43 protein-coding genes and 1 pseudogene (2 of these 44 running past the window's edge) are annotated in these 57671 nt (G+C 52.0%); 23 read left to right on the forward strand and 21 right to left on the reverse strand.

From position 1 onward, the window contains the following. Both tssC and tssB read right to left on the reverse strand, forming a co-directional pair. Positions 1-404, reverse strand: partial view of a type VI secretion system contractile sheath large subunit gene (gene tssC / locus J1784_RS17780; RefSeq protein WP_217150308.1) — the 5' portion only. 1144 nt of this gene lie to the left of the window's left edge; 404 of the gene's 1548 nt are visible here — the first part of the coding sequence; it begins with the start codon at positions 402-404; its stop codon lies off the left edge, out of view. Positions 405-435: 31 nt separating this feature from the next. After that, the gene (gene tssB / locus J1784_RS17785; protein WP_119824279.1) at positions 436-930 is read right to left on the reverse strand and encodes a type VI secretion system contractile sheath small subunit; all 495 of its coding nucleotides are present in this window, start codon (positions 928-930) and stop codon (positions 436-438) included. An 874-nt stretch (positions 931-1804) separates the two neighbouring features. Between tssB and J1784_RS17790 the strand changes: the two genes are divergently transcribed. Next, the gene (locus tag J1784_RS17790; protein ID WP_217150309.1) at positions 1805-3352 is read left to right on the forward strand and encodes a methyl-accepting chemotaxis protein; all 1548 of its coding nucleotides are present in this window, start codon (positions 1805-1807) and stop codon (positions 3350-3352) included. A 206-nt stretch (positions 3353-3558) separates the two neighbouring features. Next, the gene (locus J1784_RS17795; protein WP_120509885.1) at positions 3559-4092 is read left to right on the forward strand and encodes a GNAT family N-acetyltransferase; all 534 of its coding nucleotides are present in this window, start codon (positions 3559-3561) and stop codon (positions 4090-4092) included. A 61-nt stretch (positions 4093-4153) separates the two neighbouring features. On the opposite strand, the gene J1784_RS17800 is transcribed toward J1784_RS17795, so the two are convergent. After that, positions 4154-5701 (reverse strand): methyl-accepting chemotaxis protein, encoded by a 1548-nt coding sequence (locus tag J1784_RS17800; protein ID WP_217150310.1) that lies wholly within the window; start codon positions 5699-5701, stop codon positions 4154-4156. A gap of 406 nt (positions 5702-6107) precedes the next feature. Here J1784_RS17800 and J1784_RS17805 point away from each other — a divergent pair, with 406 nt between their 5' ends. The 3 genes from J1784_RS17805 to J1784_RS17815 all read left to right on the forward strand — a co-directional run bounded on the left by J1784_RS17805 (position 6108) and on the right by J1784_RS17815 (position 16285). Further along, positions 6108-7232 carry a tyrosine-type recombinase/integrase gene (locus tag J1784_RS17805; protein WP_120509887.1) on the forward strand — a complete coding sequence of 375 codons (1125 nt, stop codon included), beginning with the start codon at positions 6108-6110 and terminating at the stop codon, positions 7230-7232. 146 nt (positions 7233-7378) lie between these two features. Further along, on the forward strand, positions 7379-9520 hold the full coding sequence (gene ovoA / locus J1784_RS17810; protein WP_217150311.1) for a 5-histidylcysteine sulfoxide synthase: 2142 nt from the start codon (positions 7379-7381) through the stop codon (positions 9518-9520). Between the two features lie 657 nt (positions 9521-10177). Next, positions 10178-16285, forward strand: a complete 6108-nt coding sequence (locus tag J1784_RS17815) for an autotransporter outer membrane beta-barrel domain-containing protein (RefSeq protein WP_338019919.1) — start codon at positions 10178-10180, stop codon at positions 16283-16285. A 77-nt stretch (positions 16286-16362) separates the two neighbouring features. Here J1784_RS17815 and J1784_RS17820 read toward each other — a convergent pair whose 3' ends face one another. After that, positions 16363-16530 (reverse strand): YhfL family protein, encoded by a 168-nt coding sequence (locus J1784_RS17820; protein WP_120509890.1) that lies wholly within the window; start codon positions 16528-16530, stop codon positions 16363-16365. A gap of 413 nt (positions 16531-16943) precedes the next feature. Between J1784_RS17820 and J1784_RS17825 the strand changes: the two genes are divergently transcribed. The 4 genes from J1784_RS17825 (at position 16944) to J1784_RS17840 (ending at position 20533) form a co-directional block, all read left to right on the forward strand. Continuing rightward, complete coding sequence (locus tag J1784_RS17825; protein WP_217150313.1) at positions 16944-18542, forward strand: tannase/feruloyl esterase family alpha/beta hydrolase; 1599 nt, start codon at positions 16944-16946, stop codon at positions 18540-18542. Positions 18543-18685: 143 nt separating this feature from the next. Further along, positions 18686-19303, forward strand: a complete 618-nt coding sequence (locus J1784_RS17830; RefSeq protein ID WP_120509891.1) for a TetR family transcriptional regulator — start codon at positions 18686-18688, stop codon at positions 19301-19303. Beyond that, positions 19296-19631 (forward strand): SMR family transporter, encoded by a 336-nt coding sequence (locus tag J1784_RS17835; RefSeq protein WP_120509892.1) that lies wholly within the window; start codon positions 19296-19298, stop codon positions 19629-19631. The genes J1784_RS17830 and J1784_RS17835 overlap by 8 nt, the downstream gene beginning before the upstream one ends. Positions 19632-19666: 35 nt before the next feature. Beyond that, positions 19667-20533 (forward strand): helix-turn-helix domain-containing protein, encoded by an 867-nt coding sequence (locus J1784_RS17840; protein ID WP_120509893.1) that lies wholly within the window; start codon positions 19667-19669, stop codon positions 20531-20533. Positions 20534-20636: 103 nt separating this feature from the next. Here J1784_RS17840 and tnpA read toward each other — a convergent pair whose 3' ends face one another. Next, positions 20637-21062, reverse strand: coding sequence for an IS200/IS605 family transposase (tnpA, locus tag J1784_RS17845; protein WP_217150414.1), 426 nt, complete (start codon positions 21060-21062; stop codon positions 20637-20639). Positions 21063-21119: 57 nt separating this feature from the next. Here tnpA and J1784_RS17850 point away from each other — a divergent pair, with 57 nt between their 5' ends. From J1784_RS17850 to J1784_RS17870, 5 genes are all read left to right on the forward strand, one after another. Further along, a complete protein-coding gene (locus tag J1784_RS17850; protein ID WP_217150314.1) occupies positions 21120-22280 on the forward strand; it encodes an RNA-guided endonuclease InsQ/TnpB family protein in 1161 nt (386 codons plus the stop codon). A gap of 269 nt (positions 22281-22549) precedes the next feature. After that, a complete protein-coding gene (locus J1784_RS17855; protein WP_217150315.1) occupies positions 22550-22963 on the forward strand; it encodes a hypothetical protein in 414 nt (137 codons plus the stop codon). Positions 22964-23122: 159 nt separating this feature from the next. After that, positions 23123-23311: a hypothetical protein gene (locus J1784_RS17860; RefSeq protein WP_120508862.1), complete on the forward strand. Its 189-nt coding sequence runs from the start codon at positions 23123-23125 to the stop codon at positions 23309-23311. A 607-nt stretch (positions 23312-23918) separates the two neighbouring features. Next, on the forward strand, positions 23919-25043 hold the full coding sequence (gene ompC, locus J1784_RS17865; protein WP_217150316.1) for a porin OmpC: 1125 nt from the start codon (positions 23919-23921) through the stop codon (positions 25041-25043). 515 nt (positions 25044-25558) lie between these two features. Next, positions 25559-26044 (forward strand): RrF2 family transcriptional regulator, encoded by a 486-nt coding sequence (locus tag J1784_RS17870; protein WP_120508860.1) that lies wholly within the window; start codon positions 25559-25561, stop codon positions 26042-26044. Positions 26045-26132: 88 nt separating this feature from the next. Here the strand turns inward: J1784_RS17870 and oqxB are convergent, their stop codons facing one another. Next, positions 26133-29285: a multidrug efflux RND transporter permease subunit OqxB gene (oqxB, locus tag J1784_RS17875; protein ID WP_217150317.1), complete on the reverse strand. Its 3153-nt coding sequence runs from the start codon at positions 29283-29285 to the stop codon at positions 26133-26135. A gap of 16 nt (positions 29286-29301) precedes the next feature. After that, positions 29302-30522: an efflux RND transporter periplasmic adaptor subunit gene (locus J1784_RS17880; protein WP_420803981.1), complete on the reverse strand. Its 1221-nt coding sequence runs from the start codon at positions 30520-30522 to the stop codon at positions 29302-29304. A 361-nt stretch (positions 30523-30883) separates the two neighbouring features. On the opposite strand from J1784_RS17880, the gene J1784_RS17885 reads away from it, so the two are divergent. The 3 genes from J1784_RS17885 to J1784_RS17895 all read left to right on the forward strand — a co-directional run bounded on the left by J1784_RS17885 (position 30884) and on the right by J1784_RS17895 (position 33081). Continuing rightward, entirely contained in the window at positions 30884-31240 is a 357-nt protein-coding gene (locus J1784_RS17885) for a helix-turn-helix domain-containing protein (protein ID WP_120508858.1), read from the forward strand. A gap of 372 nt (positions 31241-31612) precedes the next feature. Continuing rightward, entirely contained in the window at positions 31613-32374 is a 762-nt protein-coding gene (gene kduD, locus J1784_RS17890) for a 2-dehydro-3-deoxy-D-gluconate 5-dehydrogenase KduD (RefSeq protein ID WP_120508857.1), read from the forward strand. Between the two features lie 68 nt (positions 32375-32442). Continuing rightward, a complete protein-coding gene (locus J1784_RS17895; protein ID WP_120508856.1) occupies positions 32443-33081 on the forward strand; it encodes an RpiB/LacA/LacB family sugar-phosphate isomerase in 639 nt (212 codons plus the stop codon). Between the two features lie 59 nt (positions 33082-33140). Here the strand turns inward: J1784_RS17895 and J1784_RS17900 are convergent, their stop codons facing one another. Further along, a complete protein-coding gene (locus tag J1784_RS17900; protein WP_120508855.1) occupies positions 33141-33461 on the reverse strand; it encodes a cupin domain-containing protein in 321 nt (106 codons plus the stop codon). 3 nt (positions 33462-33464) lie between these two features. Continuing rightward, complete coding sequence (locus tag J1784_RS17905) at positions 33465-34646, reverse strand: oligogalacturonate lyase family protein (protein ID WP_217150318.1); 1182 nt, start codon at positions 34644-34646, stop codon at positions 33465-33467. Positions 34647-34929: 283 nt separating this feature from the next. On the opposite strand from J1784_RS17905, the gene proP reads away from it, so the two are divergent. The 3 genes from proP (at position 34930) to J1784_RS17920 (ending at position 38868) form a co-directional block, all read left to right on the forward strand. Then, positions 34930-36432, forward strand: coding sequence for a glycine betaine/L-proline transporter ProP (proP, locus tag J1784_RS17910; RefSeq protein ID WP_120508872.1), 1503 nt, complete (start codon positions 34930-34932; stop codon positions 36430-36432). Between the two features lie 132 nt (positions 36433-36564). Next, a complete protein-coding gene (gene amyA, locus J1784_RS17915; RefSeq protein WP_120132268.1) occupies positions 36565-38046 on the forward strand; it encodes an alpha-amylase in 1482 nt (493 codons plus the stop codon). Positions 38047-38262: 216 nt separating this feature from the next. Next, entirely contained in the window at positions 38263-38868 is a 606-nt protein-coding gene (locus J1784_RS17920; protein ID WP_217150319.1) for a helix-turn-helix domain-containing protein, read from the forward strand. A gap of 75 nt (positions 38869-38943) precedes the next feature. Here J1784_RS17920 and J1784_RS17925 read toward each other — a convergent pair. After that, a pseudogene (locus J1784_RS17925) lies at positions 38944-39102 on the reverse strand (class I fructose-bisphosphate aldolase); the annotation flags it as partial. A 228-nt stretch (positions 39103-39330) separates the two neighbouring features. On the opposite strand from J1784_RS17925, the gene J1784_RS17930 reads away from it, so the two are divergent. Continuing rightward, the gene (locus tag J1784_RS17930; RefSeq protein ID WP_120132266.1) at positions 39331-40194 is read left to right on the forward strand and encodes a MurR/RpiR family transcriptional regulator; all 864 of its coding nucleotides are present in this window, start codon (positions 39331-39333) and stop codon (positions 40192-40194) included. Positions 40195-40211: 17 nt separating this feature from the next. On the opposite strand, the gene J1784_RS17935 is transcribed toward J1784_RS17930, so the two are convergent. From J1784_RS17935 to J1784_RS17955, 5 genes are all read right to left on the reverse strand, one after another. After that, positions 40212-40814 carry a 2-dehydro-3-deoxy-6-phosphogalactonate aldolase gene (locus J1784_RS17935; RefSeq protein WP_217150320.1) on the reverse strand — a complete coding sequence of 201 codons (603 nt, stop codon included), beginning with the start codon at positions 40812-40814 and terminating at the stop codon, positions 40212-40214. After that, positions 40801-41658: a 2-dehydro-3-deoxygalactonokinase gene (locus J1784_RS17940; RefSeq protein WP_217150416.1), complete on the reverse strand. Its 858-nt coding sequence runs from the start codon at positions 41656-41658 to the stop codon at positions 40801-40803. The genes J1784_RS17935 and J1784_RS17940 overlap by 14 nt, the downstream gene beginning before the upstream one ends. After that, on the reverse strand, positions 41658-43142 hold the full coding sequence (locus J1784_RS17945; protein WP_120132263.1) for a sodium:solute symporter family protein: 1485 nt from the start codon (positions 43140-43142) through the stop codon (positions 41658-41660). Before J1784_RS17945 ends, J1784_RS17940 begins: the two co-directional genes overlap by 1 nt. Before the next feature lie 143 nt (positions 43143-43285). Further along, complete coding sequence (locus tag J1784_RS17950) at positions 43286-43681, reverse strand: RidA family protein (RefSeq protein WP_120132262.1); 396 nt, start codon at positions 43679-43681, stop codon at positions 43286-43288. 51 nt (positions 43682-43732) lie between these two features. Further along, positions 43733-45163 (reverse strand): N-acyl-D-amino-acid deacylase family protein, encoded by a 1431-nt coding sequence (locus tag J1784_RS17955; protein ID WP_217150417.1) that lies wholly within the window; start codon positions 45161-45163, stop codon positions 43733-43735. A 202-nt stretch (positions 45164-45365) separates the two neighbouring features. Between J1784_RS17955 and J1784_RS17960 the strand changes: the two genes are divergently transcribed. Beyond that, positions 45366-46586, forward strand: coding sequence for an amino acid deaminase (locus J1784_RS17960; protein ID WP_217150321.1), 1221 nt, complete (start codon positions 45366-45368; stop codon positions 46584-46586). 93 nt (positions 46587-46679) lie between these two features. Here the strand turns inward: J1784_RS17960 and J1784_RS17965 are convergent, their stop codons facing one another. The 6 genes from J1784_RS17965 to J1784_RS17990 form a co-directional block, all read right to left on the reverse strand. Next, positions 46680-49061: a virulence factor SrfC family protein gene (locus J1784_RS17965; protein WP_217150322.1), complete on the reverse strand. Its 2382-nt coding sequence runs from the start codon at positions 49059-49061 to the stop codon at positions 46680-46682. Beyond that, a complete protein-coding gene (locus tag J1784_RS17970) occupies positions 49058-52030 on the reverse strand; it encodes a virulence factor SrfB (protein ID WP_217150323.1) in 2973 nt (990 codons plus the stop codon). Before J1784_RS17970 ends, J1784_RS17965 begins: the two co-directional genes overlap by 4 nt. A 4-nt stretch (positions 52031-52034) precedes the next feature. After that, positions 52035-53387, reverse strand: a complete 1353-nt coding sequence (locus tag J1784_RS17975) for an SrfA family protein (RefSeq protein ID WP_217150324.1) — start codon at positions 53385-53387, stop codon at positions 52035-52037. A gap of 182 nt (positions 53388-53569) precedes the next feature. Beyond that, positions 53570-54463, reverse strand: coding sequence for a dihydrodipicolinate synthase family protein (locus tag J1784_RS17980; RefSeq protein ID WP_217150325.1), 894 nt, complete (start codon positions 54461-54463; stop codon positions 53570-53572). Positions 54464-54511: 48 nt separating this feature from the next. Then, a complete protein-coding gene (locus tag J1784_RS17985) occupies positions 54512-55957 on the reverse strand; it encodes a DHA2 family efflux MFS transporter permease subunit (protein WP_120508846.1) in 1446 nt (481 codons plus the stop codon). Between the two features lie 129 nt (positions 55958-56086). After that, entirely contained in the window at positions 56087-56809 is a 723-nt protein-coding gene (locus J1784_RS17990; RefSeq protein WP_120508845.1) for a 2-phosphosulfolactate phosphatase, read from the reverse strand. Between the two features lie 142 nt (positions 56810-56951). Here J1784_RS17990 and J1784_RS17995 point away from each other — a divergent pair, with 142 nt between their 5' ends. Beyond that, positions 56952-57671, forward strand: the 5' portion of a protein-coding gene (locus J1784_RS17995) for a DMT family transporter (protein WP_120508844.1). The gene runs 204 nt beyond the window's last position; 720 of the gene's 924 nt are visible here — the first part of the coding sequence; its start codon is at positions 56952-56954; the stop codon falls past the right edge of the window.

Consider the following 57671-nt stretch of genomic DNA (forward strand, 5'->3'; position numbering starts at 1 on the left):
TTCTGACGAAAATCGGTGCGATCAACCAGGAACTTCAGGCCACGCCAGCCGGATTCCACACGCTGGAATTCAGGGTGATGCATCACCGCGTCAAGCTGGCGGCTGATCTGATTGTCCAGTTCAGCGATGTGGTGATCGAGCAGGGTTTTATCCAGACGCTCAACGGTCTGGCCAGATTGTTTAAGACGCTCAAGAAACACCTGCACGGCAGCGGTCACACGCTGGTCGGCGGTCACGTCGGCCAGGGCCGCGGTGTCCTGGAAATCATTCAGGTCACCCAGTGAAGTCACCGGTGTCAGGTTAATTTTATCAAACAGGGAAGCGTACACGGTGCCCGATTCAGGGCGTTCAAGGACAGTGGTCTGGCTTGAAGAAGCGTTTTCAGTATTGACTGACATAAGCATTATCTCGCATTAATCCGTTAAGTGGAGGCCGTTATGCCTTGGGTGCCAGAGCGTTCAGTTCACTGCGAAGCTCATTGCTCAGGGACGGATCTTTAAGAATGGTTTCGAGTTCTTTGCGGAACGTTGCGTTGTCCAGCAGGTTCGATTTGAGATCACGCAGCAGATTGCGCATGGCCAGCATGGCGCGCAGTTGTGGGATCTGACGGGCAACCTGTTCTGGCTCGAAATCTTTCATTTCGTTGAAGTTCAGAGAAATGTTTTCTTCGCTTCGATCGCCTGCCAGCGTGTTTTCAACCGTCAGATTCAGGGAAGGGCTGAAGTCAGCCAGAACGCTGTTAAAGTTATTTTTATTGATGTTAACTTTTTCACGCTCTGAAAGCGGGCGCTCTTCTTTACCGTTGCTGTAGTCACCCATTACCATTAATTTTAAAGGTAACTCGACTTTCTTCTGGGCGCCGCCTGTGTGCAGATCCAATTTAATATTAACGCGGGCTTTGGGGATTTCTTCCTGAAAACTATTAGACATGCCTATCCCTTACTGTGGAGTGATAAACGCTGCCAATGAGTCTGAAAATAAATTGAGGCTGGCAACCCTGCCATAAAACTGCATCCATACCGCATCAAGTGTGCGAATAACTTCAGGGGTCACAAGCGAGCCAAAATATTTCATCGAAACATTTCGCAGTGTGTTTTGAATTATCTGGAAAAGAAAATTTCAGATAAGTACCTGTCGGATGCATTTTAGAAACATTACTGATCCTATTGAAAATCCTAATTTGTAACCAAGTGTTACTTGCTGGGAGGAAAAATCCTACAGATCATCATATTGATATATAGGAATTTTCTCTTGTTAACCTTGCAAGGCGCATGGGGTAAGGCATTCGGCCTCATCATTGGCGAGAAGCTAAATTAAAATTAGGACATCATTTAGGAATAATAGACTAAAAAATGCAGGAAATATCTGACATGATTTTTTCCTATGAAAGTTTTTGCATTTTATGGCGCGGTTTAATTCATAGGAATATTCGCGTTTATTTGTAGGAGTATTCATATCGGGAATGGGTGGTTGACAGGCGAAATGAAAGGGAGGTATGACTCTGGCTAGGCCTGCTCTGATATTTTCCTCGGATTTTTCCTACAAGAATAAATGCCTTCACCGTTTCAGTATAAGAGGTTTCGTTGCTGATTTTATTAACCTATAGATTAAAAAACAATTTTGGTTTTTCAAAAGTGTCCGTGGATGAGTCCAGTCCCTGAAGAGGAAAACGGATCCGATAAGACTGAAAATTTCACGTCGGGTCGATCTTTGTCTGCAAAATTTCCGATAGGGCACGAACAGATTAAACCTTTTAACTAAAATGCCGATAGATAGATCCTTGCTCCGTTTTGAGAATCTATCGATGTCGCTTAAAAAGTCCTCTTTACTTGTTCTTGTGATGCTTTTCGCTCTTTTTTTCACCAGCATGCTGTCAAACATCTGGTTGCTGACCCAGAGCAATCATTCCCTGGATGACGTCAACAAAGAAATCCGGGTGGTTCTGTCCGTGATTGATCCCATCAATCACAGCCGCACCTCGCGCGTTCGCGTCATGGAATATATGAAGGAAATCGAAAACAGCAATGGTCAACAAACCAGCACTGCGCTCGACGGCGTGAATGAGGTTATCGCGAAAGCCGATGCGGCATTCCAGGCTTATATGAATGCCCCGAAGTTGCCGGGTGAGGATGAGCTGGCGCAGGCGTATCGCACCACGTATCTGGAATATCGTCATAACGGAATACAGCCTCTGATCGATGCCGCTAAAGCGGGTGACCAGGCGCGGTTTAAAGCACAGATCCCGACCGTGATAAAGCTCGATCGCCAGTATGAAATCGTACTGGATAAAGTGCTGGCGCTGCACGAACAGTACGCCAGAAACCTCAACAATGATGCGCAGGACAATTTCAAATTCGGTATCGGGCTGACCATCGGTTTTGGTCTGCTGTTCCTGATCATCATTATTGGCGTGGTGATATTGCTCAAGCGTTTCGTTCTAACGCCGCTGCTGAATTCCCGTGATCATTGCCGCCAGATTGCCGAGGGTTATCTCGATACCCCTGTGCCGGTCAATGCCCGTTCACGCAGTGAAATTGAAGAACTGATGCAGTCCATCGAGCATATGCGACAGTCGCTGACCCGCATTATCGGTCAGGTGCGCGATACCAGTCATACCGTTGCCCATGCGTCGCAGGAAATTTCTGCCGGCAACATTGATCTGGCTTCCCGCACAGAACAGCAGGCAGCAGCACTGACACAAACCGCGGCCAGCATGGAAGAACTGGGCGCAACAGTGAAACAGAATACCGAGAACGTCACCCGGGCCAGTGGCCTGACACGTGAAGCGGTTAAGAATGCGCGTGCGGGTGAAAAGGTGGCGCAGGATGTGATCGGTACGATGGGGCGCATAAACAGCAGCTCGAAGAAAATTGAAGATATCACCGGCGTCATTAACAGCATTGCCTTCCAGACTAACATTCTGGCGCTCAATGCCGCCGTTGAAGCCGCACGTGCCGGCGAACAAGGGCGTGGATTTGCGGTGGTCGCCAGCGAAGTGCGCAGCCTTGCGCAGCGCAGTGCTGTCGCCGCGAAGGAAATTGAAAACCTGATTTCAGAATCTGTTGCCAATATAAAGGAAGGTTCGGAGCAGGTATCGCGCACCGGTGATTCTATCTCGGCCATCATTTCTTCCGTGACGCAGGTTGATGTCCTGATGGAACATATCTCTACCGCGTCCGACGAGCAGAGCCGCGGGATAAGCCAGATTGAGCAGGCCGTGACCGAAATCGACGGCGTCACTCAGCAGAATGCGGCGCTGGTGCAGGAGTCCGCAGCAGCAGCGGCCTCGCTTGAAGAGCAGGTTCTCTATCTGACGCAGTCTGTTTCGGCATTCAGGCTGGCGGGCGCGTAAGCGTATAACAGACATCATCAGTCGCTGAGCAGGCCGGATACTGTTAAACAGTAACCGGCCTTTTTATTTACCTTCGCCGGATAATTTTCACTTAATTAACTGAAAAGGCAAAAATTGTCAGGTAGTATCGGTTATTCACCTGTAAAGGCGTGGAGTCATTACTTCCCGCCAGCTGCTTATTAAGAGAACTTATCAAGAGCCCGGCCATGACATTAATTTCATCCTCAACAATAACCCTGCGTCACTTAAATATTGCTGACCTGCCGATATTAACCCGCTACCGGCAAAATCCCGACGTTGCCCGATATCAGAGCTGGGATGCCTTTACGCAAGATCAGGCGAAAGCAATGTTTGAGGAAATGCAGACTCTTACTTTTGGTACCCCGGATAACTGGTTTCAGGTCGCTATCGAACACTGTGAATTCGGTATGGTGGGTGACTTAGGGTTGCACTTTGTTGATGATTTTCAAGTAGAAATTGGCGTAACGATAGACCCGAATTGGCAGGGGAAAGGGATTGGGAAAATGGCCCTGAAGCTGCTGCTGGAATATTTATTTGATACCCTCGGAAAGCATCGGGTATATGCCATCGCTGATGTAAGAAATGAAGCCAGCAGTCATTTGTTCTTAGCGGCTAATTTCAGACGAGAAGGAAGTTTTATCGAAAACTGTTTTCTAAAAGGCGAATGGTGTAGTGAATATCTGTATGCCATGCTGAATAAAGAATGGAAGAGCCAGTGATTCTTTCATTCAGTCTGTGCCATAAATAAAGGCGGTAGATGTCCGCCTTTATTTTTCGATATTAGCGGAATACCCCAACAGCTTCGACCAGCCGGTCGGTTTGTCTTTTCAGCCCAGAAGAAGCACTGGCGCCTTCCTGAACCTGAACTGAATTTTGATGCGTGATACGATCCAGTTCTTCAATCGCTTTGGCGATATCGAGCAGTCCGAGATTTTGTTCGCTGGTGGCACTGCGGATCTGGCCAATCAGGGTAGAAACATTTCGTACCTGAGACACGATGTCAGCCATCGTTTTACCTGCCTGGTCAACCTGGCGGGATCCCGATACCACTGTTTCCACACTGGTGTCGATCAGCCGTTTTATTTCACTGGCCGCACTGGCACTCCGTTGTGCCAGACTGCGCACTTCACCGGCAACCACTGCAAATCCTTTGCCTTGTTCTCCGGCGCGGGCGGCTTCGACGGCGGCATTGAGCGCCAGAATATTGGTCTGAAAAGCAATGCCATCAATGACATTGGTGATGGTTGCGATCTTGCGAGAACTGTCGGTGATTTCCTGCATGGTACCGACCACACCCTGCATCGCATTACTGCCTTTTTCCGCTGCCTCACTGGCGGTCAGTGATAACTTGTCCGCTTCGGCGGCAGTTTGCGTATTGCTCTCAACGGTCGCACTCATCTCATTCATTGCCGCCGCCGTTTCACCGACGTTCGCCGCGGTCTGTTCGGTACGCTGACTCAATGCTTCATTGCCGTTTGCCAGTGACTCACTGGCGGTGCGAACTTTATGTGCCTGGTCATTAACATCATCCACCATCCACCGGCAGATCAGTCCGAGTTGTCCAACAGATCGCAGCGTCATTCCGATTTCATCAACGCGTTCCATCGGCGTGACCGTATGACTCGCTCCGCTGGCGACCCGCAAGGTCTGACGGCAAAGTTGTTCGACCGGGCGTGTGATCTGCCATTCCAGCCAGAAACCCAAAAGCAAAATGAAAAATGCATTGAGTGCAAACGCGATATTCATTTGCATGGCGGGTAACACAGTCAGAGCAGAAATGGCCAGTGAGTTGAGGATGAGTAACGCGATCAGTCCGCAGCGGATCCGCCAGCGAACTGAAAGTGTTTTCAAAACGGAAAGACCACTGGCAAGGCCGGTGCGGATCAGTAAACCGTGATGCAACCGGCGGTTGTTCAGTTCGCCGCGATTCATTTTGTCATACAGCGATTGTGCGTCGTTGATTTCGGTTGCTGTGGGTTTGGTACGGACCGAGAGATAACCTTTGGTTTTCCCTGCGCGGATAATAGGAACGACATTGGCGCGCACCCAGTAATGATCGCCGTTTCGGCGGCGGTTTTTCACCAGCGCAGTCCACGGAAAACCTTGCTGTAATGTCTCCCACATATCCTTAAAAGCGGAAGGAGGCATATCGGGATGGCGAACAATATTGTGCGGCTGTCCGATAATGTCGTCACGGTCAAAGCCGCTGACCTCAATAAAAGCATCGTTGGCGTAAGTGATATGACTTTCGGCATCCGTGGTCGACATTAACGTGGCGTCGTCAGGATACTGATATTCCCGTTGAGAAACTGGTTGATTATTGCGCATAGTGACATTTCCGTGGCCAGACTGCGATTTGAATGAGATAAAGGATCCTTAACAATTAACATGTCGGCACCTGCCAAATTTTCTTTAGGGAAACCTGACTTCTCCTTTCCGGTTGATTGCAGCCAGCAAGCGCAATTGGCCCACACGGGAGTGTGAAACGATTGATTTATCGACAATACATAACGTATGCCGATGCTACGGCCTGAAAATGGGCGCTGCAGCCTTCTAATTGTGGTTACTATGACCCGAAATCGACACCATAATCCTTCTGCTAAGTCCTTTATTTTTCTTTATAGATTGTCGTTCTGACTCCAGACTTAATAGGTCTGGAGTCACAAACCCTTTGCCTAAGATCCTCTGACTTGTTATAAAACCGGCCTGTGATTTTTCAGGTGAAATTGGGCTGATGAGCAACGCGGTATCCGGAACGACCAGTGAAACAAATTTTGCCGCCGAAAATGTTGGCCGGCATGTGCTCGCTTATCTTCAGAATGTTAAAGCGACGCCGCTGGCACAGCTGGATGATTTTGACGAAGAGGGCAATGCGACGGTCGGTCAGGTAATTAATGTCTGGATCCGGCTTTCGTTGATCCTGACCCGCCGCCGTCCGGAAATTGCCGTTTCGTCTTTGATGAAACATGTCCTTCCGGTAATTGGCGATGTGCCACTGAACAAAATCACCCGCCTGCGTCTGAACCGTTTATTTAACGTGCTGTTAGCGGACGGAAAAATTTCAGAAGCCAAACGGGTATTTGCCCTGTGTAAGCAGTTTTTCGGTTGGGCGGAAACTCAGGGATATCTCGCTCATTCGCCACTGAGTTCGATGAAACGCCGTGATGTCGGGGGAAGAAATTCGCCGCCGCGCGAGCGGGCGTTAACCGATGCTGAAATCTGGATCTTCTGGCATGGCCTTGATTTATGGGATATTTCAGAACAATGCCGCTGGGCATTACGCCTCTGCTTGCTGACGGCCAGGCGTCCTGATGAAATTGTACGCGCCAGAAAAGAGGAGTTTCATCTGCGGATTGGCGTCTGGAGGCAGGGCACGCGCAATAAATCAGCACGCGACCACAGTCTGCCTTTAACAAATTTAATGTTGATATGCGTAAATGCCCTGATTGCGGCCAGTCCGAAAAATAGTCCGTGGCTGGTTCCGTCTCCGCTGGATGCGCAAAAACCGTTATCGCGTGGCGCGATCACTCAGGTTATCCGGCGTATGCTGCGTGCTGAAAGAGGGCTGGGCATTGAGCCTTTTGCTACCCGCGATTTACGCCGGACGGCGAGATCCAAATTATCATCCCTGAATGTACCCAATGATGTTGCCCGTAAAATCATGAATCATTCTCTCGAAGGCATCGACCGTGTTTACGACACCCACGACTATCTGCCGCAGATGAAACAGGCGCTGGAAGCATTTTCTGACAATATTCAGGGCATCATCAGCGCGCCGGATTACTTCGATTTACGCCATAAATACGAAGGGGAATCGCTGCATGTTCCTGCGATATCGATGCTGTATATGGAAAGATAACGGGTTTTTGCGCTTTTTAAGTATCTTTTATCCCTAACAGTTCCACGACTAACAGACCGGCCAGCACGCGCCGGAAATAAGCCGCTGATGTCAGCTGCTACACTTGAGTATTGATTTGGCGTTGCCAGAAGACAGAGGAATTAATGATGCTTTCACAACCAGAGAACGCTAACGGCCTTCCGCAACCGACGAAAACAATCTTACTGAGCACCGGAACGGCGGAGCAAAAACGTCAGGAAATACGAGATTACTTTATTCAGACCTGGGAACTGTATGAGAGCCTGTTTGATTGTCTGGCGGACGAACGGGCTTATTTCAACAAAGCGATTTCCCTGCGCCACCCGCTGATTTTTTATTTCGGTCATACCGCCACTTTCTATATCAACAAACTGATGGCAGCCGGGTTAATTCCAAAGCGAATTGATTCCCACATCGAAGCGATGCTGGCGATTGGCGTGGATGAAATGAGCTGGGACGACCTCGACGATCAGAACTATAACTGGCCATCTGTCGCGAATTTACGGACATATCGAAGCAAAGTTCGCGAAGAAGTGCTGGGCATTATTGATACGATGCCACTGAGTTTGCCGGTTGACTGGAACAGTCCGGCCTGGGTTGTTCTGATGGGCATTGAACATGAGCGAATTCATCTGGAAACTTCCAGTGTGCTCATCCGCCAGTTGCCGGTGGAGTGGGTTAAACCTCAGGCGCACTGGCCAGCCTGTTCTCTGGCAAGACATGACCGGAATTCGGTGCCCCAAAACGAAACGCTGGCGGTTAAAGGTGACGTTGTCACGCTAGGCAAGCAGGATGATACCTACGGCTGGGACAATGAATACGGCACGTCAGAGCATAAAATTCAGGCATTTAGCGCCAGCAAAATGCTGGTGAGCAACGCCGAGTTCTTTACTTTCGTCGAGGACGGGGGCTATCAGGACGCGCAATGGTGGGATGAAGAAGGTGCCGGATGGCGTGATTTTGCGCAGGCAGAAATGCCGACATTCTGGGTAGGTTCGCCGCGTGAACCTGAACAGCTGAAATTACGTCTTATGACGGAAGAAGTGCAAATGCCGTGGGACTGGCCGGCGGAAGTCAATCAGCTGGAAGCCGCTGCTTTTTGTCGCTGGAAAGCTGCCCAAACCGGCGAGTCTGTGCAATTACCGACTGAAGCGGAGTGGATGATTTTACGTAATCAGGTACCGGGCGATCAGCCAGACTGGGAGAGCGCGCCGGGAAATATCAATCTGGCCTGGTGGGCATCTTCGTGTCCGGTTGATCATTTTCAGCAAGGCAACTTCTGCGATGTGGTTGGGAACGTCTGGCAATGGGCGTCTACCCCCATCAGCGGTTTTGATGGATTCCGCGTTCATCCGTTATATGACGATTTTTCGACGCCGACCTTTGATGGAAAACACTCCATGATCAAGGGAGGAAGCTGGATTTCGACCGGTAATGAAGCACTGAAATCTTCGCGTTATGCGTTCCGTCGCCACTTCTTCCAGCATGCAGGTTTCCGGTATGTGGTGTCCAGTCATCAGGAAGTCGTTACGGTAAACCCATACGAAACGGATGGGCTGGTGGCGCAGTATCTGGATTTCCAGTACGGTCCACGTCACTTTAATGTGCCTAACTATGCTGAACAACTGGTTGATATTGCAGTTAAAAATGTCAGTCAGAAAGGCAGGGCGCTGGATATTGGCTGTGCGACCGGACGCGCCAGTTTTGAGCTTGCCCGTCATTTTGATGTTGTCGTTGGCATGGATTATTCAGCCCGGTTTATTGATGTCGCTCTGGCACTTTCGCGCGGCGAAGCATGTCGTTATGTGATCCCGGAAGAGGGCGAACTGGTCGATTATTGTCAGGCGTCGCTGGCGGAATCTGGGATAGATACGCAGCAGACAGAGCGCGTCAGTTTTGTGCAGGGCGATGCCTGTAATCTGAAACCTCAGGCTGAACTGTACGATCTGGTTCTGGCTGCAAACCTGATCGACCGCCTGCGTGAACCGGCGAGATTTTTGAAAGATATCGCACCGATGATTCGTTCCGGCGGATTACTGATGCTTTCGTCACCTTATACCTGGCTTGAGGAATTCACGCCTAAAGAAAACTGGATAGGGGGATTCCGAGAGAACGGTGAGGCGGTGACCACGCATCAGGCCTTGCGCCGCCTGCTGGCGAATGAATTCGAAGAAGTTCAGCAACCGCACGATGTTCCTTTCGTTATCCGTGAAACAGCCAGAAAATTCCAGCATACAGTGGCACAGATGACGTTATGGCGTAAGCGCTAAATACTGTTGTAGTCCATCCAGACGGTCGCTATGCGGCCGCTTTTTTTAACGCCGGCAAAATACTCACTCAACTTCCTGCACATATTTTCTGATTAAACGATTTAATCATAGATGCTTAATTGTTCACTGTTGTTGATATTCAAAGCCAATAGAATGTTGTAACTAATTTATTTTGTTTTTCTGAATGTCAGCCGATAGTGGGGTGGTATGTATATCAATACGCATACTAATTACAGGGATAATATTGGCGTGTATTGTCGTGCTGAATAATCACCATTCACATTTCATGGAAATTATTCCTTATTTTTTTGCAAAATAGATTTACCTCATCTAACGTTAACTTAACGCAAACTGTACAAAGCCGGAACTTCGTATAAGTTTTCAACTGACAAGAAAATAATTTCTAATGCCTTGAAAATACGTAGTTTTGATAATCCGGAGGAGAGGGATTTTCCTTTTAGTGTCTGTCCCTTTTTGCTGGAGTATTCTATGGTCCGCCGACTGCTATTATCTAAAGTCTCCATTGCTGTTTACGTTGTTATTAGTACTCCTCCGGCTCTTTTATTTCCTGTCACAGCTCAGGCAGTTATATTGCAGGCATTCAACCCCGCTGATAATGACCAGCTTAATGGTGATCTGCTGGTATCAGGGGGCGCCGTGGTTGATCTCACAGGTAATCAGCAATTTCGTGCCGGCACTGACGGTTCCGTCAATACCACATTAGGCGCGCTACAGGGGTTGGGTCGCATAGTTAACGACCACGGCGTGATAGGCGCTTCCCGTCTGGACATCGGACCGGCAAATTTTGGTATCACCATTCCCGATCCGACCACCGGCGGCAACACAACCTTTCAGGTTTATAATCCTGCCACTCTGATCGCGCTGGCCCCCGTTGATGCCAGTACGCCAGTGGCGGATGTGGTAAACGTAGGGGACGATCAATACATCAACACCCGGATTGCGGATGTCAGTACCGGCGGAACATTGAATGTGAATATCGGCCAGGCGAATGCTGCGCCAAGTGGTGTAAACAACGCGTGGACGATGGCCGCCAAACAAAGCACGCTGTTCAACGTTGATGGTACAAATGGCGCAGACTCGACACTAAACTGGAATTCCAGTAACCGGATTACGTTCAGCGGCACAGCCGCCGACCCGACGATCCCCCGCCAGCTGACCGTTCAGAACCTCATTACCTTTAACGGCGCATTTACCGTTCAGACGCTTGATAACGCCGTGACCAGTTTCAACGTGACCAATGCTGCAGGTCTGAAAAGTTACAACGACTGGCTGGTTACCCAGTTAAAATCCGGCAACCTCGATAAAAGTACTTATCTCACCAACTTCAATAAAGCCTTCACGCGCAGCACCAACACCGTTGATTACCTGATTTCTGCTGACGACCCGAATGATGATGTCGCTCAGGCCATCGGCAACCGGATAGTCATCAACGCCAGCGGTGCCAATGCAAAAGTGAATATTGCAGCGGGAAAATCCCTGGAAGTTATCGGCGCCAATGGCGGAGCAATACGCGGTACCAATAATGCAGAAATCACGGTGAACGGTAAAGTCAGCAGCTCCGGCTCTCTGGGTTCAGAAGGTTCCGCGTTATATCTCGACGACAGTAGCGGCATTAATAACGGTGTGATCAACGGCGGATTTATCAACCGGATTGATGGCACCGGTGTCGGCTCTACCGGCTTTGGCTCCAACGGTGTGCAGGTACAAAACGGCAGCACTTTCGATAATAACGGCATCGTGAATTTCGCCACCACCGGCGGAACAACGTCAGCCATCAATCTGGGCATCAATTCCTCAGCCAACAACAGCGGAAATATCAACGTCGGGATCAATGGTTCCAGCGCAACCGGCAGTACCACCGGCGTGATGGTCGGAGATGCAACGGCGTCTTTTATCAACAACACCGGCGCGAATATTTATATCGGTCGCGGCCCGCAAAATAGCCTGAATGACAATACTGCGGACACCGCCGTTAACCAGAGCGGACTGACGGCCGGAGTGCAGGTCAGCGCAGGAGGAAGTGCCATCAACAATGGCAATATTGTTATCGGCAGCCGTGTGCAAAATGCTGCCGGAATGTACGCCGGTGGCGGCACGGGCACCACACTTCTCAATAACGGCACGATAGATATCAACGGCAAAGCAACAACGGTTCCGCGCGAAAACATCGGTATGTCGGTAATGAATACCACGGGCAATATCGATAATGCGGGCACTATTAACCTCAACGGCGTCAACGGAACCGGCGTGAAAGTGGTGGCAACCAGCGGAAATACTTCATCTGCCAGTTCCACCGGCACGATTAATGTCGCCGGTGGCGCAGACACTGCCAGCGGCACGCGCAATTTTGGTATCTGGGTCGAAGGTCAGGGAACGGGCGTTGCCACCGCTACCGTTGACGGCCCAATTAATCTTTCCGGCAATGGTGCAATCGGCGTACACTCCAGGGGAAACGCCACGGTGGATGTGTCACCCGACGCTATCCCGGCTTTCAGCCTGGGCAGCAATCAGATTGCATTTTTCGCGTTTGGCCCCAATGCCAAAATTAATACGGTCGGCAACAATTCATTCAATGTCACGACTACCGGTTCAACATTATTCCGGCTGGAACAGGGCGCTGACTTTGACGGCACGGATTTGTCACTGACCGCTTCAGGCATGAATTCGGTCGGCGTAATGGGCACCGGCACTGGCGGAACGACGGTAGTCACCAAAAATGCCACGCTGGAGGTTTCCGGGACCGGCGCTACCGGGCTGATTGTTGAAGGCGGGGCGACGGGATCAATCGACGCGGATACTACCATAAATCTTTCGGGCGTTAATGCCGTGGGGGCGATTGCCGACGGTCAGAAACATACGCTCGCTGGCACTAATTCGGGTTCACCGGTACAAAGCACGGCGCTGGTTTCTGCAGCTTCCCTGATGTCGGCACAAAACGGACTGACGGGTTTCATTGCTCGCAACCGTGCATCGCTGACTAACACCGGCGACATCAACTTTACCGGAGCAGGCGCAACCGGCATCCTGGTACAAAGCGGCGCGACCGGCTCCAACACCGGTAATATTGCTATTAATGATGGCGGCGCGGGGATGGTGGTCAACAGCGGCACCAGCGGACTCAACACCACGGCGAGCACAAGCGGCTCGATTAATGTCAACGGCGGCAGCATTGCCAGCCGTACCCGCGGTGTCAGTGCCAGCGGGGCGAAAGCGATTGCCACGCTCAGCAACGGTTCGCTGATCAATCTTAACGGCGTCGGAGCGATTGGCGCTGACGCCCAGAATGGCGGCACGGTCAATATTGCCAGTTCCGCCACCCCGACATTCAGTAACACCGATCAGATAGCCTATCGTGCCGTCGGTGCGGGCTCAGTCATCAACAGCGCGACGACGGTACTGGACGTTGATACCGATCGTTCAACCCTGTACCGCATTGCCGACGGCGCTTCGCTGACCCTCGGTAATGGTTCATCGCTGACAGCTTCCGGGGCAAACAGTATGGCGCTGGTCAGCGCCGGTACCAATGCGCAAATCAATACCGCCGGTTCAAAACTGTTTGCCAGCGGCGGCGGGGCAAAAGCCGTCACCGTCGAAGGCGGCGCGCTGGGTAATCTCGACAGCACCACTGCGATCACCCTCAGCGGTACAGGCAGCATCGGCGGCGTGGCCGACGGGCAAAAGCATGAGTCCGACGGTTCGATAGTGACAGCGCCTGATGCCAGCACCACGCTCACCAGCGCCGCATCGGTTATTGCCAGCGCATCCGGCGCAATAGGTTACATGGCCACGAATCTCGGGAACGTGATCAATAACGGCGTGATAACGATGAGTGGCGCAGGCAGCACGGGCATACTGGCACAACTCGGCAGCAAGGCCATCAACAATAATCAGATTACGCTGACCGGCGCGAACAGCACCGGTGCGCAGGTTATATCAGGCAGCACATTTACCAACAATGGCGCTCTCCAGATTGCACAGGGAACAGGGATTGATGCCAGTGGCAGCGGGACTTCCGTTGCACGCGCAGGCAATATTACGGTTAATGACGGCGTGGCCGGTATCCGCATTTCGGATGGCACCAGTCTTATCCTCAACGGCGACGACAATAATATTACCAGCGGCGGCACGGCGCACGGCGTGTTACTCGATACCGGTGCGGGCGGTCTCGCCATGAATAACACGACCCTAAATATCACGGGTTCCAGCAATGGTGTCGAAAACCGCGCGGAAACCGGCAATGTCACACTGCAAAACGCAACCATTAATGTCGGCAATGGCAGTGGTGTGCGTACTGCTACGGCATTTGATCCCGCATCAACGCTGCGGGTGAATGTCAGCGGTAACGGCACGGCTTTTAATTTCACGCAGACTAATCTCTCTGCCACTTCCGGGCTGCTGACACTGGGTGACGGATATGTGTTTAATGTCACCGGCGCGGGCGGAACGGGGATAAATGCCAACACCACAGGTGACGTTGTCACGTCTGCCACCGTTAATATTACCGATGCAGCAGGGGGATCAGCACTGGTGGCGGGCAATGCCGGTAACGTGCTCAACACCGGCGTCCTGACGTCTGCCAGTCTCACCGCGCCGGTGGTCGATCTCAGCAACGGAACAACAGCACGGTTTGAAAACCGGGGGACGATTACGCCATCTTCAGCCAGTGCAGTCGCCGTTTCCGGCACCGCGGGCAATGACGACGTTCTGCTGACTTCCGGCAATGTTTTCGGTGATATCAGTACCGGTTCGGGCGATGACACCATCACCTGGAATGGCGGCACGCTCGACGGCAGCCTGACTCTCGGTGCCGGGAATGCCAACCGCGCGTATATCAACAATGTGGATTTATCGACCACCCGGCATATCACCAGCGGCATCGGCTCCGATAACGAAGTGAGCTTTTCCAAAATTGTGGCACGGGGCGGTACGTTTGACACCGACGATCTCAGCCGTGGCGTCAATTTAGGCAATGGCTGGAACGTCATTAATTTCACCGATGACACGCAGTGGGAACTCACCGGCGACCTTCAGCTGGCGCACAGCAACGTGAATATCGACAGCACCTCCACACTGTTCGCCGGTAACGGCGTTAATCCGGTGATTTCCGGCGGCGAGCTGAATTCCGCAATTGTGACGAATGCCGGACTGATTGATCTGACCAACGGCAGCGGATCACCGGGAAATTCCCTGACCATCAACGGCGATCTGGTGTCGGATGGTGGTACTGTCAACATGATAACCCGTCTTAATGCAGGCGGTGTGCGCAGTAACCAGTTCACCGACACGTTGAAAATTACTGGCAATGCCAGCAGTGGCACGACTATTCTGGATATCACACCCGCAGCTGCCAGTACCGGCGCGCTGACCGACCTTAATCATTCATCTTCAATGCAAGCCTACGAGGGGATTTCGCTGGTACAGGTAGCCGGAAATTCCAGCGTCAGCAGTTTTGCGCTGAAGGGTGGCTATCTGGCGGCCGGACCGTGGCGTTATGATTTATACAGCTTTGCGCCGGGCAGCAGCGACGCCAATCAGCGCGCAGTGGCCGGGGGTATAACCAATACCTTCTGGGATTACCGCATTGGTAATGCCTATGTCTGTGAAGGCGATGCGTGTAATAAAGTGGTTGCGCCGGTCGCGGTTACGCCTGTCAATCCGGGCACGCCGGAAGCCCCGTCCACACCGGTTGATACCAGCAGCCAGCCGTTAACCAATCCACCTGACGACGGTTGTGTGGTGAATGGCGTGGACAACTGCGCGCCGGGTCGCCGGGCCGTTACTCCGCAGGTTCCTTCGTATATTTCCGCACCGGTGGCACTGGCCTATTACAACGCTTCCGTTGTTGACGATTTACACAAACGCTTGGGGGAATTGCGCCATGAACAGAGCCTGAACGACGGCGTTGGTGGTGAAATGTTCCTGCGCTATATCGGCTCAAACATGACCTATAAATCCAACGTCAGCTTTAAGCAGTTTGGTTATGATTTCGATATGGATTACAACGCCCTACAGATTGGCGGAAATGTTTTGCGTCTCGATGGTGACAAAGACAGTTTGCGCGGCGGGCTGGCCTATACGCGCGGCAACAGTCGTATGAAGCCTAAAGCAGCGGATGGATACAGCAGCACGACGTTTGACAGCAACAGCATTGCGCTTTACCTGACCTGGCAACGGCAGAACGGCTTTTATATGGACGGGGTTCTGTCATTCGATAATCACCACGGCGAAACGGATATTTCGCGCCAGAATAATGTGGGATCACCGAAAGCGAAAAGCTGGAGCGCGTCACTGGAATCCGGCTATCCGTACCGGTTTGATAACGGACTTAAACTGGAGCCACAGGCGCAACTGATGTACACCAGTATCAATATGGATAATTTCACCGATAAAGACAGTACCACGGTGGATTATCAGGATTACAGTCAGACAATCGGGCGCGTAGGTTTACGTGCAGAGCGGACCTGGCTTGATGACACGGGGCGCCAGTACACGCCTTACGTTCGTGCAAACTATTATCGGGGCTGGGGCGGCGAAGCCAAAACGACTATCGGCGCTGAGAATACGCAAATCAGCCAGAGTTTTACCAGCGGTAAATTCGGTCAGATGGGTGAGTTAGGTGGCGGCGGGACGGTGACTTTTAAAAATGATTTGTCACTGTATGCTGAAGTGGATTACCGCAAAGAAATTAACAGTAACGGCGCAAAAGGCTGGGGCTATACCGGCGGTGTACGATGGACGTTCTGAGGAAGATAAATAAACGAATCTGTTGACCAGAGAAGGCCGGACATAAATGCCCGGCTTTTATTTTGCTGAAGAGGAATTTATTTTTCAGCCGGACCACAACCACCAATCATTTTAGAAATAGAAATAGCAGGGTGCAGCAAATAGGTGTAATCACAATTTTTCTCTTTGTTATATACGCTGCCAGTACAACCGGAAAGAGTAGAAACCACCGCAGCCAGAACAAATAACTTGACTAAAGACTTCATATAAATTCCTTTTAAAATGAATAATTAAGATGAACTCACCCTGAACCGGGTAAGCGGCAGCAATATACCCCTAATGACCGGCCCGAGACAAATAAAAAGTTAAGTTTATAGTATTCACCATATCAATATTAAATTTCACAAAAACTCATTCATTCATTTCAGACATGATTCAATTTTGAATCATTATATAAATAAGGTTTTCAAAGGAACATATCCATTATTTCCGATCACACATGCGGTGATAATTCCGACCCGGTTAATTGTCTGCGTTAAATGATAAGGAGATCAGTCCGGTGACTGACGGCGATGACCGGTGACTGACGGCGATGACCGGTTCAGGTACACAGGGCTGTTTTCACCGATCATTTAATGACAAACTGACATTTTTACGCCAATGGGATGACAGCAGTCTGATGAAAGTGCGTTTTTATATTCTTTATTTTGCGTTGTGCCTGACAAACGTTGCCGTAGCATCCGCGGCGGGTTTCACCGAAGCGCAATGCGTAGCCCTGAAAAATACCCGCATCGGGGCCGCCAGAATTGGTTTGCCCACCCGCGGCGCAGTCGTCACCAATGTCGCGATGGCGGGGCATGCTGGTAATCCACACTGCAAGATCGAAGGGCAGATTAAGCCTGTAGATTTAAAAGCCCCCGACATTAATTTTCAGCTTTACCTGCCTGTTAACTGGAACGGTAAAGCGCTGCAACTGGGGGGAAGCGGATTTGACGGTGCAGTTAAAGACGCCGATACCGCCAGACTGGCGCCTGCGACAACTCCGGGGGCACTGAAACAAGGCTATGCGACATTTGGCAGCGATTCCGGCCATCAGGGCGGCGTATCCGATGCGTCTTTTACGCTCAATGAAGAGGCGTGGGAAAACTTTGCCGGTGCTCAGATAAAGAAAACTCACGATGTCGCCGTTGCACTTATTACGCAGGCTTACGGTAAAAAACCTTCACGCCTGTATTTTCAGGGGAATTCTCAGGGCGGACACGAAGCCCTTGCCGCAATCCAGCGCTTTCCGCTCGACTACGACGGCGCAATAGCTATTCATCCGGTGTACAACGTCGTGGAATTGCATCTGGCTGGGATCCGTATCGGGCAGGCCATATACAACACGCCGGGCGCGTGGATTTCACCGGCAAAAGCGGCGCTGATTGCCAATGCGGTCAACGGTGCCTGTGACAAACTCGACGGGCTGGCTGACGGCGTGGTTGCCAATCCTGATGCCTGCAGCGCGACATTTAACATAGCGCATCTGCGCTGTTCGCAGGGCAAAGATACCGGTGCAAACTGTCTTTCAGACACGCAAATCGCGCTGGTCGGGATGCTGGATAAGCCCGTGCCGCTTGGGATAACACTATCCACCGGTGATCACTTTGCACCCTGGCCCATATTACGCGGTGCAGATGCTTCCGCGCTGGTTAGCGTATTTGGATCCGGCGCAGACAAACCAAAACCTGAAGCCTCGAATATCATTATTTCCTTTCCTTATATGATGGGGGATCAGGCCGTCCGCTATGAAGTGATGCGTGACGCGGATTATGACTCGCTGGAATTCGATCCTGCCGCTCATCAGGCACGATTGAAAGAACTGGCCGCGCAAGTAGATAACGCTGATGCGAACATCCGCGCATTTGTGCAGCATGGTGGAAAATTACTGATGATGCACGGCACGGCCGACATGGCGGTTCCGCCGGGCAATACCGTGGCGTATTACGAAAAACTCAAAGCCGAGTTTGGCGAAAAAGAACTCCGCCAGTTTGCCCGGTTCTATCTGGCTCCGGGATTCACTCACAGCAGCGGGACTTTTCGCGCGAGCTGGGATTCACTCGGCACGCTGGATAAATGGGTTGATCATGGGATCCCTCCCGGACAGCAGGTCATGATTGATGTCAACAAAGCGACAGCAGGCCGTGAAATGCCCTTGTGCGATTACCCGTTGTATCCGAAATATAACGGGCAGGGTGACGTAAGGTCGGCCTCCAGTTTTATTTGTACTGATAAATAAATGACAGTTCATTCACCAGCCTTATAACCTATTTCTGTACACCTATATAAAACCACAGGTGAATGAACGTTCTCAAAAATTCTTGAACATCCGTCCAAGTCTTGGCATTATCCGTATCTGCCTACTCTGCTTCGGATTTTTCAGTGGTCTACCTGTGTAAAGAAGCCCGCCGCAATACCATTCTGGAAGCGGCTGCGCGCATTGCGCGCCGTGAAGGCCTGGCCGCGACCACCGTGCGCCGGGTCGCCCAAGAAGCCGGTGCGGCAACCGGTCAGGTTCATCATCATTTTTCCAGTGCCGCTCAGTTGCGGGCGCAGGCCTATACGCAGGTGATGAAAATTCTCAAAGCCCAGCTGGAAGAAAAGTCTCTGACTCTGACGGCTCGCCAACGGCTAAATCTGTTGCTGGTTGACCCGCAAGACGAAGAGTCCTTGATGGCCATCCCGCTATGGCATGAAGCCATGTTGCTGACTGAACAGGAGCCGCTGATGAAAGCTGCATTTGCGCATTCAGTGGCTGACTGGCACGAGCTGGTATCTGATGCTATCCGCTTCGGCAGACAAAAAGGAGAGTTTGTGCCGGGCGAATCGCCTGAACATATTTCCTGGCGACTGATTGGGCTGAGCAGCAGTATGGACGCAATGTCACGACTCGAAACCCTCGGACTCAGCGCAACCTGCGCGCAATACAACCTCGGCCGCGCCATTGAAAATGAGCTATATGCTCAGAATTCATGCAGCAAGGAAACATCAGATGTTTAAAACATATTTGCTTCTCGGGCTGGCTATCGTGGCCGAAGTTATTGCAACCAGCAGCCTGAAAAGTTCGGAAGGATTCACCCGTTTATGGCCAAGCGTTGTCACGTTGCTGGGCTACACGATCGCCATCTTCTTATTGTCTCTGACTTTGAAAACCCTGCCGACCGGTATTGCTTATGCCATCTGGTCTGGTGTCGGTATTGTTCTGGTCTCTGCTATTGGTTGGTATGGTTACGGACAAAAGCTGGATACTCCGGCGATTATTGGCCTCGGGCTAATCATCGCAGGCGTCATCGTAGTGAACGTGTTTTCAAAATCTATTGCGCACTAATGAGCGCAATTTTAAAGCAGCACAGGGAGTTCATTTTGCAGAGCGAACAAAAACCTGATTTTCACGATGACCTGATCAAAGAGTTACTCTACTGGATCGAAATCAACTTAAGTGATCGTCTGACCATGGAAAAAGCTTCGAAAAAAACCGGCTATTCTCCGTGGTATCTTCAGCGTTTGTTTAAAAGTAAAACGGGTTACGCACTGGGCAAATACATCCGTGATCGCCGTCTGACCATGGCGGCAATCGCGTTACGTCTTACCAATATGCCAATCCTCGATATTTCGTTGTATTACTCTTATGACTCGCAGCAAACATTCACCCGTTCATTCAAAAAGAATTTCGCAGAAACACCGGGAATGTATCGTCGCAATGCGTCATGGACAATGAACGGGATCACGGCCCCCCTGACCGTCGATGAGTTTCCTCAACCTAAATATGAAATTGTCGATTTGCCGGAGATGGCGTTCGATGGGGAAACTGTCGTCCATTCGTATCCGATAGAAGCGCTGTTCAACAGTAAAAACCACGTTCACCGCGCCGGATTACTGCGCTATCTGGAAACGCCGGAATCACTGCTGGCACCTGTCTGGGGGCTTTCAGATTGCCGACCTGATACAGGGGATGAAGTCGCCAATGCCTTGCAGATGGAATACACCGTGGCGCATCAAGTCAACAGGAGTGACAGCCATACGATTCTGGTACCTGCCAGCCGGTATCTGAAGATCAACTATCCTTACGATCTCAGCCGGTTGAATGATTTTATCCTGTATCTGTATTCGGTATTTTTACCGACGCTGGGTCTGGAGTTCATCATGCAACCCGATCTCGAAAAGTATTCGCGTGAATCCGCGCTTAACGGCGTCACCTGCGAATACTATATTCCGCTGGCGCAGCTCTGAGTAAACTGGCAAGGGCTTAGCAGAGTGGTATTTAGCATTTGCCCCGTAAACCCTCGCCCAGTCTGAACTGACCCCATAAAGTTGGACGGGGATATAAGGGGTGCTAATCAGGGGTTTTCTGCGATTCAACATACGCTTTCAGTGTTTCAATTGTTGCTCCGCCAGCGCTACAGGCAAAGTAGGAACGTGACCAGAGCACTCCGGCATTACTTTGTTTGCAAAGATGGGTATTTAAAATTCTGACATAACGACTGCTGGTTGATTTAAGGTTATTAACCAGCACGCTGATAGCCAGTTTGGGCGGGTATGCAACCAGGATGTGAACGTGATCCGCTTCGCCATCCATTTCTAAAATCTCAACCTCAAGCGACTCAGCCGCTGATTTAAATGCCTCTCTGATCTGGTCAATCATCGCACCATCGAGCAATCGGCGGCGATATTTTGTCGTAAAGATTAAATGCACGACCAGTTTACTGACTGAATGACGACGGCGAAGATACCCCGCCAACTCATCGCTATGCACACTCACTTGAAAAATACCCATTAAAATAACATAATTCAATGATATTACAGGTGAGCGGCTAAAATGAAAAGGGCAACCAAAGTACGTATTTACCCGGACGGCGAGCAGGCGGTATTTTTAAATGCCCAGTTCGGCGCTGTGCGTTTTGCATACAATAAAGCTCTGCATATCTGCCGTCATATGTACCAACGCCACGGCGTATCTGTCAGCATTAAGCGCGACTTAAAGCCTTTACTGGCTGTGGGCAAAAAGTCGCGCCGCTATAGTTGGCTGAAAGAATATGACTCACTGGCATTGCAGCAGGCCGTAATTAACCTCGATACAGCGTTTGGGAATTTTTTCAAGAAACGTGCTCACTTCCCCACTTTCAAGAGTAAACACGGCAAGCAATCGAGCTACCACCCGAACGGTAAGGTGTTAACTGACGCTATCCAACTCCCTAAAATGAAACCCGTCAGGGCAAACATTCACAGGGAGATAGTCGGAAAGGTTTCCAGTATTACGTTCAGTCGCAATGCGACGGGCAAATACTTTGCCTCAATTCTGTGCGACGACGGACAGGAAGCGCCAGAAAAGCCGAGCGTTATTACCTGTGTAACCGGCTACGATATGGGGTTATCGCACTACCTGATCCCCTCAAGCGGCGATAAAGTAAATAACCCCCGGCACCTGATAAACGCGAGTCGTAACCTGCGGCGCAAACAGAAGGCACTATCCCGGAAAAAACGGGGTAGCGCTAACCGTAGTAAGGCGCGTTTACGGCTGGCCGCAGTACATGAGCGGGTAGCTAATGCCCGCGCTGATTTTCAGCACAAACTCTCTCGTGCAATTGTTGACGAAAACCAAGCGGTAATTGTAGAGACGCTAAAATCAGCAAATATGATGAAGAGCCCCTGTCTCGCTCGTGCTATTGGTGACGCAGCCTGGCAGGGTTTCATTATGAAAGTGGAATATAAAGCCGCAGCCGAAGGTGTTCATCTGGTCAAGCTAAATCAATGGTTTGCCAGTTCGAAAACCTGTCATTGTTGCGGTCACAAAATGGCTGTTATGCCGCTACATAAACGCATATGGCAATGCCCTACCTGTAATACTGAACATGACCGAGACATAAACGCGGCGATGAACATACAGAATAAAGGCATAACAGAACTTATGGCGGCGGGACTCGTCGTTACTGCCCATCGAGGCCAGTGTAAGTCCGTCATAAAGGCGGTTGCAGCCTAAGAAGTGGGAAGCCACGCCGTTTACGGCGGGGAGCAGTCACACATACCACTATCCTCTATGTATTCGGTATCTTTTCAGGTGCTGCGCGCAAGGCACGGTCTGACCGACCCGTTCCCCTTACGTGAGCTACTTACTGGTTTACGCCTGCGTGCGGGGATGTGCAATTGTTAGCCACGGTCATTAACTCATAGAATTCAAATAGGTAGCAACGTACATTTACGCAAATAATTCAGAAACGTACTGAAATGGAAAATACCCGGGATAGAAAGATGAGCCATACAGATGTCATTGCTTTTCGCGAGCGCCTGAGCGCGCTTGTTAGCTCGTTACAAATTGCACCACAGGTCGCAGAAAATCAGGTGATTGACCGGATGGCGTTAAACTTTCGGAAACTGCTTAACTTTTTTGCAGAGGATGTTGCACGCACAGAGCAGGCCTTTTTGTTACCACCGCAGGCACAGGAAACGCAGCGATTATTATGTGACCTGATGGCTGAGAATCTGGTAGTCAGTCAGCGAAATAAACTGTTTCGTGAAGATATTTCAGCCGTGCTGATGGCGCAGTGTTTTACCGGCATTCTAGTGCAGCTGGCACAGACGCCCGGTGATCCGAAAGTGCGTCATGAGAACAGTCTTGCCTGCGCCAAACTGTTCTGTGAAGGCGTCTGGCCCGGAAAGTGTTAGTTCAAAACCTCATAAAGAAAGCATAAATCGTTGGTTCTGTTTGCAGAAAGAAAAGGGTTAACTGAGTTCATTCCAGCAGAAGATACTGTCTGCTACGAGTCTGAAAAGCTTGTTCCAAAAAAGCTTTAAACAGAAAGCCGTGAATAACCGGAGGCCTGTATGTCAACGACTGCACAAAAATCTGAACACCGCTCGTTATGGCAGCGCATTACTCAACGTAATCCGCGCAACCACACTGAAGAAATGGCGCAGGACACATCGCGTCTGCTGGAAAGTTTTCTGGCAACGGGTTGTCTGTACGGTATCGATGTGGGGAACAGTGACCCGGCCTGGTTTCGCCGCTCCTGATCGCTACACACGCTTAATGCGCTTCAGCTACTGGAACGAGCTGTGCGACTAACATTACTTTCTCCTGATAGTGCTTGTTGTACCCTCAATAGCGGGTGTTGTGATTGTGCCTGGCACAGTGTCAGCTTCCGTTATGAAGGTTGTTGTGGAAAGTCTCTCTGACCTCGTCGTAGAAATTTTAGTTCTCTCTCAATTGTTGAGCCCATAACTTTCGCCGGTTATGGGTTTTTTTATGCAAAAAAAAGCCCCGCAGACAGGCGGGGCGAAAAAATTAAAGCCGCTAACAGGGGTCACGGCATGACTCGTGTAAATAAAACCAAGGAAGGGTAAATTGAATTCCGGTGATAATGCCAGGATCCGGAAATTAAATTATCACAATAATTTGTCTCGCGATAAATATAAATTTTATATGTATTTTAATTTGATATTCACGATAGGTATTAAAATACCACACTGAAATAATTAGCAATAAATAATAAACACAAAAAGGATAATTTATCTTCTGAACCACGGAACTATATAGGTAGTATTAATACGAGCTCAGACCCATTGATAATGTATATATAAAAAATTTAAACATTCAATTAAATGATAAAGGAATGACGTCATGAAATTAAAAGCACTGGCCCTTATTATTCCAGCATTACTGGTAGCAGGCGCTGCTCATTCAGCAGAAGTTTATAACAAAGACGGCAATAAACTGGATCTGTACGGTAAAGTGGATGGCTTACATTATTTTTCTGATGACGCTGGCAAAGATGGCGATCAGACTTATATCCGTGTTGGCTTCAAAGGTGAAACCCAAATTACTGACCAGCTGACCGGTTACGGTCAATGGGAATACAACGTTCAGGCAAACGGTTCAGAAAACAGCGGTACCAGTGGCAATGCAACTCGTCTGGGCTTTGCAGGTCTGAAATTCGGCGACTACGGTTCATTCGATTACGGTCGTAACTATGGCGTAGTGTACGACGTTGAAGCCTGGACCGACATGCTGCCAGAGTTCGGTGGCGACAGCTACACTACTGCTGATAACTTCATGGTTGGCCGTACCAATGGCGTAGCGACTTACCGCAACTCCGACTTCTTCGGTGAAGTGAAAGGTCTAAACTTTGCACTGCAATATCAGGGGGCTAATGACGGTAACGTGAGCGGCGAAGGCACCAATAACAGCGGCACTCACGGTGTTCGTAATCAAAATGGTGACGGTTATGCCTTGTCTACTACTTATGACTTCGGCATGGGCGTTAGCGTAGGGGGTGCCTATGCATCATCCGACCGTACTAATGACCAAATTAATTACACTAACGCAGATGGCGATAAAGCCGACGTCTGGACTCTTGGTGCAAAATATGATGCGAACAATGTCTATTTAGCGACCATGTATTCTGAAACCCGTAATATGACTGCTTACGGTGATGGTTCTAACGTTGCAAATAAAACTCAGAACTTTGAAGTTACCGCACAATACCAGTTCGATTTCGGTCTGCGCCCTGAAGTTTCTTACCTGCAATCTAAAGGTAAGGACCTGAACGAAAACACCAGCCGTGCAGATAATGATCACGATCTGGTTAAATATGTTTCTGTTGGTGCAACCTACAGCTTCAACAAAAATATGTCCACTTACGTTGATTACAAAATCAACCTGCTGGACAACGATGAAGATTTCTACAAAGACAACGGTATTTCTACCGATGACATCGTAGCAGTGGGTCTGGTTTACCAGTTCTAATTACCCGACTTAAAACCGGCAACAACAATATTAAAGCCCATCTCCGGATGGGTTTTTTATATATTTCAAATTAATTGTCGACAGCTTGTTAAGATTATATTGGAAATATTAATCGTTTTTTCCTGCCAGACGAAGTGTCTGACCGAACACGGCAAAGACCACAAGCTTCAAATGGGTACTAACGATCGGTTTTTGCTGATTGATCGTTTTAACCGTTCGATGAATGTCATGTTATATTTTGGTTAAGTAATGGATGCTGTTTTCGTTTAAAAACCCGGCAATTCCTTGCCTGATCCTGCTGCGTTTTCTTACAAGCGCTTGAATTTAAAGAGGTGAAAAGGGGATTGACTGAGGGTTGATTTTTAAGCGATTTGTGCTCTACATGATTGAAATCTATTGATAAATCACATGTACAATCCGCAGGGTTTTTGTTATATTATTGACCAGATCACGGACAGGTTAATTCCTCTGTGATACGGTGTTTTACCTAAGACTTGGTTTCTCAGGACAATGACATGTTAGATTATCGCTTTCCGACAGCTATGCAGATGGTGTTTTGTATCGCTCAGTCCCAAAAGGCTGATCAGCGCTGCACCAGTGCGATTTTAGCAACGGGTCTGGAAGCCAACTCCAGTTTTATCCGCAAGCTGATGGTGCCGCTGACGCAACACGGCATTATCGTTTCCACCCTTGGCCGCACCGGCTCGATCACACTTGGTCGTCCCGCAGAAGAAATTTCCCTGCGTGATATTTATTGCGCGGTGATAGAAGACAAGCGCCTGTGGGCCGCTCGTCCTGATGTTCCTGCCCGTTGTGTTGTCAGCGCCAATGCGTGTACGTATTTCAAAAATATCGTCAACGAAGCAGAAGAAGCCTCTTTTCAGGTTCTGGCGCGCCACACGGTCGCAGATGCTTTGGCGGAATTCGAGCGCGGTGGCAAATACAAATGCACCAAGGACTTAGCAGCGGAATACGCAGACAGTTCGCTCTGCTCTAAATAGCGTTCAGCCAGTTTTTATTAGACATCTCAGAAAAAGCACATAAAAAAGCCGGGATAATCTCCCGGCTTTTTGCATTCTGATTTTCAGATCACACTGTTTGTGTTTCCAGTACCGCTTTCTTACGGGTCACTAGCTTACGCAGTGCCACATAGAATACCGGCGTCAGGAACAGACCGAACAGCGTCACACCCAGCATTCCGGAGAACACGGTGATACCGGTAACGCCTCGCACTTCTGCACCAGCCCCGTGCCCCAGAATAAGCGGGATAGTCCCTGCAATAAACGCAATCGAGGTCATCACGATAGGGCGCAGACGCAGACGACAGGCCTCCAGAGCCGACTCAATTATCCCTTTACCCTGCATTTCAAGCTCACGGGCGAATTCGACAATAAGAATCGCGTTCTTACAGGCCAGTCCCATCAGCACCACCAGTCCGACCTGCACGAAGACGTTGTTATCGCCACCGGTCAGCCACACGCCAAACAACGCAGACAGCATGGTCATCGGAACAATCAGAATGACCGCCAGCGGCAGTGTCCAGCTTTCATACAAAGCCGCCAGCACCAGGAACGCCAGCAATACCGACATCGGGAACACAATCAGCGCCGCGTTGCCCTGCGTGGACTGCTGATAACTCAGATCCGTCCATTCGATATTCATCCCGTTCGGCAGCAGGTTTTTAGACATCGCGGTCAGCTCCGTCATCGCCTGCGCAGAAGACAACACGCGCGGATCAGCGTCACCAATCAGGTCGGCCGCAGGGTAACCGTTATAGCGGATCACCGGATCAGGCCCGTATGTGGTCGTGATATTCAGCATGCTGCCAATCGGCACCATTTCGCCTTTATCGTTACGCGTACGCAGATTGGCGATATCTTCAACGCTGTCACGGAACTGGCCATCGGCCTGCGCCATCACTTTCCAGGTACGGCCAAAACGGTTGAAGTCATTGATATACGACGAACCGAGATACACCTGCAATGTGCTGAACAGGTCGTCAAGCGACACCCCCTGAGCTTTGGCCTTATCGCGGTCGATATGCGCGTCAAGCTGAGGTACGTTGGCCTGATAAGACGAGATCGGATAACCCATGCCAGGCGTTTGCATAATCGCACCGGACATCGTGTTGATCGCTGTCTGTAATGCACCATAACCCAGACCTGCACGATCCTGCACATACAGGGAATAGCCGGAACCCTGACCCAATCCGAGAATTGGCGGTGGCATAATCGAGAAGGCAAAGCCTTCCTGAATCTGCGAGATCTTGGCGTTGATTTCAGCGTTAATCTCCGCCGCGGTACGGGTACGTTCGCTCAGGGGTTTGAGCGCGAAGAACACCGTGCCGGTATTTGGCGTATTGGTGAACTGCAACGCATTCAGGCCGGGAAACGCAACCGCATCAATCACACCGTCGGTGCTCAGTCCCATCGCGCTGATTTTGCGGATCACCGCATCCGTACGCGACAGCGAAGCCCCTTCAGGCATCTTCACACCGGCGATCAGATACAATTTATCCTGCGTCGGGATAAAACCACCCGGCACCGCTTTGAACATAAACGCCGCTGCACATAACAGCAGAACATAGACACCGAATACGGCACCACGACGCCCCAGCGTTTTCGATACCGCACTCTGATAACGATGTGAGCTGGCATTAAAGAACCGGTTGAACGGACGGAAAATCCAGCCAAACAGACGGTCGATTAAGCGCGATGGCATATCTTTTGGCGCACCATGCGCTTTCAGCAACAGCGCCGCCAGCGCAGGGGAGAGCGTCAGTGAGTTGATGGCAGAAATCACGGTAGAAATCGCGATAGTCACCGCAAACTGCTTGTAGAACTGGCCGGTTACGCCGGAGAGAAACGCCATCGGCACAAACACCGCACACAGCACCAGCGCAATCGCAATGATGGGGCCGGAAACTTCCCGCATCGCCTGATGCGCCGCTTCTCTCGGTGCCAGCCCTTCTTCGATATTTCGCTCGACGTTTTCTACCACCACAATGGCGTCATCGACGACTATCCCTATCGCCAGCACCAGTCCGAACAAGCTGAGGGTATTGAGCGAGAATCCGAGCAAATACAGAATACTGAACGTCCCGATAACCGAAATCGGTACCGCCAGCAGCGGGATAATCGACGCACGCCAGGTTTGCAGGAACAAAATAACAACCAGCACCACCAGCACCACGGCTTCAAGCAGCGTATGAACCACGGCACTGATCGAATCACGCACAAACACCGTCGGGTCATACGGCGCACGCCAGGTCATGCCTTCCGGGAAGCGGGTAGCCAGCTCAGTCATCTTGGCGCGCACAGCGTCTGACAAATCAATGGCGTTAGCGCCCGGTGACTGGAAGATACCAATACCCACGGCATCTTTATTGTTCAGCTGTGAACGCAGCGCATAACTGCCGGATCCCATTTCGATACGTGCGACATCCCGCAGACGGACAATTTCACCATTATCACCGCTTTTCAGGATGATTTTGCCGAACTCGTCTTCGTCTTTCAGACGTCCCTGGGCATTGATGGACAGCAGATAATCGCTGTCTTTTGGCATCGGTTCTGCGCCAAGCTGACCGGCAGAAACCTGCACGTTCTGCTCCTGCATGGCTTTCACCACGTCGGAAGCGGTCAGACCACGAGCCGCAACTTTGTTCGGATCAAGCCAGACGCGCATAGCATATTCGCCAGCACCAAAAATCTGGATCTGCCCGACACCCGGCAAACGCGCCAGCTCGTCTTTGACTTTAAGCGTGGCGTAGTTGCTCAGATACAGCGAATCATACTTGCCGGAAGGGGAAACCAGGTGCACCACCAACGTTAACGTCGGCGATTGCTTCTGAGTGGTTACCCCCTGACGGCGCACATCTTCCGGAAGACGCGCTTCGGCCTGCGCCACACGGTTTTGCACCTGCACCTGCGCCTGATCCGGATCGGTGCCCGGACGGAAAGTCACCGTTGTCACCAGTACGCCATCAGAACCGGCGACAGATTTCATGTACACCATATTTTCGACGCCGTTGATGGCTTCTTCCAGCGGCGTCGCCACGGTTTCAGCGATCACTTTCGGGTTGGCACCCGGATATTCGGCGCGTACCTGCACGCTTGGCGGCACGACATTAGGATATTCACTGACCGGCAGCAGCGGGATCGCAATGGCGCCGGTAACCAAAATCAAAATCGACAAAACAGCCGCAAATATAGGCCGGTCGATGAAAAAACGGGAAAAGTCCATGAGTCAGGATTCTCTTTTATTGAACGGCAGTAGGAGAAGGAGCGGCGACATTGGCGGCCATGCTGACGGTTTTGGCATTCACCGGCATTCCCGGCATAAAGACTTTCTGCACGCCATCAATGATCACGCGGTCACCGGCTTCCAGGCCTTTTTGCACAATGCGCAAACCGCCAGACATCCTGCCGACTTCCACATCTCTGCGCTGGGCTTTACCGTCTTTATCGACCACATACACAAACTTGCGATCCTGATCGGTCAGCACCGCTTTATCATCAACCAGCATGGCGCTGAATTGCGCACTGCCCGGCATCTGAACGCGGGCGAACAATCCCGGCGTGAAAGTGCGGTCGCGATTATCGAGCAGGGCGCGCATACGGATGGTGCCGGTACCGGAATTGAGCTGGTTATCGGTGAAATCCACCACGCCCTGATGCGGATAACCGTTTTCGCCGACTAATCCCACGTGAACCGGCAGGCGATTCTGCGGGTTATCATTGAATTTGCCTTCGCGGGCCAGCGCCTGATAACGCAGGAAAGTGCCTTCATCGACGTCGAAATAGACATACACCGTGTCGAGCGAAACCAGCGTCGTCAGCACACTGGCACTGTCACCGGCGGTCACCAGATTTCCTGATGTGATCATCGCACGGCTGGCGCGGCCATCAATAGGCGAAATCACGCGGGTGAAATCAAGATTCAGCTGCGCCATATCCAGCTGTGCCTGAGCGGCCAGTACATCAGACTGCGCCTGAGATGCCGCCGAACGTCGCTGCTCGGCGATTTCTTTCGATACTGCCTGTGTGCCCATCAGTGCTTCGGTACGCCCGGATTCACTTCTCGCCAGGCTGGCCTGATTACGTGCACGAACCAGTTCTGCCTGAGCTTGCTCTTGTGCGGCGCGGTAAGTGCGGTCATCAATGGTGAATAACACTTGACCCTTTTTCACTTCCTGACCTTCCTGATAATTCACCTTATCAATGTAACCGGACACCCGTGGGCGCAGTTGTACACTTTGCACCGCTTCCACACGTCCGTTGAATGCATCCCACTGGCTTATCGATTTAATCAAAACATCTGCGGCACTGACCTGCGGGGCAGGAGGAGCCGAATTTTGTGCAACGCTGTTATCACACCCGGCAAGCAGGGCAACCATCAGCGCGATCCCTGAAAGGCGCAACGTCAAATGCGAGCCACCGGAGCGGCCGCGTGCAACAACCTGTGTTTTTTGCAGGTTCATCATTATTTTTATTTCCAGTGAGTAAGTGCTGTCAGGCAATACACCGGCCTGTCCGCCGGGTAACGTCCTTTGCCTGATCTGACTTTTTTGGGACTTGTGCCGTTCATCAGCACAATTATGTATCAAATACTGATACAATTGATTCGAGAGGATTGTAGGGATGCGCCTACTAAAGTGCAAGAATTACTGTTACACTTTCTGTGCTATTTTACAGAACGTTTACTTCGGGGTGGGAGACTATCCGGTAATGGAAAATTAAATGCAATAGTAAAACTTGCATTTAACCTAAAACTAGGTCAGTTTATAAAAAGACGAGTCGCCCTCGGGGCGCACAAACAAAAAAATAAGCAGGAGATGGCCCATGAGAACCGAGGATTTCATTCACGATCTGATCGACTGGATCGATCACAATCTGGAAGAGCGACTGGATATTAAAACCGTTGCCAAACGTGCAGGCTATTCACGCTGGTATCTTCAGCGGATGTTCAAAGAGCACACCGGTTTACCGATGGGTGAGTACATTCGTGAGAAAAAACTGAAGAAATCCGCGGATATGCTGGCCAGCAGCGGCGAACCGATTGTCAGCGTGGCGATTTCGCTGGGATTTGACTCACAACAGTCTTTCACCCGCAGTTTTAAACGTCAGTTTGGTCAGACACCGGGTGACTGGCGCCGCGGCCTGAATATGGCCACAGAATGTCAGGGCTGCCTGCACTAAAAACACTTCCGCTTATCCCGTAAGCGTGTACCGCTGGCCCGGCTTCCTGCCGGGCAGTGAACTCTGTTAAATCCCCGTCCCATATTCTCTCTTTGTCTTTCCCACAACCTTTTCGTTGCGACTTCTTCGGCATTTCCCCCTCATTTTATGACGTGTTTTTCAGGCATCCGCACAGCGGTATTCCTCAGGACGTGATCAACCCAACAAAAAACAACACCGAAGTTTATATAAATTGAAATGATGTTTCATTTTGTTGAGTTGAACAACGTTTCTCGCTAAACTCCTTCTATGACTCAGGCGCCGGGCAAAGCCCGACAACCAAAAATCCTACGGAAAAGCGCATTCGCCTCCGTTTTATGAAAAGGAAACATCATGATTCTGGATAATTTTTCTCTGAAGGGAAAAGTCGCGGTAGTCACCGGCTGCGATACCGGTTTAGGGCAGGGCATGGCCATTGGTCTGGCTGAAGCAGGCTGTGATATTGTCGGCATCAACATTGTTGAACCCGCTGAAACCATCGAGCGCGTCGGCGCGACAGGACGTCGTTTCCTGAGCCTGACCGCGGATCTCAGCGATACCAAAGTTATCCCCGCGCTGCTCGAACGCGCCGTGGCAGAAATGGGGCATATCGATATTCTGGTCAATAACGCCGGGATCATCCGCCGTGAAGACGCCATTGAGTTCAGCGAAAAGAACTGGGATGACGTCATGAACCTGAACATCAAATCGGTGTTCTTCATGGCTCAGGCGGTGGCAAAACAATTTATCGCGCAGGGCACCGGCGGCAAAATCATTAACATTGCGTCAATGCTTTCTTATCAGGGCGGTATCCGTGTCCCTTCTTACACCGCATCAAAAAGTGCCGTGATGGGCGTCACCCGCCTGCTGGCGAATGAATGGGCGAAACACAATATCAACGTGAACGCCATTGCGCCGGGATACATGGCCACCAACAACACCCAGCAACTTCGTGCCGATGAAGCGCGCAGCGAAGAAATTCTGGGCCGCATCCCTGCCGGTCGCTGGGGCTTGCCATCCGATCTGATGGGGCCGGTTGTGTTCCTGTCTTCTCCGGCATCCGACTATATTAATGGCTACACAATTGCCGTTGACGGCGGCTGGCTGGCGCGTTAATCACGCCAAATTTTGCTGAATAATCACCGACAGCAGCGTGTAAAACCGCTGCCCAAAGAGGAAATCTCATGAAAATTGCATTGATGATGGAAAACAGTCAGGCCGCGAAAAACGCGATTATCCTGAAAGAGTTGAACGCGGTAGCATCTGAGAAAGAATATCCGGTGTACAACGTGGGCATGTCTGATGAGCAGGATCATCACCTGACTTACATCCATCTGGGCATCATGGCCAGCATTCTGCTCAACTCCAAAGCGGTTGATTTTGTTGTCGCAGGCTGCGGCACCGGGCAGGGCGCGCTGATGTCGCTGAATATTCATCCGGGCGTTAACTGCGGTTACTGCATTGATCCGGCGGATGCTTTCCTGTTCGCGCAGATCAACAACGGCAACGCATTATCACTGCCATTCGCCAAAGGTTTCGGCTGGGGCGCAGAACTCAACGTGCGATTCATCTTCGAGAAAGCCTTTACCGGCGAGAAAGGCCAGGGCTATCCGGCAGATCGTAAAGAACCTCAGGTGCGCAATGCCGGTATCCTGAATCAGGTGAAAGCCGCCGTAGTGAAAGAAAACTACCTGGATACGCTGCGTGCTATCGATCCTGAACTGGTGAAAACCGCTGTGACCGGTGAACGTTTCCAGAAATGTTTCTTCGAGAACTGCCAGAACAAAGAAATCGAAAACTTCGTGCGTGAAATCCTCGCGTAAGATTTCGTTTTCAGACGACAAAAAAACCGGTGCTCATGTGGCACCGGTTTTTTTATGGGTTAAAGGAAATCCTGCCGTTGTGGGGTGAAGGTATCCAGCAACACCCCTTTTTCCAGACATACGCAGCCGTGCATGATGTACGGCTTTTTATACAGTGTATCGCCCGCGCTCACTTCGTGAGTTTCCTCACCGATAGTAAATTTAAAGCGACCGGACAGCACATACGTCAGTTGCTCATGCACATGGTTATGCATCGGCCCGACCGCGCCTTCCTCAAAATACACTTCAACAGCCATCATGCTGCCGTCATGCGCCAGAACACGACGGCTTACACCGTCGCCCAAATCCTGTAAGGGGATCTCTTTTTTAAATACAAACATCGGTTAGTCCTTTCTTAACGAGCTGAGCAGCGCATCCGGAATTTCTGCCAGATACAACGCAGGCAGACCTTCATAATCAGTGGTAAACAACACGTGACGATCGTCGGGTGAGAAAGAAGGGTGCGGATGTGTCACCTGACGGTCGCCATCGAGCACGCGCCATGAGCTGTTATGTGCAGCAAGCGGGGCATGCCGGCGGGTACGGGCATCAAAAATATACAGCCACGGATCGTTTTCAATCGTATGACTGGCGGTATCTTTCACATCTACCGGCGTACCGGAACCGTCGCCGACCAGCAGTGTCCCGTTTTCATTGCTCATCAGATGCGAACACGCGGGCATGGTCATCAGACAAATATCTTCACCGGTTTGCGGATCAAAGCAGCGGATATGTCGGTCATGCTGGCCCTTCAGGTAAGACACATACATCAGCGCGGAGCCGTCCGGCACCCAGAATTCATGCGTGCAGCTTTCACCCGGCGCATGTTCTTTCACCTTGCGCACATCGCTGCCGTCTTCATTCACCAGCCACATGCGCGCATCCACCAGGTCGTGCGGACCTTCATGGCAAAACGCGACGGTATTGTCGTCAAATGGCCGGTAAATCGGGTGTCCGAGCCATTCATTTTTTTCATGTATTACGCGCGATTTGCCGTTGATCAGATCCACGCGCAGCAGGCGGCAGTGCGGATTACTGTGATAAAACTCCTGGAAAATCTTCCAGTCAGATAACGGCGTCCAGTCTTCACGACTGATTTCAATACCCACCAGACTGGTGCATTCGCTGTTCGCCACCCATGTGCCGTATCCGACCCAATCTTCCGGCACCGTATAAACGGTTTTTTCGCTGAAATCAGCCAGTTTTACCCGCTGCAAACTACGCTCATTTTTCACGTAATACAGGAACTGATCGTCCGGAGAAAGGAAGCCGCCGAAGGTGTTGTCACCTTTTCCTTCAGTCAGCTGAACCGCCTTCTGCGTTTTCAGATCCAGCAGATAGTAATTGCGGTTGCCCTCAAATTCACCGGCAAACAACAGCTTAGCGCCGTTGCGGGTAAAACATTTCTGATAGAAATAGTTACGGTGGCAAAGCACATCGGGCGGCGTCAGACGCGTTACGCATGCGCCGGTTTGTGCGTCCTGAACGGTGTGGAAATTGAATTGAATCTGAGAACCTTTCGCCATGATTCACCTCATAAGTGGCAATAAAATCAGCCGTGTTTAGGCTTCCCTTTATTAATTGAAATGCAATTTCATTAAATTGAAAACACATTACCACTTACGGATGTTTACTGGCGGCGGCGGCTGCCAAAAATGCAACATTGATCACATTTTTCCCTTCTGTAAAAAACATTCTATAATGTCATAGTTTCGTAAATAACATTTGATACCCAATATTGATTAAGGGTACTGAACTAATACCTCACGCTTTACACAGTGAAGTTATGTAATAAAAGGGATGTACATGATTAGATTGAGAAAGAAACGCGTTAAACCGATGCATATCAACGACATTACTATCATTGACGATTCCAAGCTCAAGAAGGCTATCACCGCCGCTGCGTTAGGTAACGCGATGGAATGGTTCGACTTCGGTGTGTATGGTTTTGTCGCTTTCGCACTGGGTCAGGTGTTCTTCCCGGGCGCTGATCCGGGCATTCAGATGATTGCCGCTCTGGCGACCTTCTCCGTTCCATTCCTCGTCAGGCCTCTGGGCGGCCTGTTCTTTGGCGCGTTAGGCGATAAGTTTGGCCGTCAGAAAGTGTTATCCGTCACCATCATTATTATGTCGGTCAGTACCTTCTGTATCGGTCTGATCCCCGGTTACGCCACTATCGGTATCTGGGCGCCGATTTTGCTGTTACTGGCCAAACTGGCGCAGGGCTTCTCGGTCGGGGGCGAATATACCGGCGCAGCAATTTTCGTCGCGGAATACTCGCCTGACAGAAAACGTGGCTTCCTTGGCAGCTGGCTGGACTTCGGCTCTATCGCCGGTTTTATCCTCGGCGCGGGCGTGGTTGTCCTGATTTCCAGCATTGTCGGTGAGACCAACTTCCTCGAATGGGGCTGGCGTATACCGTTCTTCATCGCCGCACCGCTGGGCCTGATCGGTATCTACCTGCGCCATGCGCTGGAAGAAACGCCGACATTCCAGCAGCACGTCGATAAAATCGACAGCGATTCCCGTAAAGACATTGCCGAGCCGCCGAAAGTCTCTTTCCGTGAAATTCTGACCAAGCAATGGAAACCGCTGATCGTTTGCGTCGGGATGGTCATCGCCACGAACGTCACTTACTACATGTTGCTGACGTACATGCCGAGCTACCTGTCGCACAGCCTGCATTATTCTGAAGACCACGGTGTGCTGATCATCATCGCGATTATGGTCGGTATGCTGTTCGTTCAGCCGTTCATGGGCTTGCTGAGTGACCGCTTTGGTCGTAAACCCTTTGTGATCATTGGCAGTATCGGCCTGTTTATCCTGGCGATCCCGTGCTTTATTCTGATTAACAGCGGTGTGGTCGGGCTTATCTTCGCCGGGCTTCTGATCCTCGCGGTACTGCTTAACTGCTTCATCGGCGTCATGGCCTCAACGTTACCGGCAATGTTCCCGACGCATATCCGCTACAGCGCGCTGGCGATTGCGTTTAACATCTCCGTGCTGATCGCCGGTCTGACACCGACTATCGCCGCCTGGCTGGTAGAAGCCACCGGTAACCTGTATATGCCTGCTTACTACCTGATGGTCGTGGCAATCATCGGACTGGTCACCGGTATCTTCATGAAAGAAACCGCCAACAGACCGCTGAAAGGCGCGACACCTGCCGCTTCAGATCGTGCAGAAGCGAAAGAAATTCTTCAGGAACATCACGACAATATCGAACAAAAAATCGAAGATATTGATGCGCAGATTGTTGAACTTGAAGCCAAAAGAAAGAACCTGATTGCGCAGCATCCTGATATCGACTGACCATAATCCCGCGTAATCTCAAGCCGGTCACTTCGCTGACCGGCTTTTTTTGCCTCTTTTTCCACCTGTTACCGCATTTTTCCCGTTCCTGCTCCATACTTCATTTCCCGGTCATGTGAATGGAAATCCTGTATGCAGAATCCTACGTTGTTTCAGTTCTTCCACTGGTATTACCCGGACGGCGGCCAGCTCTGGCCGGAAATTGCCGAAAAGGCCGAATGGCTGGCACAAACCGGCATCACTGCCGCCTGGCTACCCCCTGCGTATAAAGGGGATTCCGGCGGGTATTCGGTCGGTTATGACACTTACGATTTATTTGATTTGGGTGAGTTTGAGCAGAAAGGAACGCGCGCAACAAAATATGGCGATAAAGAGGGCTTACTGGCCGCCATCAACGCGCTGAAATCTCAGGGACTGGGCGTGATCCTCGACGTGGTGCTCAACCATAAAATGGGTGCGGATGAGAAAGAGCGCGTGCAGGTGAACCGCGTCAATATCGACAATCGTGAAGAAATCAGTGACGACATCATTGAGGCCGATGCCTGGACGCGTTTTATCTTCGCTGCCCGCAACGGTCAGTATTCAAAATTCGTCTGGGATTATCACTGCTTCAGCGGCGTCGATCACATCGAAAATCCTGATGAGCAGGGCATCTTCAAAATCATCAACGACTACACCGGCGGCGGCTGGAACGATCAGGTCGATGACGAATTCGGTAACTATGATTACCTGATGGGCGCCAACGTCGATTTTCGCAACAACGCGGTCAGCGAGGAACTCAAATACTGGGCACGCTGGATGCTGGAACAAACCGGCTGCACCGGATTCCGCCTTGATGCGGTCAAACACATTCCGGCGTGGTTCTACAAGGACTGGATTGACCACGTCCAGAACGTGGCACAAGATCCAATTTATATCGTGGCGGAATACTGGTCGCATGATGTTCCGACGCTGCAAAATTACATTGAGCAGGTCGAAGGTAAAACCATGCTTTTTGATGCGCCATTGCAGCTGAACTTCCATCACGCATCAAAGCAGGGCGCGGATTACAATCTGAGCCAGATTTTTGACAATACGCTGGTGGCAGCCGACCCCGCGCACGCCGTCACGCTGGTGGCTAACCATGACACCCAGCCGTTGCAGTCACTGGAAGCGCCCATTGAACCCTGGTTCAAACCGCTGGCCTATTCGCTGATCCTGCTTCGCGAACAGGGCGTACCAATAGTCTTTTATCCGGACTTATGCGGTGCGAGTTACGAAGATGCAGGCGATGACGGTAACAGTTACACCATCGACATGCCGGTGATCCCGGGGCTGGAAACCTTAATCAAAGCACGGCAAACTCATGCATGGGGCGTTCAGATCGATTATTTTGATCACCCGAACTGTCTGGCGTTCAGCCGCAGCGGAACCGCGGAACATCCGGGCTGCGTGGTTGTGATGTCAAACGGCGAAGCGGGCGAAAAAACTATCGAACTGGGCGATAACTTCGGGCACAAAAAATGGCATGACCTGCTGGATAACCGCCAAGAGTGTGTCGAAACTGACGAAAAAGGTTCCGCCGTATTCTTTTGTGCAGCAGGCAGTGTCAGCGTCTGGGTGCTGACGGAGTAGGTCGCAGCATGGTAAAAACCAAAGGCCAGCACTCAGGGCCTTTGATTCTCGGATTAAAAACCACGAAGTAATGAAGATCTTAAAAGCAAACAGGTTTTTAGTGTAAAAGTAGACCCGAAAAAATTTTGAATATCACCATTAAGTTAGTAATATCAGCCACAAGCCTGCAGGAGGATAACAGGCACCATTAATTATTTTAATAAGCTGAAGCCTGTCATGTTAAATATTTTTTTTGATGACCCGAATGTGGCATATCGTTACGGCATGGAAATTTTTCTGATGCAGATATTTTCTCTCGAAAAGAAAATACCCGTACAGATCTCTGATCTGACTGAAGACAATATTTCTGCTGCGAACATTATCGTTAAAAGATTCAGTGCCGGTGAAAGTACTCTCTGCCAACCTCTATTTCAGCAGCGTAATTCGCACAGTCTGATTATTGCAGTATACGATTCCCGCACAGTGCCTTTCGTTTCAGACTTACCTTTATGCATTACTAATATTATTTTTGTTAACCGCAAGAGTTCACTGGACAGCATCAGAAAACGGGTGTTAACAGGCTGGGCAAACCACACAACAGGTACACCTGACCAGCTGCCACGTGACTGTGCCAACTGCCGGCAACCCAGGTTATCTGCCAGGGAGTCCAGCGTCGCCTCGCTATTTCACGCAGGTAATGATGTCGTACACATTGCCAGAGAATTGCAAATGGCAGAGAAATCTGTCAGCGTACACAAAAGAAATATCATGAAAAAGTTCAGTCTTAAATCGAATTCTGAATTAATCAGCTGCCTGAAATTAATCAAAAACAAAACATTCTGAACCGACATAAAAAAGCCGGAAGGTGACTCCCGACTCGCACACTTATTCAGCTAAACTAATATTTCTAAAATAACATCAGACAATAGTGACTTTCTTGTCCAGACAGACATCCTGCACGGCATTAATTAATGCCACACCGCCAGAATTAATTAAACCCGCGCGCCCCCTATAACAGTTTGCCAGCTGATAACGCCCCCGAACGATAGGATGTTCGGTCGTCAGTTTGGTGTACACGCTGAGCAGTGAATGAAATTTACTGACCCCATACTTATCGTCCGCTTACCGGCAATTTGTGTAACAACGTTTGCGGAATTGCGTGCGGAATCTGTATTTCCGTTTAAGCAAATTTCAGTGGAAAAGGGGAAGGGGACGCCAGCGAAACACTTCTTGTGACGGTATTTGCAACAGTGCCTGAAATGGTACAAAGTACCACTTATTTATCTTCACTATCTGAGACGTACCATGGCCTTGTCCATCGACATTATCTCCTGTATCACCGACCGTTTTGTGGAACTGACCGCTACGGAAAAGCGTATCGCGCAATTTATTCTCGACGATGTTCAATCCGCCACAACACTGCCGATTGCAGAAATGGCACGTCTTACCGGGACAAGCCAGGCATCCATTACCCGCTTCGCCCGCGCAATTGGTTGTAAAGACGTTCGGGAACTGAAAGTGAAGCTGGCCCAGTCGCTGGCCGTCGGGCAACGCTTTATTCTTGACGTTCCCGACCTGGAAGGGGTGCAGGGAATTTATGAAACTATCATCAACGTGCTGGATATCAATCGCCGCGCGCTAAACCCGCAGTTATTGAAGAAAGCCGTGGATTGGCTGAGTGGGGCCCGACAAATACTGGCCATTGGCATGGGCGGCGGTTCAACGATTTGTGCTCAGGAGGTGCAATTCCGTCTGTTCCGCCTCGGCCTGCCGGTCGTCAGCCAGAGCGACGGTCTTCTGGTGCGCATGATGTGCTCCGCCGTCGCGCCAAACGACGTGGTGCTGGTGTTGTCTTTGGGGGGCTACACGCAGGAGATCATTGAGAGCGCGGTAATCGCGCGACAATACGGTGCGAAAGTTATCGCCATCACTCCGGAAGAGACACCGCTTGCTGCCAGTGCCGATATAGTTTTGCCGCTGATCGTGCGTGAGAACGACTACATCTTCAAACCGAGTACGTCGCGCTACGCGATGCTGGCGATGATTGACGTGCTGGCAACAGAGCTGGCTATGGCCAACAAGAGTCAGGCCAAAGACCGGTTGCGTCGCATTAAACTGGCGCTGGACAGCCATCGCGGCGGCGTTGACCGCCAGCCGCTGGGAGATTAGTTTTGCTGGCAGCGTGGTTACACCGTGAATGCCGCCATAAACCGTCGGGCCTGCGTACGCGTCACCGCCACATCCTGTCCGGCACGATACAAATCGCTGCCAAGACCGGCTCCGGCACAACCCGCTTTCAGATAGTCGCCCAGATTTTCAGGCGTGACGCCTCCCACGGCCAGAACCGGGACGTCGGGCGGTAATACAGCCTTCAGAGCCGATATATAGGCCGGGCCAAAAACCGCAGACGGGAAGATTTTCAGACACTGCGCGCCGGCTTCCAGGGCAGAAAATGCCTCAGTCGCCGTCGCACACCCGGCACAAACCAGCATTCCTGCGTCAACCGCACGCCTTATCACAGCAGGATTGGTGTTCGGCGTCACCACCAGTTTTGCCCCGGCTTTCGCCAGAAAATCAACCTGCTCAACGTGCAGCACTGTTCCCGCACCAATCATTGCCTTATCGCCGTAGCTTTCCACCATTGCCGGAATGCTTTGCTGCCAGTTCGGCGAGTTTAGCGGGATCTCGATATAGCCGAAACCTTCTTCAATCAGTGCACCGACATGCTCGCTGGCCTCATAGGGATGGATGCCGCGAAGTATCGCGACCAGTGCGTTAGTATCTTGCATCAAGAATGCTCCTTATTCCTTGCTGGAATGCGGTATCACCTGCGATTTCGCTGGCCTGAATGCCCGCCGTAGCGAACGCCTGAAGGTAACGGCGGCACAAGGATCCGCCTCCTACCAACGTGACCTGGGTCGTGTTGTCCTGCAGCGTAGCGACCTCAGCCCCAATCAGCAGGCCGGATAACCATTCGCTCACCGACTCTGCCGGCAGGGAGCCCAGCACCCGGCTGGCCCGCGCGGCAAACAGTTTGTTGATGAGGGCTGGCGATTCCAGCCCACTTTGCAGGCCAGCCGCAAATGCCGCGACATCATCTTGCTGCGCCGGTAATCCTTTGCCGATCAGCGAATGGTTCATCAGGATGTGATGAAGTTCGCCGGTCATGGCGGTCGCAAAATCACTGACCCTACCTCCTGCGATGCTCACCCATTTACTGTGTGTACCGGGCATGACATAACAGGCGGCGGGCGAAAGTAGCATTGCCCCCAACAGCTGGGTCTCTTCACCGCGCATCACGTTTTGCCCGGTTCGCAACCCTGGCACAATCCACACTTTTTCAGCGACTTCATAAATCCGATCACTTAACTCAAGAAGAGAAACCGGGCAGGGCAGATAGGGCACGGGTTGCCAGCCCGCGTCGCTGCCAATCATCCCGGCCATCACCACCGGGATCACTTCCTGCTCACGCCACGGCGCAATGTATTGTTCGAACACCTCGCAAGCAGTTTTCTCTGCCAGACGGCTCACACCGTAAGGCAACTGCAGGCTGTCGACACACTGTCCGCTGTGGTAGCGCCAGGCGCGCAGATGTGTCGAACCCCAGTCAATGGCAATATAGTTTTCGTTCATCATGCGTTCTCAGTCGCGCTCTTGCCCAGCGGGACCGGGGCAGCTGGCTGACCTTCACGCTCACGGGTAATCATCTCCAGCGCTTCTTCGCGACTGACTTTGCTCGCCGGAGTCAATACAGTCACCAAAATCGAACCCAACAAGCTCGCGAGAACGGAAGGAATACATGGGTTACCCCAGAATGCCATCCAGCTGTCATTCACCAGAACAGCGATAGAGACTGCCGCGCCAGCTAACAACGCCGTTAATGCCCCTTGCCAGTTAAAACGCATCCAGAAACGCCCCAGAATTGAACATACAAACAGCCCCGACATCAGGGTGGAAATCATTTTAGTGATATAGCTAATGATGTCGTTTGAGGTCAGTGCACAAATCAGAGCCAAACCAATCACAAAGACCAACATCCAGCGAGAAAGGGTGATGGCTTTGTTTTCCGGTGGCATCTTGCCGGTCACCATCGTGTACAGGTCACGCATCATGATAGCCACCGCGGCGATCGCATCAGAACTGGCAGAAGACATGGTCGCCGAAAGCCCGGCAATCAGCACAACCATCCCAAGTACGCTTGGCAGGAAGCTCGTCGCAAACAGGAAAGCATAATTGCTGTTTTCCAGCGACGGGTTCATGGTGAAAGCGGCCATGCCGATGATCGCAGGCAGGATAGAGAAGAATAAGTACAAGATGCCGGTATAGACAAACGAACGGCGGACCGAAGAAACATCTTTACCTGAATAGATTCGCTGGCGGTATGACGGCGTTGCCAGTACACCCACCCCGATAACGGTTGCCAGAGACAATGCAGGTATCACACCGAGCTTATCTACCGCCAGGAAGCTCAGTGCTTTAGGATCCATCGCATGTTGAATGGCATCCCATCCTCCGACGTGGACTACCGCGAGGATCGCCATCAGAATGAAACCGAAGAATAAAATCAACGCCTGGATTGTGTCTGTCCAGACCACCGCAGAATATCCCCCGATGACAACATATATAGCAAAGGCAAACGCAATAATAATTTTCGCCACGGTTAAGTCGATACCCGTCGCCCAGGATAAATATAAACTCCCACCGAGAATATGTGCGCCGAGCCAGCCAATAGAAGCGACGAAAATCAGCAGTCCGACAATATTTTTTATAACATGGCTACCGCCGGTATAATAAGAAAGTTCTTCGCTCATCGTCATAAAGCGTAATTTTCTAATCGGTGCAAACCACCAGGCGACCAGTAAAATTCCTACTGCACCGCCCAGGCCATACAGCATTCCCGCCCAGCCATTGCTGTAACCAAAACCAACCGCACCCATGCTTGAGCCGGTACCGACCATGGTTGCCACTGTTGAGCCCAGCGTTAAGAACATCGGCAGGGAACGACCGCCAAGGAGAAAATCCTCACCGCTTTTTTGATTACGTGAAACAAACCAGCCAAGCCAAATCATGGCGAGAGCATAAATAATGAAACCGATTAAGAATACAGGGTTATTCATAACTCACTTCCAGATTAATAATAAATATGAAATTAGCTTCCTGAAAAAACATACAGAAAACCCATTGGCATACATTGCAAATATGCCGAATAATATTTTTTAATATTTAGTTAGGCGGACATAATATCCGCCTTGCGTCAGACTTATTTCGCCCGTTCGCTGTTATAGCAGGTCAAATCCACTTCCACTTTGCAGTCCACCACCAGGTCAGCCACGCAACAAACGCGGGCAGGGGGATGGTCAGCAAAGTACTCGCTGAATACTTTGTTAAATGACTGGAAATAGCGGGAATCGGTCAGGAATACTTTGACGTGTACCACGTCGGCCAGGGTGTAGCCCGCGCTTTCCATGATGTCCACGCAGTTCTGAATCGCCAGGCGTGACTGCTCGATGATACCGCCTTCTACCACTTCGCCGTTTATCATGGGGGTTTGTCCGGAAACGTACAGCCAGCCGCCCGCTTCTACAGCTTTAGCGAAGGGCAGTTTTTGCCCGCCGGTACCGGTGCTTCCGCCTACTCCGTAACGTTTAATGCTCATGCTTACTCCTTTTTTGGGGTGGATGACGAGGTAATCTTCCACTTTATTGTTTTACCGGCGCAGGAAACGTCCTGCTCGTCCGATAACTTTTTTATCCTGACCATAGCTCATCACACCATTGACCATCACCGCTTCGATGCCCGCAGCAGTTTGCTGGGGATGGCTGAAACTGGCCACATCGCGCACGGTTTGCGGATCGAACATAACAAGATCAGCATAATAGCCGCATTTCACCAGGCCGCGTTTTGGAAGCTGGAACCGTGCTGCTGACATACCGGTCATCTTGTGTACCGCCACCGTGAGCGGGAATAGCTTCTCGTCGCGGCTATAGTGACCCAGCACGCGGGGAAAAGCCCCCCAAAGTCGGGGATGCGGCATCGGGTCATTGGGTAAACCGTCAGAACCGATCATTGTCACCGGATAGGTCAACACCCGACGGACGTCCTGTTCGTCCATGTTGTAGTAAATTGCTCCGGCTGGCATCAACAGCTTGCCCGCCTCAACCAACGTCATTGACCAGTTTTCCGCAATTTGTTTTAAAGACAGTCCGGCAATCTCCGGGTGGGGCTCTGACCAGGTAATAACGATGTCGAAATCGTCAGTAATCTGCTGAATATCCAGCGTGGAAGAGCTGGCGGAATACGGATAGCAGTCGCAGGACACATCCTGGTGCTCGCGTACTTTATCGAACAGCTTCAGGGTTTCAACGGTACGGCCCCAGTTTTTAGCACCGGCGCATTTATGGTGCGAGACCACAACCGGCACTTTGCCGTGACGACCAATGCGAAATGCCTCATCCAGCGCATCAAGGATCGGTTCAAACTCAGAGCGCAAATGGGTAGTGTAAATCCCTTTCTGCGCCGCCAGCTCTTGCACCAACGCCATCACTTCTTCAGTAGACGACTGAAATGCTGAGGCATAAGCCAGCCCGGTACTTAATCCCAGAGCGCCTTGTTCCAGCGCGAGGCGAAGCTGTTTGCGCATCCCGCTGATTTCATCTTCAGTCGCGGTGCGCAACAAATTGTCCATATGGTTATTACGCAACGCGGTGTGACCCACCAGCGTCCCGACATTAATCGCCGGACGAGCCTGTTCAACGGCATGCGCATAGTCAGCAACCGTTGGGTAGATAAACTGAGCCACATCCCCGAGAAGATTCATCGGATCTGGCACGCAACCTTTCATCGTGGCCGTCGCGGCGCTGATCCCGCAGTTGCCAACAATCACCGTCGTAATGCCCTGACTGATTTTCGGCAGATACTCCGGCATACGGATCACGTTGATATCATCGTGGGTGTGGACGTCGATAAAACCCGGAGCCAGCACGCGGCCCGTGCCGTCAATTTCATTCTGCGCCTGACCGCTGATTGCCGGTGCAATCTCAGCAATCAAGTCGTCCTTGATGGCAACATCAGCGCGGTATTCCGGGCCGCCGCTGCCGTCGATAACCGTAATGTTCCTGAACAGATAATCGAATTTCATGTCTTCCATACCTCCGCAATGTTCCTGATTAAAGTTAACCATTTACAAGCCATAAAAACAGTGGAAGACTACGCAAAAAACACACATATTTATGATACTTTTATTCACAAAATCCTAAGATAATATTATATATACCTTAATTTCAATAAGTTACATGCGATACTCGTTATTATAAAAATGACACTCTTCAAGGAGTAATGTTATGAAATACCAGTCAGGTAACCTCGTCCCACATAAATCCGCCCTGATGTTTACCCCGGCGAATATCCTGCAAGAAGACGTTTGTCTGCCCGCAGCGGTAATCAGGAAAGCGGCGCTGGAGAACAATATTCAGTGGATGCAGCGTTATGCCGATACTCGCGGTGTATCCCTTGCACCACACGGTAAAACCACCATGACGCCTTGGATCTTCCAACAGCAGCAGCAGGCCGGTGCCTGGGCTGTTGGCGTGGGCAGCGCCTGGCAGGCCAGCATTGCGATGGTCGCTGGTGTGAAGCGCGTGCTCATGGTAAATCAGCTCGTGGGCAAGGCGAACATGCAGCTGGTCGCGGATCTTAAAAATGAGTATCGGGACGTAGATTTTCTTTGCTGCGTAGATAGCCTCACCAATGCGAAATCGCTGAATGCATTTTTCAGCGCGCAAAACCAACAACTTGATGTCCTGATTGAGCTGGGTGTACCCGGCGGGCGCTGCGGTTGCCGAACAGCAGAAGATGCGCTGATGCTGGCAGAAACTATTTCTACGCTGCCGGGTTTGCGTCTGCGTGGACTTGAGTTGTATGAGGGCGTGCTGCACGGTGAAAATCCACGACCACACGTTGAAGCCTTGCTGCGCGATGCCGCCGTGCTGGCCTGCCAGCTGGAACGCCATGTCGGGGGTGAATTTATACTTACCGGAGCAGGTTCCGTCTGGTATGACGTGGTCTGCAACGTCTGGCTGGAAGCGAAAAAACCCGCCAACTGCCGCGTGGTAATCCGCCCTGGTTGCTATATCACCCACGACGGCGGTATCTATCTCCAGGCGCAGAATGAGCTGATGGCGCGTGACAAAGTCGCCTGCGATTTAGGGGGAGATCTGGTCTCGGCACTGGAGCTGGTGGCAATGGTACAGTCCGTGCCAGAAAGTGACCGTGCGATTGTGAACTTCGGCAAGCGTGACAGCGCCTTCGACGCAGGCCTGCCACATCCTGTTGCGCATTATCGCCAGGGTAAGTTGCTTGATAGCCCCGGGGAAACCATCGAAACGACAGGAATTATGGATCAGCATGCCATGCTAACGTTTAAACCAGGTGCTGACGTACAGGTCGGGGATATTGTGGTGTTCGGCACCTCCCACCCGTGTCTGACATTTGATAAATGGAAAGCACTGCTGTTGGTGGATGAAGAGTACAACGTGCTCGAAGTGTTAGAAACCGCGTTTTAATCATAAGTCACGGCAACTCCTCACAGGCACTGTTGCAAACAGTGCCTGTGAGGTATCTGGGGAAGGAACCTGGTTTGTTCCGGTTTTATCTTTTTAGTGACCGGCTTTTAATGCCTTCAGCAGTCTGGCCAGAGCAGCACGTTCCGTTGCCGGGATTTCGCCGCCCGCCGCGTAACCCGTATTGCGCATAATGCTTTCCTGCAATCCTACCAGCCAGTCGTAAATATAAAATGCGGTGGAATTGGTCGGGGTGGCGGAAAGTTTGGTCAGCCGCCGGGAAGATTTCCAGCTCGCGACGCTTTTCTTCGGTTTGGCGAAGATCTTATGGCCTTTATTAATACGACTTTCCGGGCGTTCGGCTTCCGGCTGTTTTTCAAAGCCCAGCCAGGCCACAAAATCACCCAGCACAGTCAGCGCGCGGGAAACCTGCCGGTCAGCATGATGTTCATGTTCCCGCGCACCCGCCGGTAATTCGCTGCCCAGCGACCGCACCAGCGCCTCGCCCATATTGAGACGGAAACTGGCGGTGATCAGTTCTTCCATCAGCAATTCGACCGTCGGTTTCGCCACGCCTAACAGCGCGATCAGGGGTTCGTTTTCCGGCAAACTGCGCAGATGGTTTATCCAGTAACGCTGCACCTGACGGGCAAACGTGGTGCCGTCGTCAGGTTTTGCCTGCCACACAGGCGCGTCCTGCTGTTCAGCAAAGAGATCAATATCGATGCCGATACCAAAACTTTCCGCGCCCGTTTCATCCTGAGTGGCGGTTTGCGCCGGCTGTCCGGTATGTTCCAGATAAATACGGTGTAACTCATCGCGGCCCGGCAACAGTTTTTCAAGTAACTCGCCGTGAACGCCGGTACGGGTTTGCAGCGCTTTAATCACCGTTTGTACCGTCCGTTGTTTCTGCTGCGGATCAGCCACTTCGCCTTCCTGATACCAGCGCCCGAGCAGATTATCGGCCAGTTCACGGTGCAGTTCATCACGCAATTCACTCAGACGGTTCAGCCGCACATCAGGGCGGATTTCTGCCACCAGATAATCCGCCATGCGTTGCAGACCACGCTCGTCCATCGCCAGCAGTGCGCCCCAGGCATCGCCCGGATTGCCCACATGACGCTGAACGGCTTCGTCGAAATGCACTGACTGCGTCATCCGCCGGTCAAACGGCGTCAGCACCCAGACCAGCCCCGGTTTACGGCGGCTGCGCACCTGGGTGTTTTCACCGTGCATTTCTTTGACCCAATGCTCCAGCGTCCGGCCAACGGCAACCACATCGTCACGTTTATCCGCAGCGGTGCAGACCATCAGCATGTTCATCTCATGGCGGTCGGTGTAACGTTCCGGCAGATAAGCAACTTTGGCACGAAACAGCGGGCTGATATCGTCGTCGCTGTCATCCTCCTCAGCGGTGCCGTACCCCGGTAAATCCAGTAAATCAAACTGTTCGAATAAGGCTTCACGTGGCGGAGAAAGCAGGGGGATCTGCACTTCAGACGCCAGCAGGGTGAGCTCTTCAAGTGACAACGTCACAGGCGCTGTCACCGATCCATCAAATTCCGGGCAGACAGAAATTTCGACATCGAAGGCCGGAGACTGACTGAAAATGCCGTCTGCCGGTTGCATCGCGTCGTCGACCAGCACACTGAGCGGAGCCAGCAGACTTTTCGCCCCGCCCAGATGTTGAAGCGTGTGCGCGTAATGGCGATACGCCGTGGTCAGCGCGGGCACGTTGCCCCACAGGATGGAGAACAACCGCGCACGATCATCAACGTTCAGATACGGCGCAAGATTTACCGCAACCGGCCAGAAATGCGCATTGAGGTGACGGAACCGGCGGGCATCGAGACGGATCATCGAGTCCCACAAACCCATCATCTGCTCACTGCTGAAACCTTCAACCGGCTCCGGCTGGCGATGCATCATCAGTTTATTCAGATGCTCAGTGATCTGCTGCGTATCCGGCACGTGATACTGGCTGTCCGGCCCGAAGGCGCGGATAACGATACGGGCCAGATCCGGCTCATTGAGTAACAACACGCGAACGGGGAACGCACGGTCGCGCACATCGGACTGGCGCGTGAAACGGGTTGCCAGTCGCGCAGTGCGGTTGCCAGGATTGATTTGCGTCAGATAATCCAGCGTCACGCCACCCAGACGGGTTTCTAGCCGGCCATAATTCCCCGCGGCCAGCGAGCAGATAAGATAGGATTTTCCGGCCTGAGAATGACCGTAAAAGCCCAGCGCAGGAGGCAGTTCGCAGGCCAGCGCCAGACGTTGCGCCTTGTCGCGACAGCGCTTTAATTGCAAATTCAGCCGGTCGGCTTCGAGATCAAGTCGCGGTGCCTGCGCGCGGGTTTTCTCCACCCAGTTCAGCGCATCGCCGATAGTGTCGGACGCGGCGGCAAACTGACGTTGCAGCACATTCGTGGTCAGTGCCTGCGCAGGAATTGTTGCTGTTGTGCTGGTTGTCATGAGACGAATACGCTCCCACTGTCGATCCAGTAATGGCTTTCGCCCAGTGTATTTAGCCGCAGACGCAGGTGATGGGCTGGCACTTTGGTGCCGTTATCCAGCACCGCGCTGGCAATATCAAAAAATTCCGGCGTCGGGTGATCTTCGCCTTTTTTCACTGCAAGTTTAACCCGCAGCACGCTGTCACCCGCCACTTTGCGCGCGAGTTCTGGTTCAGCAATCGACAGAGTGTAAAGCGGTGATGCCGGCCAGCGGTCATTTTCAAGCTGACGGAAGCCCAGACAAATCGCACCGCGAATACGGAAACTGGCCCCGCCGTCGAGTTTGTAATCATGGGCATCGAGGTCGATATCGCTGTAACAGACGTTCTCGCCGGTCAGCGCCTGATTGCCATCGAGCATGCCCAGATAACGCACCGTCGAATACGGCTGGAAATCACCGGCTTTGAAGTAGAAGCCCGGCAGACGCAGATCCAGCGCCAGCAGGCACAGCATCGCGCCGACAGCCGCCGTTGATTTCGGGTTGTCGATGCGTCCGAGTTTGTTAAACGGATACCAGCCGCTGGTGTGATAACCGTCCAGCGATAACATGCGGTTAATCGGCAACGGTTGCAGATGGCGGAACAGCGCCTGAATGCCAGGGAAGCGCGAAGGGCGGCCGGTCAGCAGCAAAACGTCGCAGTCATGCAGCGACACCACTTCGCACAGTGAACGCAGATTCTGCGTAATGCTCATCCGGTTAGATAAAAACTCGCCGTGCAGTTTGCTGAGTTTGAGTACCAGCGGGGTTTGCAGAATATCAAAGACCGCAGAACCAGCAGGCAGTACGCGCTGAATTTCCGTGTGCAGATAATCGAGCACTTTTTGCGTCGGTGCCTGTTCCAGCAATTCACCAAACGGCGCGTCGATTTCTGCGTGAGTATCCAGGGGATCAAAGCGTTCATACACTTCCAGCACGGCGTGCGCCAGCGGAATGAAAATTTGCAGCGTGCTTTGCTGGCGCAGCGTCGCGTGCCCGTCCATGCGGCCTTCACTGCCGAACAGCCGCGTCATCAGCCCGTCGGGATTCGCCAGACCGGCTTTTTTCAGCGCCGCGTGCAGCGCTGGCAGAATGTAGAGCTGAATGACGTCGAGCAGGATATCGTCGCCCGCCACTTTAAAGCCCTCGCGGAACAACAGACGCGGGGTGATTTTGACGTTATTCCCCATCCCGTCGTCAAGCCAGTATTGGGTGATCGCCAGATCGGTGGTGCCGCCGCCGATATCAATCGAGGCGATACGCAACGTTTTACCGACTGGCTCGTCATCCGCCAGTTCGCGGTCAGGACGCGCCATGCTGGCAAAGAATTCACCGGTATGCCCGCCGAAATTCACCTGCGTTTCGTTATACAGATAGACCATTTGTCCGCAGGTCGCTTCGTCCCATTCCATCTGTACATCCGGCACCGGCATCAGGCTCTTCGCCTTGTCAGCCGGATTTTTGAAGCCGTCATCAGACGGATGCCAGCCCATTGATTTCCACACCAGACCAATCGCTTCCTGCATACGGCGACGGAAAATTTCACGCTCCGGTTTCGGCATCGCCGACGGCAGCGTCAGAATGATATTGCGTAGCTGACGCGGGGCGGAAGAGCGCAGCATTTTAGTCCGCTGCGCCGGGCTATTGATTTGCATCAGCGCCTGCGCCAGCAGTTCCGACAACATCAGCGTCATGACGGAACTGCGGCTGTAGTGCGCCGAAAATACCGGCAGACGATCTTCAGCGGGCAAATCAGACAGCGGTTGTCCTTCATCGTTAATCAGAAACGTCAGCGGCATGGCCGCCGCAACCGGCTCAGTCACAGCACCGTGACCGCCCTGACTGAAACGCCAGCCTGGCGCATAACTGTCTTCATCCCACAAATAACGGCGCGGGCTGGAAATACCGGTCGATCCTTCAGTGCCTTCGCGCAGCAATGCCAGACGGCTGGCCTCACGACCGGCACGCAGAATCGACGGCCAGATGAACGCATCATCACGGCCACTTTCTGCGGAGAAGTTAGGTTTACCGAAACGCGCCTGTGCGAATTCCACCCGGCTTTCGAACAGTTCGTTATAGAGAAAATGCGGCTGAGAAAGGTCGCGCAGTTGCAGTTCGCTGGTTTGTTTCAGACCGTCGGTTTCTCCCACGTGATCTTCAACCAGAATGCCGCAGGTATGTGAGTTACCGACATCGAGGATCAGATCTACGTTGATCGCCGGTTCCTGCAAGGTGGCACCGCCGATTTTCAGCTCCGGGATACCCAGCTGGCTGCCGAGCATTTCCAGTAAATTCAGGTAGTGCGCCTGATATTCAAACTCGCGCAGGGCCACTTTGATGTTGCGCGCTTCACGTTGTTCACGAATGGCGGACTGTTCGGTAAAGACTTCACGCAGCCAGCCGTCAACCCAGGTCTGGTCGAGGAAATCCGGCAGTTCGTCGTTATGCCACGCCAGCGCGAAACTGATGCCGTTTTTCACGTCATCGGATGTCGGCGCGAGCTGGGTGTGTTCGTCATCGCCTTCCACCACGCGGGTATCGAAAGCAATCACCACGCGGTGCGTGCTGCCGTCGGCTTCCGGTGTATCGAGCTGACGGATTTGCACCCGTGCCCAGTTATCGGGACCCGCCATGAAAGTGCGCGGTGGATTAAAGCGCAAAAAAGGCAACGGCAGCCAGATTTGATCCAGCAGTTTCAGTGACTGTTCCAGCGGGAAACTGAACTCAGGACGCACCACTTCCGGCGCACCACCGTCGGTTGCCGGTAAAAAATGACGACCATTTTGCGGATTATAATCCAGACGCAACAGCGGGCCGTTGGCACTTTTACGCACAAATTTGGCAGGCAGTTCGAGATCCCAAACCGGCTTCAGCGCGAAGTCGAGAAACTGAATGCCGCTGTCGCGGATCAACGTAATCTTTTGTTTAAAATCAGTAATGGTTGCCAGCATGGTCTTATTTCCCTTCGCGCTTAATCGTCATTGGGTAAACCGTGTCGCCGTTGTAACGGCCCTGACACACGGCAGCGCCAGTTGCGCCCTGGGTACAGCTGATTTCCGGCATCTGATAGCGGGAACCGTCACTGCATTTCGCTTTATAGCGGCTGTTAATGACCAGATTCCCCGACTGCATCAGCCCGGCATTGACCGGCGCGCGACAGGTTACCCCGGCACCATAGGTGATTTTCACCGTGCCCTGACCTTGTTTGAACTGATAACGCAGTACCGGCGGCTTGCCGGTAACCGGATCTTTGATTTCAACGATGCCGCTCCAGTTACCGTTGAGGAATTTTGTTGAGCCGATTTTTACTGCATCCGGTGGCATGACCAGCGCATTTTTACTGACCGGCGCAGGAGCAGGTTCCGGCACCACCGGCGTTTTCTCGACTTCCGCAACCGGAGCCGGAGAAGGCACTACCACAGCCGCAGGGGGGGCCGGTAACGGCGCAGCTTCCGGGGCTTTCACTTCCGGCGCTTTTGGCGGCTCAGCGACCGGCGGCGGGGCAATGGCAACCGGCTCAGCGGCCGGAGCGGGTTTTGGTGTGTCAGTTTTAGCTATTTCCACTTTGGGCGCAGGCGTGCGCGAATACAACCAGCCCGCCGCCGAACCGGCCACCACCAACGCGGCAACAGGCAGTGCCCAGAGCAGCGGGGATTTTTTGCGGCGCACAGCCGCAACTGGTTCTGGCATTGCAGCTTCCTGTTCAGCGGCGCGCGCTTCGATGGTTTTTATCACCCGTACTGGCGGCTCTTGTGCGATTACCGGCTCGGGCGCTTTAACTTTTTCAGCGGCCAGCGAAAGAATCGGTAAGGGTTCATCTGCTTTGAGCGTATTGCGCAGCGCGGCAAAAGGTTCGGCATTGGCGCTGCTGTCTAAGCTGACAAATCCCCAGAACGTCAGAACAGGCTGACCGCCGACCAGATACACGTGGTTCTGATCCGGAAAACGAAAGGCTTTTTCCAGTAACGCACCAAAGAACTGGCTGGCGGATTTTTCGGAGGATTTTGCCGCTTTACTGATTTGCGACACGACATCGAGGCAGTTTTCCAGCTGGCGCAAGGCCGAGGCGCGGGCCGCGTCAGTGGCTGCCGCCCACGAGAGCACTTTGCCTTCGCGTGGCGAATACCAGTCGAGGCGGTCTCCGGCCTCATTGAGTTGCGGAATAGCCAGACAATCTGCGATTGCAGGTTGTTTACGCAGGCGTAAGGTTTCCCGTAATTGCAGGGCTGATGCGTAAACCGGCTGCCCGCTTTCGCCCAGCGCAAGGATGTCGTTGAGACTGCCACTGCGTAAAAATGATTTTGCCACGCCTGAATAGCCTTTAGTGGTTTTGCTCCGCGCCAGCGCGCAGGCAGAAAAGGTTCATGATGCTGCCACCTTAAGCGATTTAAGCGAAATCAAACGGGGGAATAAGGGTCAAAAAGGGTGGCTGTTTATGGCGTGGAGGCAGAAGAGAGAAATGACGGCGGGACAGGTGCCCGCCATCGCGGTCAGGCGCGCAAATCCAGTTCATCGAGAACCCGCGCCAGTCGCTGACGTTCATCTCCGGCGACAGACTGAAGCGGCAAAGGCAGACAAGGCGCCTGCACCAGGCCGAGAATTTCTGCGGCAGCCGCTACCACGCGCAGGCTGCCGTGCTGGCGGAACAATTCCCAGAGCGGCTCCAGTTGTGCGGATAACGTCTGCGCAGTCTGCGCATCGCCTTTTTGCGCCGCACGTGTAATGGCCACAGGAATTTCCGGGAACAATCCGGCAATCACTGAATACCAGACATCGCCGCCTTGCGTCAGAACCGTGGCAGCGGCCAGATCGCCTGCCGCGCCGAGCGTGATATGCGTGGGAACCAGCCGCCGGATTTCAGCCAGACGTTTTTGCGTCGCCGACGGGTCAGCAGACAAACCGGGGATTTTGATGCTCGCAACGTGGGGCAATTGCGCGATACGCCCGTAAAGCTCATCGGTGAAATCGAAATGTGTGGTGGCCGGATTATCGTAAACACACAATGGCACGGAAAGATGACGCGTCACCGTTTCATACAGCGTGAAAACTTCGTCACTGGTCAGTTTCTGATAGGAAACAGGCGCGAGCAAGACGGCGCTCACGCCCGCACGCTGAGCATCTTCTGCCAGATGCAGTACGTCAGAAGTGCGCACTGACCCGATACTGACCATCACCGGAATGCCATCAGCATGTTCTACCGCTAGCCGTGCCACGCGGTCGCGCTCACTGTGCTTGAGATAGGCGTAACTGCCCGTCGAACCCAGCGCCCCGATGGAATCCACACCCGCACGGACCAGCCGTTCTATCAGTCTGACAAAGGATTTTTCATCAATGCCTTTTTCAGTCAGCGGTGTAAGAGGAAATGCACTTAATCCTTTGAACATCGGGTTCTCCCGGGGGTTAATTAACAGGAATCATCATAGAGCAGCGATTCATTTTTTGCCCGAAACCGTCGAGCCTGCATCCGGTTTCAGCCGCAACATATCCAGCCAGCCGATCAGCGTCAGAATGGCTATCACGATAAAAGCAATTTTAAAGCTCATCCCCGGCACATCATCCCAGTGGAACAGGGTGATCAGCTGCTCGCCGAGACGGGTACCGAGCGCGCCCACCGTAATCCCCAGCCCGACCGAAAGCTGTAATACCGTGCTGAACAAGGTATTGGCATCGGCCATTTGCTTTTGCGGCACGTCCGAAAACGCCAGCGTGCTGATGCCGGTAAACTGCATTGAACGGCTTAAGCCCCCGAGGAACAGCAGCAACATCACCAGCCAGTCCGGCGTGCCGGGCGTCATAAAGGCGCAAAACAGCAGGGAGAAAACGCTCAGTAATCCGTTAACGACCAGCACCGGACGAAAACCGAAACGGCGGATAAGCGGCGTGGTAGCCGGTTTCATCGCCAGATTACCGGCAAATACCGCCAGCACTAACAAACCAGCATGGAAAGGATCCATCCCAAATCCGACCTGCAACATCAGCGGCAGCAGAAAAGGCACCGCACTGATGGTCACGCGAAACAGCGAACCGCCGCCCATACAGATGCGAAACGTCGGGATCACCATTGAACCCAGATGAACCATCGGCGAAGGGTCGCGGTAAAGATGGCGGACCGCCAGAACCGAAAGTACCACACCGGCCACCAGCAGCAGCGCGGCGGTGGTCCACAGAATATGATCCTGGCTGATCAGCTCAAGCCCCGTCACCAGCGAAAGCATCGCCAGTCCGGTGAGCAGAAAGCCCGGTTTATCAAAATGCTTCGGTTCTGTGGGTTTTTCTTGCGGAAACAGCCGCCACGCCAGGATCATGGCAATAATCCCAAGCGGCACGTTGATATAAAAAATCCAGTGCCACGATGCGTAATGGGTGATGAATCCGCCGAGCGGTGGCCCGAGGATAGGTGCCACCAGTGCAGGCCAGGTCAGCGTGGCGATGGCTTTGATAAGTTGCGGTTTTGGCGTGGTTTTCAGCACCGTCAGACGCCCGACCGGCACCATCAGCGCACCGCCAATCCCCTGAATAATTCGCAGAATGATAAATTCACTGACGCTGGTCGCCATCGCACAAAACAGCGACGCCAGCGTGAAGACCGCGAGGGCAAAGGTGAACACGTTGCGGGCACCAAAACGTTCTGCCGCCCAGCCGCTGGCCGGGATCAACACTGCCAGCGTCAGCATATAGGCGCTCATCCCCGCATTCAGATCGACCGCCGAAACCCCGAATGAAAGCGCCATTTGCGGCAGTGCGGTGGCAATCACCGTTCCGTCGATAAACTCCATAAAAAATGCAGCAGCAACCAATAAAGCAATAACGGAGATCCCGGAACTGACGGCGGAATCTCCCTGCGGATGTTCTGACGCATCCGATTTACTCTGGCTCATTGTCTTCTGTCCTGGAAAAAACAGCATCGCTGCAAGGCGCAGCAAAAGATAGATGATAAGTATTTAACCTATCACACAACTTTGGCCGGGTTATAGATCCGGCGAGGATCAAAAAGAGCGATTTTCCTTTCAGCGGATCGCAGTAAAAGAGTCGTCCTGCAACTGACAGGCAAAATCACTCACATCTTCCTGCAGACATAACCCGACATCCGATGCAAAACCGCGACGTTTGAGTTCACGCGCCGAGCCGCAATCTGCCAGTTCTGCCAGTGTCAGGTTTTGATAAACGGCGCGGGCCGCGCGGGCTTCTGCCGACAAACGACGGTGCGAAAGACGTGAAACCAGCCCGCCAGCGGCAGCTAAGTCTTCCAGCGCCGGGCGCAGAGCGTTGTCCGGCCACTTTTCACCGGCGGGCACGATCAGAATGTGGCGATATTTTTCACAGACACGGGCGGTCGCCGTCAGATTGCGAAAACAGGCCGTGAAAATCGCCGCCTTGTGCGCTTTGGCCTGGAAGGTCAGAGCCGATCCGTTCGGCGAAGGCAAAACGAGCCGCGTTCCGGCAGTCATGTCCAGCAAAGAGCAGGGGGAAAGGGTAAAACCTGGCCCCTGAAAACGCCGGTCAAACTGCGCGCATACGGCATTATTTTCTGCGGCAAACTGCTGCGCGCTGGCATCTTTCCAGGGATAAGGGAAAATTACGCCGCCGCGTTCATTAGCCACGCTCACGCAGGTGGAAAACGACATCACGTCGATAATCACGATACAGTCCGCTTCTGCGGCCAGATGCTCAATGGCTGGTGCGCCCCATTCCACGCGAACATCAAATTCAGCCTGTGAAAAATCCGTCATGAAAGCGTCCTGTTCAGAATATAAAAGCAAGAAAAAGCAGGTTAATCCGCCAGCGAATTCACTACACTGATTAACACGAATTTAACGTTGATAATAACATTACTAAAACAAGGCAATAGCCAATGTTCAATAGGGGACGTAAATGAAAGCGGGAGATTTTTGCCGTCTGTTACTGCTTGCGGCGATCTGGGGCGGCAGTTTTCTGTTTATGCGGGTGGCGTCTCCGGCTTTCGGAGCCATCAATACGGCGTTTTTACGCGTGTTGTTCGGCTTTATCGGGCTGGTGGTTATTCTGGCCGTAATGCGAACACCGCGTGATTATCAGCAAAAATTCGGCAGCTCATTACTGCTCGGGGTGATCAACTCCGGTTTGCCTTTCCTGATGTATTGCCTGGCGGCTCGCTGGTTACCGGCGGGCTACTCAGCGATCCTCAACGCAACCACGCCGCTGATGGGCGTGGTGATGGGAGGTCTGTTCTTCCACGAAGCCGTGACGCTCAAAAAAGCGCTTGGCGTGCTGGTTGGCCTGTTTGGTATTACCCTGCTGACCACCACAGGCAGTGCGGAATCAGTGCCGCAACTTCTGGCGGGCGTGATTGCGTGTCTGGTGGCGACGGGCTGTTACGCGGTGGCCGGTTTCCTGACCCGCCGCTGGATAACTGAACGCGGCGGATTAGATCCGAAACTGGTCGCCACCGGCAGCCAGCTGGGCGCTACGCTGTTCCTGTTGCCGTTTTTCCTCTACGCCTCAGCAACCGAAGTACCGGTTCACTGGGCGCAGCCGCTGGTCTGGCTTTGCGTGCTGGCGGTCGGCCTTATCTGCACAGCGTGGGCGTATATCCTGTATTTCCGCCTGATTGCC

The organism is Rahnella ecdela, from assembly GCF_019049625.1.
GTDB lineage: Bacteria > Pseudomonadota > Gammaproteobacteria > Enterobacterales > Enterobacteriaceae > Rahnella > Rahnella ecdela.

Bases quoted from the DNA above. Each gene is read 5' to 3' on its own strand.
- tssB (WP_119824279.1), bottom strand. From the start codon at position 930: ATGTCTAATAGTTTTCAGGAAGAAATCCCCAAAGCCCGCGTTAATATT.
- J1784_RS17790 (WP_217150309.1), top strand. From the start codon at position 1,805: ATGTCGCTTAAAAAGTCCTCTTTACTTGTTCTTGTGATGCTTTTCGCT.
- J1784_RS17795 (WP_120509885.1), top strand. From the start codon at position 3,559: ATGACATTAATTTCATCCTCAACAATAACCCTGCGTCACTTAAATATT.
- J1784_RS17800 (WP_217150310.1), bottom strand. From the start codon at position 5,701: ATGCGCAATAATCAACCAGTTTCTCAACGGGAATATCAGTATCCTGAC.
- J1784_RS17805 (WP_120509887.1), top strand. From the start codon at position 6,108: ATGAGCAACGCGGTATCCGGAACGACCAGTGAAACAAATTTTGCCGCC.
- ovoA (WP_217150311.1), top strand. From the start codon at position 7,379: ATGCTTTCACAACCAGAGAACGCTAACGGCCTTCCGCAACCGACGAAA.
- J1784_RS17820 (WP_120509890.1), bottom strand. From the start codon at position 16,530: ATGAAGTCTTTAGTCAAGTTATTTGTTCTGGCTGCGGTGGTTTCTACT.
- J1784_RS17825 (WP_217150313.1), top strand. From the start codon at position 16,944: ATGAAAGTGCGTTTTTATATTCTTTATTTTGCGTTGTGCCTGACAAAC.
- J1784_RS17835 (WP_120509892.1), top strand. From the start codon at position 19,296: ATGTTTAAAACATATTTGCTTCTCGGGCTGGCTATCGTGGCCGAAGTT.
- J1784_RS17850 (WP_217150314.1), top strand. From the start codon at position 21,120: ATGAAAAGGGCAACCAAAGTACGTATTTACCCGGACGGCGAGCAGGCG.
- J1784_RS17855 (WP_217150315.1), top strand. From the start codon at position 22,550: ATGAGCCATACAGATGTCATTGCTTTTCGCGAGCGCCTGAGCGCGCTT.
- J1784_RS17860 (WP_120508862.1), top strand. From the start codon at position 23,123: ATGTCAACGACTGCACAAAAATCTGAACACCGCTCGTTATGGCAGCGC.
- ompC (WP_217150316.1), top strand. From the start codon at position 23,919: ATGAAATTAAAAGCACTGGCCCTTATTATTCCAGCATTACTGGTAGCA.
- J1784_RS17870 (WP_120508860.1), top strand. From the start codon at position 25,559: ATGTTAGATTATCGCTTTCCGACAGCTATGCAGATGGTGTTTTGTATC.
- oqxB (WP_217150317.1), bottom strand. From the start codon at position 29,285: ATGGACTTTTCCCGTTTTTTCATCGACCGGCCTATATTTGCGGCTGTT.
- J1784_RS17880 (WP_420803981.1), bottom strand. From the start codon at position 30,522: ATGAACCTGCAAAAAACACAGGTTGTTGCACGCGGCCGCTCCGGTGGC.
- J1784_RS17885 (WP_120508858.1), top strand. From the start codon at position 30,884: ATGAGAACCGAGGATTTCATTCACGATCTGATCGACTGGATCGATCAC.
- kduD (WP_120508857.1), top strand. From the start codon at position 31,613: ATGATTCTGGATAATTTTTCTCTGAAGGGAAAAGTCGCGGTAGTCACC.
- J1784_RS17895 (WP_120508856.1), top strand. From the start codon at position 32,443: ATGAAAATTGCATTGATGATGGAAAACAGTCAGGCCGCGAAAAACGCG.
- J1784_RS17900 (WP_120508855.1), bottom strand. From the start codon at position 33,461: ATGTTTGTATTTAAAAAAGAGATCCCCTTACAGGATTTGGGCGACGGT.
- J1784_RS17905 (WP_217150318.1), bottom strand. From the start codon at position 34,646: ATGGCGAAAGGTTCTCAGATTCAATTCAATTTCCACACCGTTCAGGAC.
- amyA (WP_120132268.1), top strand. From the start codon at position 36,565: ATGCAGAATCCTACGTTGTTTCAGTTCTTCCACTGGTATTACCCGGAC.
- J1784_RS17920 (WP_217150319.1), top strand. From the start codon at position 38,263: ATGTTAAATATTTTTTTTGATGACCCGAATGTGGCATATCGTTACGGC.
- J1784_RS17930 (WP_120132266.1), top strand. From the start codon at position 39,331: ATGGCCTTGTCCATCGACATTATCTCCTGTATCACCGACCGTTTTGTG.
- J1784_RS17935 (WP_217150320.1), bottom strand. From the start codon at position 40,814: ATGCAAGATACTAACGCACTGGTCGCGATACTTCGCGGCATCCATCCC.
- J1784_RS17940 (WP_217150416.1), bottom strand. From the start codon at position 41,658: ATGAACGAAAACTATATTGCCATTGACTGGGGTTCGACACATCTGCGC.
- J1784_RS17945 (WP_120132263.1), bottom strand. From the start codon at position 43,142: ATGAATAACCCTGTATTCTTAATCGGTTTCATTATTTATGCTCTCGCC.
- J1784_RS17950 (WP_120132262.1), bottom strand. From the start codon at position 43,681: ATGAGCATTAAACGTTACGGAGTAGGCGGAAGCACCGGTACCGGCGGG.
- J1784_RS17955 (WP_217150417.1), bottom strand. From the start codon at position 45,163: ATGAAATTCGATTATCTGTTCAGGAACATTACGGTTATCGACGGCAGC.
- J1784_RS17960 (WP_217150321.1), top strand. From the start codon at position 45,366: ATGAAATACCAGTCAGGTAACCTCGTCCCACATAAATCCGCCCTGATG.
- J1784_RS17965 (WP_217150322.1), bottom strand. From the start codon at position 49,061: ATGACAACCAGCACAACAGCAACAATTCCTGCGCAGGCACTGACCACG.
- J1784_RS17970 (WP_217150323.1), bottom strand. From the start codon at position 52,030: ATGCTGGCAACCATTACTGATTTTAAACAAAAGATTACGTTGATCCGC.
- J1784_RS17980 (WP_217150325.1), bottom strand. From the start codon at position 54,463: ATGTTCAAAGGATTAAGTGCATTTCCTCTTACACCGCTGACTGAAAAA.
- J1784_RS17985 (WP_120508846.1), bottom strand. From the start codon at position 55,957: ATGAGCCAGAGTAAATCGGATGCGTCAGAACATCCGCAGGGAGATTCC.
- J1784_RS17990 (WP_120508845.1), bottom strand. From the start codon at position 56,809: ATGACGGATTTTTCACAGGCTGAATTTGATGTTCGCGTGGAATGGGGC.